Source organism: Flectobacillus rivi (assembly GCF_030056655.1).
GTDB lineage: Bacteria > Bacteroidota > Bacteroidia > Cytophagales > Spirosomataceae > Flectobacillus > Flectobacillus rivi.
The window spans coordinates 230,686-288,356 of sequence record NZ_JASHIE010000003.1 but is presented as its reverse complement, the minus strand read 5'-3'; the positions used below and the strand labels follow the sequence as shown (position 1 = coordinate 288,356).

The 57,671-nt window shown below is 37.3% G+C and carries 41 protein-coding genes (2 of these 41 only partly in view); 22 read left to right on the top strand and 19 right to left on the bottom strand.

Annotated features, from left to right (window positions below):
- Together QM481_RS05525 and QM481_RS05520 are read left to right on the top strand one after the other, a co-directional pair.
- A protein-coding gene (locus QM481_RS05525) for a pyridoxal phosphate-dependent aminotransferase (protein WP_283380973.1) crosses the window boundary here: on the top strand, positions 1-63 show its 3' portion. The gene continues 1,107 nt to the left of window position 1, outside the view; 63 of the gene's 1,170 nt are visible here — the last part of the coding sequence; its start codon lies off the left edge, out of view; the stop codon is at positions 61-63.
- Positions 60-1,991, top strand: a complete 1,932-nt coding sequence (locus tag QM481_RS05520; RefSeq protein ID WP_283380972.1) for a DsbA family protein — start codon at positions 60-62, stop codon at positions 1,989-1,991. Before QM481_RS05525 ends, QM481_RS05520 begins: the two co-directional genes overlap by 4 nt.
- Positions 1,992-2,064: 73 nt before the next feature.
- Here the strand turns inward: QM481_RS05520 and QM481_RS05515 are convergent, their stop codons facing one another.
- The 8 genes from QM481_RS05515 to QM481_RS05480 form a co-directional block, all read right to left on the bottom strand.
- Positions 2,065-2,931, bottom strand: coding sequence for a dienelactone hydrolase family protein (locus QM481_RS05515; protein ID WP_283380971.1), 867 nt, complete (start codon positions 2,929-2,931; stop codon positions 2,065-2,067).
- Positions 2,932-3,136: 205 nt separating this feature from the next.
- On the bottom strand, positions 3,137-3,529 hold the full coding sequence (locus QM481_RS05510) for a hypothetical protein (RefSeq protein ID WP_283380970.1): 393 nt from the start codon (positions 3,527-3,529) through the stop codon (positions 3,137-3,139).
- Between the two features lie 15 nt (positions 3,530-3,544).
- Positions 3,545-4,777, bottom strand: a complete 1,233-nt coding sequence (locus tag QM481_RS05505; protein WP_283380969.1) for a sulfite oxidase — start codon at positions 4,775-4,777, stop codon at positions 3,545-3,547.
- A gap of 150 nt (positions 4,778-4,927) precedes the next feature.
- Positions 4,928-5,587: a SanA/YdcF family protein gene (locus QM481_RS05500; RefSeq protein WP_283380968.1), complete on the bottom strand. Its 660-nt coding sequence runs from the start codon at positions 5,585-5,587 to the stop codon at positions 4,928-4,930.
- Between the two features lie 297 nt (positions 5,588-5,884).
- Complete coding sequence (locus QM481_RS05495; RefSeq protein ID WP_283380967.1) at positions 5,885-8,554, bottom strand: DNA gyrase/topoisomerase IV subunit A; 2,670 nt, start codon at positions 8,552-8,554, stop codon at positions 5,885-5,887.
- Between the two features lie 206 nt (positions 8,555-8,760).
- Positions 8,761-9,873: a hypothetical protein gene (locus QM481_RS05490; protein WP_283380966.1), complete on the bottom strand. Its 1,113-nt coding sequence runs from the start codon at positions 9,871-9,873 to the stop codon at positions 8,761-8,763.
- 608 nt (positions 9,874-10,481) lie between these two features.
- Positions 10,482-11,108, bottom strand: coding sequence for an NUDIX hydrolase (locus tag QM481_RS05485; RefSeq protein ID WP_283380965.1), 627 nt, complete (start codon positions 11,106-11,108; stop codon positions 10,482-10,484).
- Between the two features lie 277 nt (positions 11,109-11,385).
- Positions 11,386-12,975: an NAD(P)/FAD-dependent oxidoreductase gene (locus QM481_RS05480; protein WP_283380964.1), complete on the bottom strand. Its 1,590-nt coding sequence runs from the start codon at positions 12,973-12,975 to the stop codon at positions 11,386-11,388.
- Between the two features lie 237 nt (positions 12,976-13,212).
- Between QM481_RS05480 and QM481_RS05475 the strand changes: the two genes are divergently transcribed.
- The 3 genes from QM481_RS05475 to QM481_RS05465 all read left to right on the top strand — a co-directional run bounded on the left by QM481_RS05475 (position 13,213) and on the right by QM481_RS05465 (position 18,293).
- The gene (locus tag QM481_RS05475; RefSeq protein ID WP_283380963.1) at positions 13,213-14,859 is read left to right on the top strand and encodes a T9SS type A sorting domain-containing protein; all 1,647 of its coding nucleotides are present in this window, start codon (positions 13,213-13,215) and stop codon (positions 14,857-14,859) included.
- A 143-nt stretch (positions 14,860-15,002) separates the two neighbouring features.
- Positions 15,003-16,979 carry a thioredoxin domain-containing protein gene (locus QM481_RS05470; RefSeq protein ID WP_283380962.1) on the top strand — a complete coding sequence of 659 codons (1,977 nt, stop codon included), beginning with the start codon at positions 15,003-15,005 and terminating at the stop codon, positions 16,977-16,979.
- An 87-nt stretch (positions 16,980-17,066) separates the two neighbouring features.
- A complete protein-coding gene (locus tag QM481_RS05465) occupies positions 17,067-18,293 on the top strand; it encodes a hypothetical protein (protein ID WP_283380961.1) in 1,227 nt (408 codons plus the stop codon).
- Between the two features lie 154 nt (positions 18,294-18,447).
- Here QM481_RS05465 and ruvC read toward each other — a convergent pair whose 3' ends face one another.
- Complete coding sequence (gene ruvC / locus QM481_RS05460; RefSeq protein ID WP_166552045.1) at positions 18,448-19,011, bottom strand: crossover junction endodeoxyribonuclease RuvC; 564 nt, start codon at positions 19,009-19,011, stop codon at positions 18,448-18,450.
- 63 nt (positions 19,012-19,074) lie between these two features.
- Between ruvC and QM481_RS05455 the strand changes: the two genes are divergently transcribed.
- The 8 genes from QM481_RS05455 (at position 19,075) to QM481_RS05420 (ending at position 28,264) form a co-directional block, all read left to right on the top strand.
- Positions 19,075-20,037, top strand: coding sequence for a lysylphosphatidylglycerol synthase transmembrane domain-containing protein (locus QM481_RS05455; protein WP_283380960.1), 963 nt, complete (start codon positions 19,075-19,077; stop codon positions 20,035-20,037).
- The gene (locus QM481_RS05450) at positions 20,027-21,160 is read left to right on the top strand and encodes a glycosyltransferase (protein WP_283380959.1); all 1,134 of its coding nucleotides are present in this window, start codon (positions 20,027-20,029) and stop codon (positions 21,158-21,160) included. The genes QM481_RS05455 and QM481_RS05450 overlap by 11 nt, the downstream gene beginning before the upstream one ends.
- A 164-nt stretch (positions 21,161-21,324) precedes the next feature.
- A complete protein-coding gene (locus tag QM481_RS05445) occupies positions 21,325-21,975 on the top strand; it encodes a polysaccharide deacetylase family protein (protein WP_283380958.1) in 651 nt (216 codons plus the stop codon).
- 29 nt (positions 21,976-22,004) lie between these two features.
- Positions 22,005-23,036 carry a glycosyltransferase gene (locus QM481_RS05440; RefSeq protein WP_283380957.1) on the top strand — a complete coding sequence of 344 codons (1,032 nt, stop codon included), beginning with the start codon at positions 22,005-22,007 and terminating at the stop codon, positions 23,034-23,036.
- 30 nt (positions 23,037-23,066) lie between these two features.
- Positions 23,067-23,831, top strand: a complete 765-nt coding sequence (locus tag QM481_RS05435) for a TatD family hydrolase (protein WP_283380956.1) — start codon at positions 23,067-23,069, stop codon at positions 23,829-23,831.
- Positions 23,832-24,402: 571 nt separating this feature from the next.
- Entirely contained in the window at positions 24,403-25,461 is a 1,059-nt protein-coding gene (locus QM481_RS05430) for an asparaginase (protein WP_283380955.1), read from the top strand.
- 199 nt (positions 25,462-25,660) lie between these two features.
- Positions 25,661-26,854 carry a redoxin domain-containing protein gene (locus QM481_RS05425; protein ID WP_283380954.1) on the top strand — a complete coding sequence of 398 codons (1,194 nt, stop codon included), beginning with the start codon at positions 25,661-25,663 and terminating at the stop codon, positions 26,852-26,854.
- Positions 26,855-27,067: 213 nt separating this feature from the next.
- Positions 27,068-28,264 carry a redoxin domain-containing protein gene (locus tag QM481_RS05420; protein ID WP_283380953.1) on the top strand — a complete coding sequence of 399 codons (1,197 nt, stop codon included), beginning with the start codon at positions 27,068-27,070 and terminating at the stop codon, positions 28,262-28,264.
- Positions 28,265-28,525: 261 nt separating this feature from the next.
- Here QM481_RS05420 and QM481_RS05415 read toward each other — a convergent pair whose 3' ends face one another.
- Positions 28,526-28,987, bottom strand: coding sequence for a hypothetical protein (locus tag QM481_RS05415; protein ID WP_283380952.1), 462 nt, complete (start codon positions 28,985-28,987; stop codon positions 28,526-28,528).
- A 420-nt stretch (positions 28,988-29,407) separates the two neighbouring features.
- Between QM481_RS05415 and QM481_RS05410 the strand changes: the two genes are divergently transcribed.
- Positions 29,408-30,667, top strand: a complete 1,260-nt coding sequence (locus tag QM481_RS05410; RefSeq protein WP_283380951.1) for a Glu/Leu/Phe/Val dehydrogenase dimerization domain-containing protein — start codon at positions 29,408-29,410, stop codon at positions 30,665-30,667.
- Between the two features lie 134 nt (positions 30,668-30,801).
- Positions 30,802-32,733 carry an acetoacetate--CoA ligase gene (locus QM481_RS05405; protein ID WP_283380950.1) on the top strand — a complete coding sequence of 644 codons (1,932 nt, stop codon included), beginning with the start codon at positions 30,802-30,804 and terminating at the stop codon, positions 32,731-32,733.
- 222 nt (positions 32,734-32,955) lie between these two features.
- On the opposite strand, the gene QM481_RS05400 is transcribed toward QM481_RS05405, so the two are convergent.
- From QM481_RS05400 to QM481_RS05385, 4 genes are all read right to left on the bottom strand, one after another.
- Positions 32,956-37,512, bottom strand: coding sequence for a PAS domain-containing hybrid sensor histidine kinase/response regulator (locus QM481_RS05400; RefSeq protein ID WP_283380949.1), 4,557 nt, complete (start codon positions 37,510-37,512; stop codon positions 32,956-32,958).
- A gap of 625 nt (positions 37,513-38,137) precedes the next feature.
- Entirely contained in the window at positions 38,138-39,037 is a 900-nt protein-coding gene (locus tag QM481_RS05395; protein ID WP_283380948.1) for a carbon-nitrogen hydrolase family protein, read from the bottom strand.
- 34 nt (positions 39,038-39,071) lie between these two features.
- Complete coding sequence (locus QM481_RS05390) at positions 39,072-39,653, bottom strand: GNAT family N-acetyltransferase (RefSeq protein WP_283380947.1); 582 nt, start codon at positions 39,651-39,653, stop codon at positions 39,072-39,074.
- A gap of 1 nt (position 39,654) precedes the next feature.
- Positions 39,655-40,056, bottom strand: coding sequence for a ketosteroid isomerase-related protein (locus QM481_RS05385; protein WP_283380946.1), 402 nt, complete (start codon positions 40,054-40,056; stop codon positions 39,655-39,657).
- A gap of 503 nt (positions 40,057-40,559) precedes the next feature.
- Here QM481_RS05385 and QM481_RS05380 point away from each other — a divergent pair.
- From QM481_RS05380 to QM481_RS05365, 4 genes are all read left to right on the top strand, one after another.
- Positions 40,560-43,487: a PAS domain S-box protein gene (locus QM481_RS05380; protein ID WP_283380945.1), complete on the top strand. Its 2,928-nt coding sequence runs from the start codon at positions 40,560-40,562 to the stop codon at positions 43,485-43,487.
- Between the two features lie 185 nt (positions 43,488-43,672).
- Positions 43,673-46,228: a phosphocholine-specific phospholipase C gene (locus QM481_RS05375; protein WP_283380944.1), complete on the top strand. Its 2,556-nt coding sequence runs from the start codon at positions 43,673-43,675 to the stop codon at positions 46,226-46,228.
- A gap of 428 nt (positions 46,229-46,656) precedes the next feature.
- A complete protein-coding gene (locus tag QM481_RS05370; protein WP_283380943.1) occupies positions 46,657-47,637 on the top strand; it encodes a pectinesterase family protein in 981 nt (326 codons plus the stop codon).
- Positions 47,638-47,695: 58 nt separating this feature from the next.
- Positions 47,696-48,700 (top strand): alpha/beta hydrolase, encoded by a 1,005-nt coding sequence (locus QM481_RS05365; protein ID WP_283380942.1) that lies wholly within the window; start codon positions 47,696-47,698, stop codon positions 48,698-48,700.
- Positions 48,701-48,783: 83 nt separating this feature from the next.
- Here the strand turns inward: QM481_RS05365 and QM481_RS05360 are convergent, their stop codons facing one another.
- Complete coding sequence (locus tag QM481_RS05360; protein WP_283380941.1) at positions 48,784-50,211, bottom strand: gluconokinase; 1,428 nt, start codon at positions 50,209-50,211, stop codon at positions 48,784-48,786.
- A gap of 39 nt (positions 50,212-50,250) precedes the next feature.
- Positions 50,251-51,147 carry a phosphogluconate dehydrogenase (NAD(+)-dependent, decarboxylating) gene (gene gnd / locus QM481_RS05355; RefSeq protein WP_283380940.1) on the bottom strand — a complete coding sequence of 299 codons (897 nt, stop codon included), beginning with the start codon at positions 51,145-51,147 and terminating at the stop codon, positions 50,251-50,253.
- 755 nt (positions 51,148-51,902) lie between these two features.
- Between gnd and QM481_RS05350 the strand changes: the two genes are divergently transcribed.
- Positions 51,903-52,787, top strand: coding sequence for a helix-turn-helix transcriptional regulator (locus QM481_RS05350; RefSeq protein WP_283380939.1), 885 nt, complete (start codon positions 51,903-51,905; stop codon positions 52,785-52,787).
- A gap of 38 nt (positions 52,788-52,825) precedes the next feature.
- Positions 52,826-54,343 carry a gluconokinase gene (locus tag QM481_RS05345; protein WP_283380938.1) on the top strand — a complete coding sequence of 506 codons (1,518 nt, stop codon included), beginning with the start codon at positions 52,826-52,828 and terminating at the stop codon, positions 54,341-54,343.
- A gap of 67 nt (positions 54,344-54,410) precedes the next feature.
- Here the strand turns inward: QM481_RS05345 and QM481_RS05340 are convergent, their stop codons facing one another.
- Positions 54,411-54,563: a hypothetical protein gene (locus QM481_RS05340; RefSeq protein WP_283380937.1), complete on the bottom strand. Its 153-nt coding sequence runs from the start codon at positions 54,561-54,563 to the stop codon at positions 54,411-54,413.
- 229 nt (positions 54,564-54,792) lie between these two features.
- Here QM481_RS05340 and QM481_RS05335 point away from each other — a divergent pair, with 229 nt between their 5' ends.
- Positions 54,793-55,761 (top strand): NAD(P)H-quinone oxidoreductase, encoded by a 969-nt coding sequence (locus QM481_RS05335; RefSeq protein WP_283380936.1) that lies wholly within the window; start codon positions 54,793-54,795, stop codon positions 55,759-55,761.
- A gap of 351 nt (positions 55,762-56,112) precedes the next feature.
- On the opposite strand, the gene QM481_RS05330 is transcribed toward QM481_RS05335, so the two are convergent.
- A complete protein-coding gene (locus QM481_RS05330) occupies positions 56,113-57,273 on the bottom strand; it encodes a glycosyltransferase family protein (protein WP_283380935.1) in 1,161 nt (386 codons plus the stop codon).
- Between the two features lie 37 nt (positions 57,274-57,310).
- Positions 57,311-57,671: the final stretch of a UDP-2,3-diacylglucosamine diphosphatase gene (locus QM481_RS05325; RefSeq protein ID WP_283380934.1), read on the bottom strand. It continues 443 nt past the right edge of the window; 361 of the gene's 804 nt are visible here — the last part of the coding sequence; its start codon lies beyond the right edge, outside the window; the stop codon is at positions 57,311-57,313.

The following is a 57,671-nucleotide window of genomic DNA, read 5'->3' as shown; positions in this document are numbered from 1 at the left end:
ACATCACAAGAAATTCTTTCTAACGCTCTTAATCATATAAAAACCGCACTTAATTACTTATGAAAGTTGTAATAATTGGTGGGGGAGTGGCAGGGTTGTCACTTGGCCTGTTGTTAAATAAACAAAATATTGAAGTAGTCATCAATGAAAAAATGACCGAATTTCATACCAGAGGTCATGCTTTTCTCATGCATTTAGATGGATGGTCTATTCTTGAGGAATTAAGTGAAGGCAAAAATATTCCGTTGCCAGGTATCGAAATCGGTGAGTTTAATTTCAATAAAAGTAATGGAGAACCAGTAAAACGACAAAAGTTAAATCTTTGGCGTTGCATTAGAAGAAAAGATCTAATTGCATTTTTGAATCAACTAGTTCCCGAAGGACTCATCAAGACAGGACGTATTTTTTCTCATTTTATTTATGAAAATGGAAAAGCTGTTGCTGCCCAATTCAGTAATGGAGAAGTCGAATATGGTGATATTTTTATAGGAGCAGATGGAAGTAATTCTGCTGTTCGTGAAGCCATTTTGGGTCCTGTCGAATTTACAAAAGTAGAAGTAAAAGAAGTCGTGGGCTTATGCAAAAATGAAGCTTTGGCGTCAAAATTGCCCAACGTATTTACCAAATTTCAGAGCGATACCAGAGGAATTAGCTTTGGGATGATACCCGTATCAGCGTCTGATTTTGTGTGGTTTATGCAATATAATTCTTTAGAGGCAGATTGTAGCGATAAGTCTACGCCTGAGCAGCTTAAGGCATTTTGTGATTTTCAATTAAGTGATTTTCCACCAATTGTCAATGAATTACTAACTACCAATGATTACTCAACGAGCTATATTTGGAATACAAGAGATTTTGGACTGCTTCCAAAATTCCATGAAGGCAATGTAGTATTGATTGGCGACGCTGCTCATTTGGCATTACCATTTACTAGTGCGGGAACCACTAATGCTATTCTAGATGCAAAAGCATTAACTGAGGTGTTGTTAAAAATTGGAAATTCAGAATTAGCTTTTGAGCAATATTATGCCTCTCGCAAAGATGAGATTTCCAAACATATCTATTTGGGAAGAGAGTTAAAAGAGCTCTTTATGCACCCTGAAAAAATAGATGGAGATAAAATGGTTGTACCACTGATTTCTAAAAAAGAGTCAGATGATAAAGGAGACAAACCTTTAAAAGTGCAATATTTTACTGATCCCATTTGCTCGACTTGTTGGGTAGTTCAACCAATGTTACGTAGATTGAAATTGGAGTATGGCGAATATTTTGATATCGACTATCGTATGGGAGGACTTTTACCTTCATGGACAGATTATCAACGTGGACCAATTACCCAGCCATCTGATGTTGCATCGCACTGGGAAGAAGTTTGTATGATTCATGGAATACCTTTGGACGGAGATATTTGGCTGGAAGACCCTCTTCCTTCTTCCTATCCACCTTCAATTGCTTTCAAGGCAGCCCAAATGCAAGATGGCGACTTGGCTATTTTGTTTTTAAGAAGAATCAAAGAGATGCTCTTTTTAGAAAAAAAGAATATTGTAGATCTTAATTATTTGGAAAACGCAGCTTTTGAGGTTGGACTAGATTCAGCCAAATTTATCAAAGATTACGAAACAAAGGCACAAGAAGCATTTCGAAATGACTTGATTTTGGCTCAAAATATGGAAGTGGGAGTGTTTCCGACGCTAATTTTTACCAATCAAGACAATAAAACGATTATCGCAAAAGGGTATCAGGAATATGAATATTTCGAAGACATTATTCATCAATTGATTCCAAATGCGCAAAAAAGGAGTTTGAATACAGATCCAGTTTTCTTGTTCAGTTGTTTTTCGACAATGACCAACAAAGAATTTTCATTTCTCAGTGACAAATCTGTAGAAGATACTGAAAAAACTTTGGACGATCTTTATGAGAGAGGATATATCGACAAATTCGAGAGTAAAAATGGCATAATTTGGAAGAGTAAATTGGCGGATTATTAACCGACGATTTTAGTATAAAAAGGGGCCTCAATGTTCCCAACATTGAGGCCCCTTTTTATACTAAAACAAATTTTTACAACTTATACTTCTCCTTCAAATAGCTCAACGCCATGCCATACGCCTCTTTACTAGCAGCTTCGTCATATTTTGGGTTACTTGGGTTTGAAAAACCATGAACAGCATTGAAAATCTTGTAAGTCAATTTTTTGTTTGCGGTTTTCATATTGGCTGCAAAATCTTCGATTACTTGCTGTGAGATATATTGTTCTGTGGCAAATAAGCCTAACACATCGCTGTTGAGAGTCTTCAATTTTTCAACATCTTTTACTGGCATTCCGTAATACATTACTGAACCAATAGTTTGTTTTCCACCTAACAAGGCAGATTTTAATGACCAACTTCCGCCAAAACACCAGCCTACATTTGCAATTTGTGCTTTTGGCCCAGCCAAAGTAATAGCCCCTTTTACAATGTTTTCTAGTCTTGTTTCGACAACGCCTTGCATCAACTTTCCTGCCTCTTGTGGATTAGTTGTTGATTTTCCGTCATACATATCCAAGGCTATAACATTAACATTTCCTCCAAGGTCGTTATAAAAAACATCTGCTTGATGTTTAATATGGTCGTTGAGTCCCCACCACTCTTGATAAACAAAAAGCCATTTGTCAGATTTCTTTTTGGCTTTGACGATATATGCATTGGCCGTGCTACCATCGGCTGTTGGGTAAGTAATGGATTCACCTTCTGCTACAAATTTGATTGCTATTGGAGCTGGGTGCAAAGCAATAAAATTGGGGTCGTTAGCAAATTGAGCCATATCACCCGATATTGGTGCATGACAAACTGTAATTTGATTTTCAGGTTGTTCGATGGGTTTTGCACCAAAGTATCCCATTATGCTTACTACAAGGAGATTGAGAGATAGCCAAAGTTTGTTCATTTTCTATGATGAGTTTTGGATGAATGATTAAATTAGACGATGTTTCAAAAATGTACATTCGTCAATTCTTCTTTAATAATAAAAATTTGGCTACAATTGTTCTAAGTCTTGTTGAAATATTCGACCAAAAGGCGATATGGTTAGATATATGCCATCACCTATATCTAACTATATCGCCTTTTGAGGTTGGATACTAGCTAATCTTTTAATTCAGTTTATACCACTGAATATTTGATAAGGGCTGTCGGCGCTGTGCATGCTTTACAGGACCGTAATATTTGCTCAAATAGTCAAGAACGATTGGTTCTGCTTCACCCAAATCCCAAAGCTTTTGTGTTCTTTGCATCCATCGAATTCTTTCTAACCAACCTTCACGAGAAGCTCGGAATTGCAAAATCATTTTACTCGAGTGACAGCTTGTACATTGGGCTTTTACCATGTCCAATTCTTTGGCAATTACAAGGCCTGTTTCAGGGTCTAATCCTTTGGTCGAATCTACGTAAATAGCTTTTGAACTGTATTTTTGTGGCGTAATTTTTCCTAGAGAAGCGAGGTAAGCCATAGAAAGCATTGTCGCTACTAACATGATTTTTTTCATAAGATAACAATTGTATTAAACCACTTTAACTGCGATTCTATGACATGAATTATTGAGATACCCTGCTGGATTCCAAGCAGGAATGACCATTGGCTGTGAGATACCCTTGGCATCGGTGGCTTTGGCCCAAACTTCATAATAGCCTTTTCTTGGAAATTTTATGTCGGTTGACCAATGTTGCCAAGCTAATCGATTTTTAGGTTTTTGTAGGCTAACCTTTTGCCAAGTAGCCCCAAAGTCAATCGAAATTTCCATTTGACTCACTTCCAAATCGCCCGCCCATGCATGTCCTCTCAAGCTGATGGTTTTACCATCATCAACCATAGCGCCAGTTTTAGGATAGGTAATAACCGATTTTACCGGCATTGATTCTATAATTCTGTAATCGCTATCGGGTGCTTTTCCACCTGGTTCAATAGGGTACAAAGGCACTCGGTAATGGGTACCATCCATTTTTTCACCATCGTGAACTTTGTTACGTACCACAATTTTTTCTAACCATTTTCCTGAAACAGAAGCTGGCCATCCACCAAGAATCAATCTTAAAGGGTAACCATGCATCAAAGGAATTTCTTGCCCATTAACAGCCCATGCTAATAAACTTTCATCTTCTAGTGCTTTCTTTATTGGAACACCTCGAGAAATCGTAACCTTTTTAGGGTCGCCACTCAAGTGAGTATCTTTGCCAAAATAACCAATATAGACAGCATCATCCTTAATTCCGACTGAATTTAGTACGTCTTTTAGACGCACACCTGTCCATTCGGCACAATTAATAGCGCCTTCTGACCATTGATTACCAGAAGCTTGTGGAACAAAACCACTTCGACCATTCCCTCCACATTCTAATTGAATTTGGTAAGTGTATTGCTTAAACTGCTTTTTGAGTTGTTCTAATGTAAAAGTCTTTTTGGTTTTAGCCGATTCGCCTTCAATAGTAAGCGTCCATGTTTTAACGTCGATATTTTCTGGAGGATTTCCGTTATTTCTTACAAACATTTTGTTCAGAGGAGTAACCTCATCATCTAAAAGATGTGCTGGTGCTTCTATGTTCCACGGACGATCGCTCAAAATGGTCATTTCCTTATTTTTTTTGAGCGTATCAAGCGGATTCTCTTCTAGCGAATTTAGAATAACAGGAGTATAGCCTTTAGGCATATTGTTGGCAAAAACGATTTCAGTACCAAGGACAGTCATAGTACTTGTTCCAATAAGTTTTTTCAAAAAGTTTCTTCTTTTGTGCGTCATGGTTAAATGCGGGCTTTGTACAATTTTTGTAAATATAAGGAACTTTCAGGAAGAGTGTATAATGATTTGTTTTAGATACATGTAAATCTATAGGATAAATAGAATATATCTTGAGCGAAAAAGATATATTCTACATACTGAAAGAATTACTTAGTTATATTTTTGCGATTCCAAGAAGTATACGTCTAAAATTGCTTTTGGGCGGGCAAGATATTCGCGAAGATAGGTTTTGTAGCCAGAAGGTACATCTTGGGCAGCAAACGCTACTGCATCTACGCCGAGATGCTGTGCGAGAAATAAGGCTCTAGCATTGTGCGTGGGCTGTGAGACAATCGTGAATTTCTGCTGATTAAATACTTTTTTACAACGAACAATTGAGTCATAAGTTCTAAAACCTGCAAAGTCTAAAATCATGACATCGTAAGGCACACCTAGTTTAAGGAGCGCTTGACGCATATCTGCGGGTTCATTATAAAAGATAGAATCATGATTGCCACTGAGTATTAGATATTTGACTTTGCCTTCGTGGTAAAGTCTTGCAGCAGCTTCGATACGATAACGGAAGAATAAATTTTCTTTGCCCTTAGTGACATTTTTACTTGTTCCAAGCACTAGTGCAAAATCATTGGAAGGAAGGTTCTCAAAATTATAATAATTATAATTTTCTGTAGAAAAAACAATCCAGATGTTACTCATCAAAACTAAAATAATTCCCATGAAACCCAATGCAATAAGCCCCTTAATCACCCTTTTGATAAATCGGGTAAAATTAAGTGGTTCTCGAATCGCTATTTCAAGGGTACTTTTCATATAGCTTTGGTACAACTTTACTTCTTACACTAAACTTTTCCAAAACATGATCCAAAATCCATGTACGAGTCATCTAACCTATTTTTTTTAAAATACCATTCTTATAGATAACGCTGAAATCCGTAGGATATGTTAATGAAATTGTTAAATTTTTTGTAAGAAAAGTTTAAGTTTCGGTCTTAATATTTAGTTAATATTGAAAGTATTTCCCTAATATATAAAAAAAAAGTCTGATAACCTCACCGTACTGTAGGGTACACGGTTGAATTATCAGACTTTCAATAAATGGAGTAACAATTAGAATAATCCTAATTGTTCTCCACTTCCTGAGTCGGAGTTTTCAGGAAACTCAATTTCTTCAGGCTCAACTAATTTTGCCACAATAGCATCGTTAGCTTCTGTTTTATCCTCATCTCCAATACTTTCAGGAACGGAAACTTCTACAATTTTAGGCTCTAATGGTTTTATCGCTTGTACTTTATGAGTACTAAGTTTACTACCTAATGCTTTCCAACCTCTAATTTCAGCTACCTCGTCTAGGGCAATCTCTTCATGCTCGAGCGAAGCGCCTTTTTCATCCTTTTTGAAGGTTAGTTCAATACGAGGGTAAACATCTACTGAGGCAAAATGCAGTTTTGAACCCTTTTCATCTGAGATAAATAAGAATTTCTTATCAACCGTTGTTGTTTCTATTCTAAATCGTTTGACGTAATACAACTTGCTAGCTCCATCATAGTATACCGCCGAAATAATGCTCTCTGGTACAAATTTGATTAAAACAGCAATATCTTTTGGCTCGTAACGATTGGTCAATTCAAAATTGGTTAACTCATATTGACCGTCATTGTAGATGACTAAAATATGGTCTTTGGCTTCAAAATTGCCTAAGTATTTGCCATGCTCGTCGCGGTTTAGACGACCAATAGTTGGATCATACCAGATATCCAGACCACCTAAAGTAGAAACCCCCGCAGATTTCTGAACAATTTTTCTAACAGGATATTTTGTCAAAACATTGCCCATCGAGTCACGACCTTTGATGAGTAGGTCTTTGAAATCGTATTCAAATTGCTTGACACGAGCGGTACAAGATGCCGTTAGGTTAACTTGAATTACCTCTGCCTCACCGTTATCGTTCGCAGTAAAATATAGTACCTTAGATTTAGGATTTCCTGCTGTTAGGTCGTATACTCTATCTCGAGTGACCGCAGTAATCTTGAAACGTTTGATATAACTTGTCCCAGATTTGGCATCAAAATACACCAAGTTGTAGACTTTACGGTCATCATTCTTTTTAAAGACAGAGCAGTAAATAATATCTTTTCCGACAAAAACCTTATCTTGAATTTTGGTTACTACACAAGAACCATCTTTTCGGAAGACAATAATATCATCGATATCAGAGCAATCCATTACATATTCGTCTTTTTTAAGACTATAACCAATAAAGCCTCCCTCACGGTCTACATAGAGTTTTTGGTTGGCCGCTGCAACCACAGCTGCTGTAATGGTATTGAAATTTCTGATTTCTGTTTTACGCTCACGCCCCTTGCCGTATTTTTTGAGGAGCATTTTGTAATAATCAATTGCATAACGGACCAAATTAGCAAGATTATCATTTACCTCGTTGAGTTCCTCCTGCAATTTGATCATCAATTCATCGGCTTTGAAAGAGTCGAATTTAGAAATACGTTTGATACGAATTTCCAATAGACGAAGTAAATCTTCCTCTACAATCTCACGATAGAATTGTGGTTTATAAGGTTCTAATCCTTTGTCTACTGTAGCAACTACCTCCTCGAACGTTTCACAAGTTTCAATATCACGATAAATCTTATTTTGGATAAAGATTTTTTCGAGTGAACTAAAGAGTAATTTTTCTAATAACTCTCCTTTGCGAATTTCGAGTTCTTGCTCTAATAGCTCAAGTGTTTGGCGTGTACAAACTTTAAGAATTTCACTAACGCCCACAAAATGCGGTTTATCTGCGATGATCACACAAGCGTTAGGCGAAATAGAAACCTCACAGTCGGTAAAAGCATAGAGGGCATCGATGGTTACATCGGGCGAAGTACCAGGCGCTAGTTGAACCTGTATTTCTACCTCTTTTGCTGTGTTGTCTATTACTTTTTTGATTTTGATTTTTCCTGCATCATTTGCTTTGATGATAGATTCAATCAAACTCGTAGTCGTAGTAGCAAAAGGTATTTCTTTGATAATAAGGGTTTTCTTGTCTAATTCTTCGATTTTAGCACGAACTCGGATTTTCCCGCCACGCATACCATCGTTGTAATTAGAAACATCAATTAAACCGCCCGTTAAAAAATCTGGATAGACTTCAACATTTTTATTTTTGAGAATATCAATCGAGGCTTCGATTAGCTCCACAAAGTTGTGAGGCATGATTTTGGTTGCCAAACCTACTGCAATACCCTCAACACCCTGCGCCAATAATAACGGAAATTTTACGGGTAAGGTAATCGGTTCTCTCTTACGACCATCGTATGACAATTGCCATTCGGTTGTTTGTGGATTGAAAACCACATCCTGTGCGAACTTTGACAAGCGAACTTCGATGTAACGAGCTGCCGCTGCGCTATCTCCTGTACGAATGTCGCCCCAGTTACCTTGGCAATCAAACAATAAATCCTTTTGACCCATGTTTACCAAGGCTTCGTTGATAGAAGCATCCCCGTGAGGGTGGTATTGCATAGTCTGACCGATTACATTGGCCACTTTGTTAAAGCGACCATCATCCATTTCGTTAAGGGCATGTAAGATACGGCGTTGTACGGGCTTTAGACCATCTTCTACTGCTGGTACGGCACGTTCCAAAATTACATACGATGCGTATTCCAGAAACCAGTTTTCGTACAACCCAGCCACTGCCACTTGCTCATGTAATGCCTCTTCGCTTTTCGTGTTCTTGTTTTCGTCGAAATTTTCTGTCTGATTTGTGTTTTCCATTACAGCGTATTCTCAAATTTTTTAAAGTAGACTTAGGACCAAACATAATATAGTTCAGTTTTGACGGCTTTGGTCATAAGCTTACGTTTGTTGCTTTTTTACAAAACCCCAATTTACGGAAAAAATATGGGTAAAAAAAATATCTACTCAGTCTGTATTTTAAAGAAATGGCTAAGAAAACGGGTAATTTGTTGGTTTGATGAAAATTAAATCTCTAAAAATTGTTCAAGAAGGGTGATTTTGTAAGTTTTGTCATTTTTTTGAACAATTGCATACTGATATTTCCCTTTAGGAAGATTGCCACTAATAAAGGTGGTAAAGAAGCCATCACCATAATATTTTCCTCTGAGGAGTAAATCAGCTTTTGAGCCATGTTTGTGTTCAACAGGAATTAAATAATCAGCTCTTTCAGAATGCAACATTATAAATGTATCATCATTGTAGGGAAAAGATTGAGCTTCTATTAAATATGAAACCAATGTAGTTGGACTTTTGGCATCTTGAATGATTGTTGTCGTCGGTATAACAGTCAATCGAAGTGTCGAATCTTTCTCTATTTTAATATTGGGATTCTGGAAGGAGTGCAGAACATCTAGATCAAAGTCTGTGTATCGGCTAATTCCCTCATGATACGACAGTGCTAATGTTTTAGCAATATTATGGTTAAAAGCAGGAGATTCTTTGAATATAAAGCCATTTGTTCTGTAGTTGAAAGCTTCGGCACGCTGGTTGTCGAATTGATATTTCAATTTGAGTGTTGATGAATACCAACCGAACAGATTAATCGTAAATGCTAGGAAAACCGCTAATATACCAAGTGATTTATGGAGGAGTTTGGGAGTATTGAGTAATAGTGTTAGATACAACAAGGCTATTGCCCAAAGTGAATTATGAGCATAACGATTGTCTAATCCTGCTGAAGCACCAATCCAAGCTCTGCTCAATGCGACCAAAGCTGAAGTGATCAACAAATAGCCAAAACAAGCTACAAGAAATAAGTTATGATCATCTAGGTTACTTTTAGTTTTCAACAACTTCCAGAATAAATATCTTCCTAAAATAAAGATAAGAGGTACAACAATGATTGCGCCAGCTATAGCAGCTAAGATATTTGTTACAACATAGCGGTTTGTGAATTGCCAATCAACACTTCCCCAGAAGGTGAAAAGACATCTGAGTAGCATATCAATATGTTGTAAGCTTTGCGAAACATTGGAATTTTGCACACTTCTATATTGATAAAAATAGACAGAAATTAGAGCTATCGTAAAAATAGTCCATTTGAGTAAATCCTTCGTTCGCCCAGTAAGGAATAGCATAAATCCCGCAATTAGGAGCCCAAATAAGCCATTGCCGTGTGTAAATGTTAGAACAAATCCAACTATGAATGAGCCGTAAAAGTATTTCCTATTTGGATTCGTAATGAGCCAAAACAGCAGCATTGCCCAAAACAAATTGCCTACCTGCTGAAGTACCGAGATGGTACAATAGATATTTTCGTGAGCAATTGGTTGGAATAACAGGAGTGGGATGGGAAGAAAATACCAAGCCGATATTTTAAGTTTTTCAAAGAAAAGATTAAATATCCAACAAACCCCAAGATAGTAGAATAAGGAAATAGTGTTGAATGTTTTCCAATTAATAAATCCTTCGATTTTATAAGCAAAAAGAGTAAATAATCGAGGAGATATTATCCGGTGCTCGTTATGTAAATCAATCAATAGCAAAAATTGCTCTTTAAAACTACTGGCTCGTTGAGAATCTGTAACATATCTTAGTAGGTGGTAGTCGTCAGCAAAGAAAAAATTATAACAGTAATTTTGTATGAAAAGAATAAATAACAAGAATAATAATAAAGAAATCCAGAATGCAGATTTTTGTATTTTTATTGGGTGTAATTTATAGAATTAAGTGAGAGTAACGTTAATCATGATGATTGAATCAAATCAATCATTTCGGCGATCATCATTGCAGTTGCCCCCCAAACAGTATGACCCTGAATGTCAAAAAAGGCAGCTTCAACTTCTGTGCCTCTAACATTCAAAGTTTTTTTACCAATATTGGCAGGGTCTAACAATTCATCAAGCGATACTTCGACTACTTGGTCTACTTCTCTAGGGTCTGGGTAAAACTCAGGTCTTTTTTCCATGTAACCAATGACTGGTTGGACATAGAAGTTTGAAGGTGGAATGAATAATTTAGAAATTTCACCCAATACTTTCACATCAGTAAGACGAACCCCAATTTCTTCTTGGGCTTCTCTCATAGCTGTTCTTATCAGATTTTCATCTTCTCTTTCTTTTCTCCCTCCTGGAAACGCCATTTGTCCTCCATGAACCCCGTCGTATGCTGGCCGTAAAATCAAAGGGAGATATATTTTTCCTTCATGCGGGTAGAACAAAATCAAAACGGCACTTTGTCGAGTTTTTTCGTTAGGACCTAACTTAAACTTTAACCTCGAACTTGATGCCATACGAATATGGGCACTCTCACCCGGAAGAGGTAATGTGAAGCGCTGTCTCAAGTTGTCGATAAAGTGATTGAAGTCAGTCATAAATTATCTCAATAGCAATGTCGATTGTTTTGTTATTAAATAGAATGTATAAAATTGATATAAATTAGTAGGAAATGAGCATATATACAAACTTTAGCATTGTCATTTGGGTAAGATAATATAATTATATGACAAATAAATCGCCATTTCTGTTTAGGATAAAACTTAATTTTCTGTCCTTTCGGTTGAAAATCAAACGCTTAAAATAGCCCTAACCGTTTAATAAAAAGTTGGTTTTTCTTCATTCAAACGATTAGAGCTAGGTTTTATATTTGGGTTACAAATGGTAATGGCTATTAGGAGCGTATCGAGTGACGAGTTGTTCCGCACATCGTTCTCCATCCATCGCTGCCGACATAATACCTCCAGCGTAGCCAGCTCCTTCTCCACAAGGATATAGCCTTTTAACAATGACGTGCTCTAAACTTTCTTTATCTCTCGGAATGCGTACTGGAGAAGAAGTGCGACTCTCGATACCGATAATCTGCCCAAGATTGGTTCCGTAACCTTTCATTTTTTGACCAAATTGTTTGATACCATCTTGAAGAGGCTTTCCAATATGTGGAAACAGTACATCGAGCATATCTGAACTACTCAAACCTGGTTGATAGGAAGTTTCGAGGAGTTCTTTTGATACTTTTTGTTGTAAAAAATCACCTACTAATTGTGCGGGTGCTACTTGCGTGCCGTTCATCATTTGACAAGCACGTTGTTCTTGTTCTTTTTGCAACTGCAAACCAGCCAAAGCACCATACTCTTTGTATGGCTCAAGGTCTATGTCGTTCACTGCTACAACCATTCCCGAATTGGCAAATTTTGAATCTCTTCGAGAAGGTGACATTCCATTAACTACCAATTCGCCTGGTGCTGTAGCGGCAGGTACAATAAATCCACCTGGGCACATACAGAAAGAAAATACGCCTCTTTGAACACCCTTAAAATAAGTTTGTGCAACCAAACTATATGACGCTGCAGGCAAATACTGTCCTCGTTCTTTACGATGATATTGAAGCGAATCAATCAAACTTTGAGGGTGTTCTATGCGCACTCCCATAGCAAAAGGCTTGGCTTCGATATAAATATTTCTATGTTGGCAAAGTTCAAAAATATCCCTAGCCGAGTGTCCTGTAGCTAAGATAACGCCAATTCCCTTTATTTCGCGACCATCTCCTAGAACAACGCCTTTGAGGGTGTTTTGTTCAAGAATAAAATCGGTGACTTTGGTTTCAAAATGAACTTCTCCACCAGCATTTTTAATGCTCTCACGAAGTTCTGCTACAATTTTAGGAAGTTTGTTGGTGCCGATGTGAGGGTGTGCATCTACCAAAATTTCTTCGGTGGCGCCGTGAGCTACAAAAATTTCGAGGATACGGCGAATATCCCCACGTTTTTTACTTCTTGTATAGAGCTTACCGTCTGAGTAAGTTCCTGCACCACCTTCTCCAAAACAATAATTTGATTCTGGATTTACGTAATGATCTTTGTTGATGGCAGCTAGGTCACGACGACGAGTTCTGACGTCTTTTCCTCTTTCAATCAAAATGGGTTTAACTCCCAACTCAATCAAACGTAACGCAGCGAATATACCCGCAGGACCAGCTCCAACAATAATAGCTTGTGGGGCGTTTGATACATTAGGGTAGTCTTTGGTAAATTCAATCATCGAGGTTGGCGCCTCATTAATAAAAGCTTCGACTTCTACATTGACTTTTACCTGACGACCTCTCGCATCAATGGAGCGCTTGATGGCTCTTACATGAGCCTCCTCAGTTGTTGAAACTTGAAGAATATCTTTTACCTTGTTAACGAAGTTATCTTGGTCAAATGCAATTTCTGGTTCTAACACCAGAGAAAGTTGTTTTTTCATCTTTGGTAAGGTTTTTATCCTTAAATTTTTCACAAAATAACAAAAAAAGAACGATGTTTCCTTATTCCTTAGGCATTTTTGATTAGGAAGAGCGAATTGTGAAGATTTTAGGAAAAAGAAAGTAGTGAACCAGAAAATTTCTCTCATTTCATCGTTTTCTTTGAAATATAGAACTGAAATAGCCTAGTATTTATTTTCTGATTATTAGAAAAGTTCAAAATAAACCAAATACAAATTATGCTCAGAGAATTGAGAAATAAGCTTCCAATAATGGTACTTTGTTGGATGGTTTTGATGAGTGACTTTTTCCATTCATTTGGTCAAAATAACTTCATTTTTACACCATCAACCAGCAAAGGAACTATTAATTGGCAACAATTTCCGAACTTTTCGTTGCCATTTTTGAACGTTTACACTGGGCCTAGAGTTGCCAATGATGTTCAAGAGCCTTTGAGGCATGGCTTTAGTCATTTGGCGAGATATAATCAATTTGATTCGGATTTACCTGTAAAAAACCGAGCATTTCTGTGGTATGGCGTTGCCAGTGTTGCTGGGCAGCCTTGGTATGAATTGGAAAGTCCTTGGGATAATAATCTGGCATCATATCAATCTTATTGGAAAGGTAGTATGCAAAGTTTTGCCAATGAATTTAATAACACAAGAGGGCAGACATTTCCACAGTATGATTTTTTGGTATTAGATATTGAAAGAGAAAGACCCACCAATGGTAGTATTTTGACTTTGAAGCAGTCAGCAGGTGTGTCGCAAAAGTATAAAAACCTTTCAGATTCGGTATTTATTGAGCGTTATAAGCGTGATTTAATGAATTTGTATGCGCAACCAATGAACTATTTATGGGGTAGTGGTTTTCCCAAAACCACAAAAATTGCCTCTTACAGTGATGCTCCTATCAAAAATCAAGAATTTCCCATTGGCTATTCTTGGAAAGCGATTTTGGATGATCCTAGCTCACTAAACTACTACATGAAAGACTCCCTTACCCAGAAAGTAGGAGGCCCATTTTATGCGCAAAATACCCACTTGACTCCTTCGGCTTATTTGTGTTATGAATATCGTAATTTTCCCAATTACAGTAATGTCGCTTATCAATTGTTTCAAGTAGAGGCAAATCGTGCCCGTAGCAACAAGGATATTATTTTGTTTGAGTGGTTGGGCTATAATCGCTGTCAAAACTCCAATTATGCCTTTAATCAATCACTACCCAAACATTTGATTGAAGCTCAGGCGATTATGCCCTACTTTTCTGGAGCTAAAGGTATTTTTCTTTGGGAAGGCCCACTTGCCAGACAGGATACCATGAACCTTAATAAATATGAGTATTTTGTAAATGGCTTATATCGCTTGTCTGCTTATAAAAACTTTTTTACAGGAGATTATTCTCTATATATCCCTAAAACCGCTCACCAGCATTTTCAAGATTATGATCCTATTTGGCGAGCAGTCATCAAGGGTGATAGTGTTTTGGTAGCCGCAGTCAATGAGTTTGCTAGCGATAATGCTACCACTAATCTAAATATTCGAATTGGATCATGGACTAAGAATATTGAACTAAAGGGAAAAGAAACCTTTTTACAGGCTTTTGCGTTGGAAAAGTTTACTGAAAAAATACTGGTGTATCCCAATCCGAGTGTTGGACCTTTTAACCTTGAATATCAAGGTTCAGGCTCAATCACAGGGACAGTTCAATTGTATGATTTACAGGGTAATATTAGATTTGAAGCAAACTGGGATGATTTGACCAATGAAAGTTTTGTTGCCAATCGTCGGTTTATTAATCCTAAATTGCCAACTGGCATCTATATATTGAGAGTAAACAATCAAGGACATTTGATGGAGCAAAAAGTGTTCTTGACGAATAATTAAGTTTTGCTTAGTAATGGTGTTGGAGGAACACATTTAGAGCATAAATCTTTAATTTTGCCTCCTTAATTTTAAAAATGGTAAATTCTATTCAAGCATTTATTTAATCTTATACTTAAAATACAACCATTTTTATATCAAAAATTATGAATCGATTAGCAAAAGAAACATCTCCTTATTTGTTACAACATGCACACAACCCTGTAGATTGGTTTCCATGGGGCAAAGAAGCACTTGACAAAGCAAAGGAGGAAAATAAGCCAATTCTGGTCAGTATTGGCTATTCAGCATGTCACTGGTGCCATGTGATGGAACGTGAGAGCTTTGAAAGTGAAGAGCTTGCAGCGATTATGAATGAGCACTTTGTGAGTATTAAGGTAGATAGAGAGGAACGTCCCGATGTGGATGCTATATATATGGATGCGGTTCAGGCGATGGGAATTCAAGGTGGATGGCCGCTTAATGTATTCTTGATGCCCGATGGAAAACCATTTTATGGGGGAACCTATTTTCCTCCTATAAATTGGAAAAAGCTTCTTTATGCGGTAAGCGAGGGATTCCAGAACCATTTACCAGATTTACAAAAATCTGCGGAGGGCTTTACCGAAAATATGTCTTTCTTGGAGTCTGTAAAATACGGCTTACAATCTGACGAGGTTGGGTTCAATATAGATGATTTGGAAGCAATGTACCAAAAGCTTTCAGGTACTTTTGACCCTCGGTGGGGAGGATTCGAACGTGCTCCAAAGTTTCCAATGCCTTCGGTTTGGTTGTTTTTGTTAAGATATATTCAAGCAGGGGGAGACAAAAAAGAGGAGGCTCTTGCACATTTACGATTGACCTTGAGTAAAATCGCCAAAGGGGGTATTTATGACCAATTGGGGGGAGGTTTTGCGCGCTATTCGGTTGATGGTGAATGGTTTTGTCCCCACTTCGAAAAAATGCTTTACGATAATGGTCAGCTACTGAGCTTGTATTCAGAGGCTTATTCCTTGACAGAATTACCGCTTTATCAGCAGGTTATTTTCGAAACGATAGATTGGTTAGAACGTGAAATGTTAAGTCCAGAGGGTGGGTTTTACTCTGCACAAGATGCTGATTCTGAAGGGGTAGAAGGTAAATATTATGTGTGGACTCATGCCGAAATACATCAGGTATTGGGTGAAAAAGCTGATAAGTTTTGTCGTGCTTATCAAGTAAGTATGGAAGGCAACTGGGAACATGGGGTAAATATTCTTTGGAAAAATCATACGTTCTTAAATTCTGATTTTTCGGAAGAAATTGCGCTTTTAATGGCTCACAGAAACCAACGCATCAAACCAGGGCTCGATGATAAAATGTTATGTTCTTGGAATGGATTGGCTCTCAAAGGTCTGGTAGATGCTTATAAGGTTTTTGGCGAAGAGAAGTTCTTAGATTTAGCCTTGAAAAATGCTTCCTTTATCGAAAAGTATTTGTTGAATGACAATCAGTTATGGCATTCTTACAAAAACGGAGAAGCAAAAATCACAGGATTTTTAGAGGATTACGCAGCCGTTATCGATGGATTTACAAGCTTGTATCAAGTTTGTTTTGAAGAAAAATGGCTACATCTTGCCGAAAAACTTTCCTTGTATGTTTATCTAAACTTTTGGGATGAGCAGGATGAATTGTTTTTCTTTACCGACAAAAATGCAGAGGCATTGATTGTTCGTAAAAAGGAAATTTTTGACAATGTGATTCCTAGCTCAAACTCTATGATGGCTAAGAATTTTTATACACTTGGGTTGATTTTGGATAGAGAGGATTTTATCGATTTGTCAAAATTGATGGTTGGCAAAATGAAAGATATGCTTACCAAAAATGTTGATTATCTTACAAACTGGGCTTGTTTGGCATCTCAATTAGTGACTCCAACAGTCGAAATTGCCATAGTTGGAGAGGAGTATTTGACTTTTAGAGCTAAGATTGACCAAAAGTATTTTCCTAATAAAGTCCTATCAGCTACTAAAGATAAAAGTGAGCTTCCGCTGCTCGAACATCGAACGGCATTTGATGGGCAAACCAACATTTATGTTTGTTTTAACAAAGCATGTCGCCGACCTGTCCAAACTGTCGAGGAGGCTTGGGAACAAATTTTATAACTCGAAGATGGTCAGCCAAAAGGTTGACCATTTTTATTTTATGGCTTTTATTCCTTAATTTGAATAAATTCAAAAACCTATTGCGCCATGAAAACCCTATTTCTTCGAAGTCTTTTTATTCTACTATACTTTTCCTGTCAATCATTTGCCCAACTCAGTCGCAAACAAGGGAGTGCCCAATTGGGTATCAGACCTATGGCTAGCTTGGTGTCTTTGGGACTACCGCAAAGTATTCCTGTTTCGGATGGTTTTTCTTCGAGTGCTCTTAGTAATATCCCCAAACCATTTTTTCCACTACCTATCAATTTTACAGTCAATAAAAATGGCGGAACAGAGGCATTTGGTCTTGTAGGTACTTTCGGTTTAGGACTGAATTATCAAAAACTATTTCGCAACAATCGACTTTTTAGACTCGAAGTGGGCGCACACTATACCAAGTCTCCTCATAGCTATGCGCTTGATGAAAATATCAAGTTTTTTATCAAGGGAAAAGAGGCTAGTTCTTGGGTGAATACCATCAGCAACACAGGTTTTTGGGGAAGTGTCATGTATTCATCTATTTCGAAAGGAAGAAGAGGTTTTGGTGAATTACGTAATTATCTCGAACTCGGCGTACAATCGATGAATTTTCAGTCAAAATCTATGCAAGACTCTGACACATGGATTTATGATGGGAGAGGATTTACCTTACAAAATACCATTACAAACCCCTATAGCTATTTGTTTTTTGTAGAAATAGGAAAAACCTATTGGCGACCAGCCGACGATGGTCGAGCCTTGAACTTCGGCATACGATTTGGCATTCCATATCAGGCTATTTCTGAAACAAAATTTGTGGGATATGCTCAAAATCAACCTGTTGCAGGACAAACGCTTCGAGAAAATGCTAGTGTAATTTCGCTCCAAATGAGCTATGAGTTGCCTGTGGTTCAATTACAAAAAGCGAGGAAACCTATTGCTAAATCTCTCTGTGAAATACAGCGTAAAGTAGTGATAAAGAAGCGCTTTCAGATTGCACAAACTACCATTTTGTTATCTCTTTATGACCACGAAAATGAAGATGGAGATATTGTGTCAGTCTGTTGGAATGGAAAATATTTGATTGAAAACTACACTTTGACCAAAAAACCAAAAGTGCTTGAATTACCCATGAGTCCAGTCGGTCAAAATATCCTAACGGTTTATTCGGTCAATACAGGAACAGAGGGAGCCAATACTACGGCTATTTCTTTTGAGAATGGAAGCAAAAAAGAGGAGATTTTACTCTATGCGGATAAAAAATACTCTGAGGCGATAGAGTTTATCAGAAAATGAGAACACTTAAGTATTCATGCAAAGTAAAATTGCATGAGTACGCATTAGGCGGTAAGCTGTAGGCAATAGGGAAAAATGCTTCAATTATTTCCTGAGAAATACTTTTAAACTTTTAGCCTGCGGCATAAAGCCTACAGCCTACAGCAATGCTACCTTATTTAATTCTATTGGGATTTTCATTGATAAAAGCTGCCCAGCCTTTTTTCGTACCCTTATTAGTTGCCATAATATTATTGCCGTGAAAATGATGACATACTGCAATCCCCAAGGCATCGGTAGCATCAAACATTTCAGGTTCTAATTTCATTTTCAATAAATGGTCAAGCATACTTGCAACTTGTTCTTTGGAAGCATTTCCGTTGCCTGTTACAGATTGTTTGACCGTTTTGGGAGAATATTCTACAATCGGAATTTGTCTGGAAAGAGCCGCAGCCATTACCACACCCTGTGCACGTCCAAGTTTGAGCATTGATTGTACGTTTTTTCCAAAAAATGGGGCTTCAATAGCCATTTCGTCTGGCGAAAACTCTTCGATAATCCCGATGATTCTTTCGAAGATTTTTTTTAGTTTCAATTCCTGTGTAGCATATTTGCTCACATTGATTACACCGTACTGCAAAACTGAGATATTTCCACGTTGCACCAATATCACCCCGTATCCCATAAATCGGGTGCCGGGGTCAACTCCTAAAATGATTTTCTCAACAGACTCTGCCATGTAAAGTGTAACTTTGTTTCAAAATTGATTCGATGCAAAGGTAATCAATAAATTTTATAGAATTTGAAAGAAGCTTTGGGTAAATATTTTGGTCAAAAACTCATTTTTGTAGTTCGAATCCTTCTCTTTTGTACCGTGATGTATGCGCTTTTTAGTACAATACAGCACCAACAGCAAGGGTTTGAGGGACTTATGACTACGTTTTTGAGTTCATGGCGGGGGACACCATTTTATTTTTGGATAATTCTTTTGACACTGATGGGGCTAAATTGGACCTTGGAATCATTGAAGTGGCAAACACTCTTACAACACATTGAACCCATTTCAACGGTGAAGGCTTTTAAATCGGTCTTAACTGGTCTGGCACTTGGTATGCTATTGCCAAGCGGAACAGGCGATGTGGCAGGACGAATCATAAACCTTAAAAAGAAAACCGAAGGAATAGGGGTAGGTATTGTAAGTGGTGTTATTCAGACAATCGTCACTATCAGCTTTGGCTATTTTGGATTGATTTATATTGTTCAAAAATTTGGACTGAAAAATTCCCTCGAAAGCTATTTAATCCTTGGGATTCCTGCTTTCTGTATAATTGCTTTAATCGTAATCTGGTATTTGAGAAATCAAAAAAAGCTTATAAAATACCAGCGTATCCAGCAGGTTTTAGAGGCTATTTATACCCTAAGAAAAAAACAATGGCGAAGTTTGTTTGCGATTGGAATTATGCGTCATTTGGTTTTTATCTTACAGTTTTGTTTGCTATTCAATTGGGCAGGGGTCAAATTACCATTTGTAGATACTTTGGCCATCGTAAATAGCGTTTTCTTGGCAAAAACCATCATTCCAGCTTTAAACTTTGTCAGTGATTTGGGCGTCCGTGAGCTTTCTGCTATTTACTTCATGAGACATTACGCCGTTGATATCAACCAAGTGATTACAGCTACTTTTAGTCTTTGGCTCTTAAATATTGGAATTCCTGTACTGATTGGCAGTATTTGGATACTTTTTACTCGAAAAAATGCTCATTAATATCTTACTTTTTTTGGTGGCGATTTATGCCTTATTTACCTTCACATTAGCGGGTATTTGGCTTAAAAAGGTAACTTTTGGCAAACGTTTTATGCGAAAAGTGCCCAAAGATACGACCATTTCGGTGCTTGTTGCTGCCCGAAATGAGGCCTTGAATATTCCCTATCTGCTTCGAGATTTGGCTAAGCAACGTTATCCCAAAACACTATTAGAAGTCATCATTATCAACGACCATTCAACGGATGACAGCGTTTTTCAAATTGAAAACTTACGCAACGAGTTGGGTTTTCCTGTTCATATTATTCATTTGGAGGAGTTTGATATAAGAGGTAAAAAGAATGCGATAAAAATAGGGGTTCAAAAAGCGCAAGGTGAGCTAATAGTATGTACCGATGCGGATTGTCGAGTAGGAGAATTTTGGTTGTTAGGAATGCAACAATTGTACAAAGGACAAAATGCCAAGCTTATTAGCGGAGGTGTCACGTTTATTCCCAATGGTCGATTATGGACTGTTTTGCAAAGTATTGAGTTTGCTAGTTTGGTTGGTTCAGGAGCTTGTGCTATGATGATCGGCAAGCCGAATATGTGCAACGGTGCGAATATTGCTTATCCAAAAGCCGTATTTGAAGAAGTAAACGGGTTTGATGGAAATGAGCATATCGCCTCTGGAGACGATGAGTTTTTGATGCATAAAATTGCCGAAAAATACCCAAATCAAATCGTTTTTGCTCATTATCAACCTAATATTGTTTTTACTCAATCACAGGAAAACCTTCGTACATTTGTCCAACAACGCAAACGCTGGGCCAGCAAATGGAATCATTATAAAGATTGGAAAGTCACTTTTCTGGCAATTGCTATTTTTACCCTTAATTTTGGTATGCTTTTAAGTCCAATTTTATGGCTTAGAAACGATTTAACAACCTCTCAATTTATGGTACTTTGGCTAGTTCGTTGTTTACCAGAATACCTATTTTTAGCGCCAGTCTTGTCTTTTTTCAAGAAGAGTTCCTATATTAAATACATTCCCTTAGTGCAGGTTTTATATCCATTTTACGTAGTGTTTTTCGGTATTTCGGCTTGGAAAAAAGGATATGTTTGGAAGGGAAGGAGACATTTTTAATTTGAAGATTTGAAAATTTGATGATTTGAAGATGGTAAAAAGATTTTATCTTTTTTGTTTGAGAATTTTGTAATCGTGCAAAACAAGATTTAACCAATTGTGAATAAAAAATAGTGATAATTAAAAAAATTACATTCACAACTCATCACTAACCTATTTATCTTATGTTTTTACATAAAAGCAACTTTCTTTTTCGAGCTATTTATCAAGAAATGACTTGGCGTATTCCGAAGTCTAGCCTCGGAGATGAAAAGGTGATTTATTTGACTTTTGATGATGGACCAATTCCTGAAGTGACTGAATTTGTGTTAGATACACTCAAACAGTTTGAGGCAAAAGCAAGCTTTTTTTGCATAGGTGACAATATTTATAAGCACCCCGATATTATGGATAAGGTGATAGCGGAGGGGCATCTGATTGGCAATCATACCTTTAATCATTTGAGAGGTTGGAAAACTGAAAATGAGTTGTATTATGGGAATTTTTTGAAATGTGAAACGTGGATTAATCAACACCAAGGCGCCGTTAGAGGACAAAAGCCAAAGTTTCGACCACCACATGGAAGAATCAAAAAGTCACAAGCAAAAAGTATCTTAACTTCTCATGAGATTGTGATGTGGGATGTGTTGACAGGAGATTTTTCTCAAAATCTGAGTCCAGAAACTGTTTTACAAAAAAGCATTCAGTACACAGAATCTGGTTCTATCGTGGTTTTTCACGACAGTATTAAAGCTGATCGAAATATGAGTTATGCTTTACCAAGGTATTTAGAACATTTTAAAGAAAAAGGGTTTGAGTTTAGAAGCCTATCTTAAAGTGTTGAAATTTAATGGATTGTATTTATATGGAAATTGATGAGACTGTATTAGTTGCTGAGAAAAAACCTTTGGTAACCATCTGGATTGCAGCACGAAATGAAGAGGAGAATATTATAGAATGTCTTGCTTCAATAGATGCCACCAAGTTTCCCAAAAATCAATTACAAGTTTTAATTGGGGATGACCAATCTACCGACCAAACTGCCAGATTAGTGGCAGAATATATCCAAGATAAGCCTTATTTTGAGCTGATTTCAATCCAAAAAACAATCAATAATCAGCGAGGGAAAGCTAATGTGCTGGCTAATCTTTATGAGTATTCTAAGGGAAAATATTTTTTGATTACCGACGCCGATGTAAAAGTAAACCCTAATTGGATTGCAGGAATGATCAAAGGTTTTGAAAATAATCCTAAGTTGGGGCATCAAGTTGGAGTAACTGCGGTTAGAGGCAAATCACTTTGGCATCAATATCAATCAATCGACTGGCTACATGCGCTTACTTTACTCAGAACAGCTGCGTTCATTAATCTACCATTAACTGGCTTGGGAAATAATTCAGGTATGACTCGTGAGGCTTATGAAGCTACAGGAGGTTATGCCAAAATACCTTTTTCGATTACGGAAGATTTTGCATTATTTCATGAAGTAGTACAGCAAGGATTTAGTTTTAGAAACTCGATTAATCAGCAGGTTTTTGCCGAGACTTTACCCATGACAAGCTTGAAGGAATTTTTACATCAGCGAAAACGTTGGATGGTAGGAGCTTTGCAATGTCCGTGGTGGATTGTATTTTTGCTGTATTGTCAAGCGCTCTTTTTGCCGATTCTTGTGGCAGTTGCTTGCTTACATTCATGGAAAATTGCCCTTGGCATTTGGGTAATCAAATGGCTAGGACAAACTCTGACGGTATTACCAACCATTGTCAAACTCAAACAATTTCATTTAATACGGCATTTGTTGAGCTATGAATTATATGCCAATTGGTGGCAAATTACCATGGTAATTTTTTATGCAATTCCTGTTAAAATAGACTGGAAAGGAAGAATTTACTCCTGATTAGGGAGATAACCATTAACAACGATTATAATGAATATTATAGAAACCCACGCACACATTTACGATGAAGGATTCAACGAGGATATGGAACAAATGTTGGCGCGTGCCTTTGATGCTGGAGTAGAACAAATCTGGATGCCCAATTGTAATCATGAAACCATCGATAGCATGATGGCATTAGCAAAAGCATATCCCGAGAAATGTTTGCCCATGATTGGTTTACATCCATGTTATGTAAAAGAAGATTTTGAGAAAGAAATACAAATTATAGAAGATTATTTGGCGAAAGAAAAATTCATCGCGATTGGTGAGATAGGCTTGGATTTATATTGGGATAAAACTTTTTTTGCACAACAACAAGAAGCATTTTTACAACAATGTGTCTTGGCAAAGAAGCACAACCTTTGGATAGACATACATTCAAGAAATGCTTTTTGGGAAACGGTAGAGTTGATCGAAAAGAATGCAGACCCTAATTTAAAAGGCATTTTTCATTGCTTTACCGGTACATTGGAAGAAGCTCAAAAAGCTGTCGAACTAGGGTTCCTTTTGGGAATTGGCGGTGTGGCAACTTTCAAAAATGGAGGTTTGGATCAAGTGATACCACATATTTCTTTAGATAAATTAGTATTAGAAACGGATGCACCGTATTTGGCACCAGTTCCATACAGAGGAAAACGTAACGAACCTTCGTATTTGCCTCTAGTCGCCCAAAAGATTGCAGATTGGCATCAATGCGACGTAAGCGTAGTCTTAGAAAAGACTACTCAAAACGCCAAAGATTTGTTAGCTTAAGCATCAATGAAACATTGTATTTTTCGTAACGGGTGAATAAATTCACCCGCTAAACGGAATTATTGACTTATTACTCTGGTTCAAGTGTTTCACTTGGACCTATTTTTTTGACAGTTTCCAACTGTTCAAAAAAATGACGCAAAATGTAAATCTTTTTTCTCCGACAATTCCCAAAATCACTCTGGTTCAAGTGTTTCACTTGGACCTATTTTTTTGACAGTTTCCAACTGTTCAAAAAAATGACGCAAAATGTAAATCTTTTTTCTCCGACAATTCCCAAAATCACTCTGGTTCAAGTGTTTCACTTGGACCTATTTTTTTTGACAGTTTCTAACTGTTCAAAAAAAATGACGCAAAATGTAAATCTTTTTTTCTCCGATAATTCCCAAAATCACCGTAAAATAGTCTTGGTCATTTCCTATACTTCGGGAAATTATCCTCCAAAATCTACTCTAGCCTCATTTTTTCGCTTTTTTTCAAATTCCTCAACAATAGCTTGATTCTTCGTTTGCGTTTTGATTGCTGGTGTAATTCAGTACTTTTGCGCCACAATTCATCCCCCAAACTAAATATGTACAAAACAATTAAGATTAAAACTAAATCCTCGGGTAATTCGAGGGTGCTGGTGATTTATACTGGTGGAACGCTAGGAATGGCCTACGACCATCATTCTGATAGCCTCGTGCCTTTTGATTTTGCTCAAATCCCCGACAATCTCCCAGAAATGGCACGTTTGGATTTTGAAATCACCGTGCTTACTTTCGAAAACCTCCTTGATTCCTCTAACATCAAGCCTGCTTTATGGATACGCCTTGCTGAAATTATTGGAGAAAAGTACAATGAATACGATTCATTTGTCATTATTCATGGTACCGATACGATGGCTTATACGGCATCGGCTTTGAGTTATTTATTAGAAAATCTCAATAAGCCCGTGATTCTAACTGGCGCGCAGTTGCCCATTGGTGTAGCCCGTACAGACGCTAAAGAAAACTTTATTACAGCACTTGAAATTGCGGCAGCTAAACAAAACGGTCGACCTATAATTTCTGAGGTTTGCATTTACTTTAATTCACTTTTGTTGAGAGGAAATCGTGCACGTAAGCATGAAAGTGTTCAGTTCAATGCCTTTGAATCCGAAAACTATCCTCCACTAGCTGAAGCAGGTGTGCGAATTGAATACAATTATCCTTTCATTGGTCATTACAAACAAAACGTACAGTTGAAAGTCAATACTAAGCTGGATGAAAATGTGGTGATTTTGAAGCTTTTTCCAGGTATTTCTGAAAAAGTTGTGAAAAGTATTCTCGGTATTGAAGGGTTACGCGGTGTTATCATGGAGACTTACGGCTCGGGTAATGCCCCAACTGAGCAATGGTTTTTAGATTTGATTCAACAAAGTATCGACAACGGAATAATCATTTATAACGTATCTCAATGTAATGGAGGACGAGTGATTCAGGGAAGATACGAAACCAGCCATTTCTTGCAGGAAGTAGGTGTTGTGAGTGGCGCAGACCTTACAACAGAAGCAGCAGTCACCAAAATGATGTATGCTTTGGGCAAAGCCAATGAGAAAGAAGAGATAAAAGCGATTTTGAAAAAGCCTTTGGCTGGCGAAATGTCGTAGTTGGTAATAGGTATTTTAACGCATAATTGGAGTTTTTTTAGCAGAATATTTTGTTGAAAAGGCTCCAATTTTTATTTTTAGGAATAAAATAAAACAAAATTATTATCGTTGAAAACACAAAGTTGAACTTCCTATTACATACCAGCCATCACTTCTGAGTTCTTCTAAAATTATTAATTTATATAAACTACACAATTCGATGACCTACATAAAATGTGCACTTATTGCTTTTACTTTACTAATCACCTTCAATATATCCGCTCAATCGTCCAAACTCATTGGCAAACCTGCCCCTGATATTCACTTTACAGATGTCTTGAACGACACCAAATCGAGTTACAAACTTTCTGATTTTAAAGGGAAGGTAGTTATTATTGATTTTTGGGCTACGTGGTGTGCCTCATGCATAGTTGAATTGCCTCGTTTAGAAAGTTGGCAGAAAAAGTACCCAGATAGACTAAAGGTGATTACTATTGCTAGTGATTCAAGAAGTAGATTACAAAAGTTCCTGAAAAATAAACCTATTGGTCTTCCAATCGTTTTGGATTCTATTGATCAATACGAGAAGTATTTTCCACACAGAGGCATTCCGCATACGGTGATTATTGATAGAAACGGAATTGTAAGTGCTATTCCATCAGTTGACCAATTGAGAGATACAGATATGGAACAGTTGCTTAAAGGAAAGAAGGTGGATATTGTAATGAAAGAAGAAAGGCTTGATTTTAACTCAGATAATGATTTGGCAACATATTCTAAAGGAAAAGGGGTACAAATATTAGTAACACCGTATTTGAATGGTTTGCCAGTTATGTCAACTTCATTTATGAATGGTAAAATGACTTTTGTTAATGTAAATCCAACCATTATTTACCGAGAAATAACAGGAATTAATCCCTTTACGCGCTCCGAGTGGTTATCTGTAAATTCGAAATATAGGGTATTCGGAGAAGAAACTTCTATATGTCTTGAATTGAAAGCTGCCGATTTTACAGAGGAGGAAGCCAAATCATCTTTGATGCGATATATGCAAGTTTACTCCCCCTTATATGCAAGCATTGAATTACGTGAACGCAAAGTGAAAGTATTGAAAATGATAAAAGATCAATTTAGTCTATCGAAATCTGAGAATCAGGAAGAAGGAACATATAGCTTTTCAGGTAATGGGATAGAGGTTAAGGGTCTTAATATAAAGCCTTTATCAGATTTTTTGGAACAAAAGCTTCGAGTACCTATTGTAGATGAAACGCATATAATAGATAAGCTAAATTATAAATTCCCGTGGTATCTCGAAAAACCTGAAGCCTATGTCGAGGAACTAGAAAAACTGGGACTAAAATTAGAGGATGCCACTAGACAAATTGAAGTTTTAGTTTTTTCGGACAAGAAATAAAAGCTTGTAATGAAGTTAGTAGGCAAAATTAAAATAAATTTTACCCACTTTAAGCTCTAGGCTAAATGTTGAAATGAATTTCTCATGAAATAACTTAAGCTCTTTTGCTTAATGCCTACGGCTTACAGCTTAAAGCGTATTGATGCAATTTTATTTTGCATTAATACTTAAACATGACTTATATTTTATTTTTCACCCAAACTACACAACTCAATGACCTACACAAAAATCACACTAATTGCCTTTATTGCTCTTCTTCCATTTTTTTCCAATGCTCAATCTTCTAAACTGATCGGAAAACCCGCTCCTGAAATTGTATTTAAGGAGGTACTCAACGATTCGAAGCTGAGCTATAAACTCTCGGATTTTAAAGGGAAAGCTGTCATTATCGATTTCTGGTCGACAAGTTGTAGACCTTGTATCGAATCTTTTCCGAAATTAGAAAAGTGGCAAAAGGATTATCAAAAGGACTTGAAAATTATTACCATTGCCCAAGACAAAAAAGCAAGAATTGTCAAATTTCTCCAGAATAGGAAATTAGCATTGCCTGTAGTTTTGGACACTAATGACCAACAATATGTGAAGTATTTTCCTCACGAGGCTGTGCCACATACCATTTTTATTGATAAGAGTGGAATGGTACAAAGTATTACCACTGCTGGATTAGTAACAGATAAACATATCAAAGAACTTATTGCTGGCAAAAAAGTAACAGCGCAATATTCTGATGGGGTAGAGAAGGAGATAGAAAATCTGATTGGATCAGAGCAAGGAGAAACTGATGTTCAAATTGTACAAAAACCTTTTGATAAGAATGCCTATAGCGTTTACAAATCTTTCAAAAATGGAAGGTTAACGTTTATCAATATGTCATATTCAACTATCTACGAAATATTGTATAATTATCCCAACAGAACTAGGACGAGATGGGAAAATCCAAAATCATATTACCGTGGATGGGGTGCGTCTGACCAAGCAATCGGTTTGGAAATATATGCGCCTAAATTCACTAAAGAGCAAGCTTCAAGTGCCATACTGGGGTATTTGAGTGGTATTGCTCCTGTGAAGGTGAAGTTCGAAGAAAGAGAGATTGACGTAAAAGTTTTGACAAAATTAAGTGATACTGTTAAAATGGAAGAAGCTAAGAGTGATGATACACCTGCTGTTTCTACCTCAGCAAATGGAATTGAGATGAAAAGTGGAGGAATAGAAAACCTTGCCTCTTTTTTAGAGGACAACCTCAGTAAACCTATTATTGATGAAACGGGATTAACGAAAAAATACAATTTATCTTTTCCTTGGTATCCCGAAAAACCAAACGCTTGTTTGGAGGAGTTAGAAAAGATAGGTTTAACATTAACTGATGGAAAAAGGAAAGTAAAGCTGATGATTTTAGTAGCTGATAAATAGTAATAGGAGCCATCTTTTTTGTATTTACTGAGTGGTGGTTGAGTGATTTAGTGATTATTTTAAAAATTTATATTTTACCTCTTTAGACGCAATGCTTTGCGTCTGGAGCTTAGTCATTAAGCGTCACAGTATCAAAAAAAAGGGTTCGAAAAAACAATTTTCGAACCCTTTTTTAATGAATGGTTTGAACTCTTACAGTCAAATTAACAAAAATCCTTTCATAAAATAATCACTCAATTACCCTTCGCTAAACGATTATCATCAGATAGAGGTTCGTATCTTCAACCAACCTTTTTTTGAACCTTTTGGAGTAAAAAAAACATGAATCGTATCGCTGGCATAATAGTCATGTCGTTCATCGATATTTATTTTTCCTTTAGAAAGCTTTTTTGTAAAGCTCATTATGAATTTTGAAGTTTTTATGCCTTTTCTCTTTTCAAAGGCATAAAAACCATAAGATACCTCAGCACTATCGTCTAATTCACCTGTAATTTTTAATAGTAGTACGGAGTGTGAAGAGCCTTTTGAAGAAGAAACAGAATCTACAAAACTTTTAGGTAGAGAAACATCAGAGACCTTAAATTCTGCGAATGGAATCTTGTGGGGGTATAGTTCCATAAGCCAAACTCCTAGAAGAAAAAGTAAGTGAAAAAGGATGTATGCAATACCGAGTTGAATAAAAAACCTCAAGGTGGGATGTAATTTTTTTAGTGAATAGAACATGGCAGTAGAAAGTTTATTTTAGGTGTTTCATCAACTACGAGAAGAACGTTCAGGTAGCTAAATACTAAATTAGGATAATCTTAAAAGCTAGGAAAGTATTTCAGAAATAACTTATTCTTCGGGCGCTCAGACCTAAGCTAGTGGCAAAATTAAAATAATTTTACCCGTTTTAAGCTCTATGCTTTATGCAGTAGGCTAAAAGTTGAAAAGTATTTCTCATGAAATAAGTAAACCTTTTTTGCCTAATGCCTATGGCTTACGGCCTAAAGGTACTGTCTGAAGTTCCTAATACTTAAATTATTTATTCTTTAATGTTTGTTTGCTAATATTTGTTAAAACAACTAATATTGTAGCGATAATTAACCTTTGATATTGTACGATAAATTTTAACAAATTAGACCATTAGCACTCGACAAACCAATGAAAGAAGCACTCAAAAGATTTGAAAACAAACGACCAGAAATCGTATTTGAATGGAAAGATTCTGAAACTGAAGCCGAGGGATGGGTAGTCATCAATTCCCTACGTGGAGGGGCTGCAGGTGGTGGGACTCGTATGCGCAAAGGACTTGATAAGCGTGAGGTGGAATCTTTGGCCAAAACCATGGAAATCAAATTTACAGTATCTGGTCCTCAAATCGGTGGGGCGAAATCTGGCATCAACTTTGACCCAAGCGACCCTCGCAAAAAGGGTGTTTTGGAGCGTTGGTATAAAGCGGTGGCGCCACTTTTAAAAAACTATTATGGCACTGGTGGCGATTTGAATGTAGATGAAGTTCATGAAGTAATTCCTGTCACTGAAAAATATGGTTTGTGGCACCCACAAGAAGGTATTGTTAATGGACATTTTCATGCTTCGGAGGCACAAAAGATACGTTTGATAGGTCAGTTGCGTCAAGGTGTTTCTAAAATTATTGAAGATTGGAATTACACGCCGACTTCAAGCCAAAACATTCATAGATATACCGTTTCAGATTTGATTACGGGTTACGGGGTGGCTGAGGCTGTCAAGCATTATTACTCGTTGTGGGGTGGTAATTTGTCAGAAAAAAGAGCGATTATTCAGGGTTGGGGAAATGTGGCTGCCGCTGCTGGACTCAATTTGGCTCGTATGGGTGTCAAAATTGTAGGTATTATTGATAGAAATGGTGGTTTGGTTGTGCCTGAGGGTTTGGGATTGGAAGAAATCAAAGACCTTTTCTTTAACAAAAAGCAAAATACCTTATATGCTGAAAATATGTTGAGCTTTGAGGAAACAAACGCTAAAATTTGGGAAGTAGGAGCAGAGATTTTTATTCCTGCGGCAGCTTCAAGAATTGTAAGTGCCGAGCAGGTGGAAAAATTAGTAAACAATGGGCTTGAGGTAATTTCTTGTGGAGCAAATGTACCATTCAATGACCCAGAAATTTTCTATGGTCCTACCATGGAAATGGCAGATGCTAAAGTAGCTTTGATTCCTGATTTTGTGGCAAATTGTGGCATGGCTCGTGTATTTGCTTATCTCATGAGCGATTCAGCGATGGTGACTGATGAAGGAATTTTTGAGGATGTTTCTGAAACGATATATAAAGCTCTAGACGAACTACACACTCAACATCCAAGTAGAACTTTGCTAGCCAATGAATTATATCGTATTGCTTTGGAAAAATTAGAAAATAAAGTGGAAGTAGAATTAGTGTAAGAAAAATAGGAGGCAATTCAGGCAAAATATCAAGACTGAGTTGCCTCTTGTGTTTATTCACAAAAATACCTTTTGAAAATAGCGCTATTTTGAATATTTTGCCTCTCTGCTAATTCAATCTCAACCGTAAAACTATGAAAATTCTTTGGTCGCCTAGCGAGCAACAAATTGCGCAGTCCAATCTCAAGCGATTTATGGATTACCTTTCGCATGAATATGGGCTGCATTTCAATACTTATCAAGAACTTTGGCAATGGTCGGTAAAAGACATCGCCAAATTTTGGGATATATTTTTACATTATTCTGGCATTCAATTTACAGGGCAATATTCAGAAGTAGTTTCTGGAAAAATGCCTCATGCCAAATGGTTTGAAGGAATTCAGCTCAATTATGCTGAACATGTATTTTCCTTCGAAACGAGTCATCGTCCTGCGATTCTTTTTCAATCAGAAACATCCCCACTTCGTGCCATTTCTTGGGCAGAACTTCATCAAAAAACCGCCTCTTTAGCAGATTATCTACGAGCATCAGGAGTCAAAAAAGGCGATACCGTTTGTGGGTATTTACCGAATATTCCTGAAGCGGTGATAGCATTTTTAGCCACTGCTTCAATTGGAGCAATATGGTCGAGTGCTTCTCCTGATTTCGGAGGAGGAAGTGTTTTGGAGCGTTTTGGACAGATAGAACCGAAGGTATTAATCGCCGTAAATTCATATTCGTATGGTGGCAAAGTCTTTGATAGAAGTGCTGTAGTAGCCAATCTCCAAGAGAATTTGCCAAGTTTGCAGCAGACTATTTTGATTGATTATATGTCTATTGGCAATACCTTGCCGAATACAGTTGATTGGAATACTCCGGTGGCAAACCGCAATAGCGTATTAACATTTGAGCCATTATCATTCGATTTTCCCTTATATATTCTTTATTCTTCAGGCACTACAGGCATTCCAAAGCCGATTGTTCACGGTCACGGAGGAATTTTGCTGGAGCATAAAAAGTATCTTCTTTTTCATAATGATGTAAAAGAAAATGAAAACTATTTCTGGTTTTCAACGACTGGTTGGATGATGTGGAATTTTTCCATTTCTGTACTTTTCTCAGGTGCTACTTTGGTACTGTATGATGGAAGTCCAGGGTATCCCAACATGGATACACTTTGGCAATTAGTTTCAGAAACTCCCGTACATCATTTTGGAACGAGTGCTGCTTTTATTCACGCTTGTATGAAAGAGCAAGTCCGCCCAAGGGTAAATTATACGTTTGAACATTTACGTTCAATAGGCTCGACAGGTTCTCCTTTGTCTCCCGAAGGGTTTGATTGGATCTACGAACAAGTAAATCCAGAAGTATGGCTAGCATCAATTTCGGGTGGGACAGACGTTTGTACAGCTTTTGTAGGCGGAAATCCTATCTCTCCTGTATATGAAGGTGAAATTCAATGTATAGGATTAGGTGTTGATTTACAGGCTTGGGATGAAAATGGGATGCCTTTACATGATGAAATAGGGGAGATGGTCATCACTCAGCCAACCCCGTCAATGCCTGTTTCTTTTTGGAATGATCCTGATTTTGAACGATACAAAGCCAGCTATTTTGAAGAATATCCCAATAACTGGCGTCATGGCGATTGGGTGAAATTGACATCAACAGGAGGCTTGGTCATTGCTGGGCGGTCGGACGCTACCCTCAATCGTGGAGGTATTCGTATAGGTACTGCCGAAATATATAGAGCCGTTGAAGCCCTTGAATTTGTCAAGGACTCTTTAATTATTCATTTAGAGGATAAAGATTTCATGCCATTGTTTGTGGTTACAAAAGAGGGAAGTGAACTTGAAGAGTCTCAAAAACAAATCATCAAAAAAGTATTAAGAGAAACGTATTCGCCTCGACACGTTCCAGATCAGATTATACAAGTTTCGGACATACCTTATACGATTTCTGGCAAAAAATTGGAACTACCAGTAAAAAAACTGATTCAAGGAAAACCTTTTGACAAAGCTGTCAATATAGGTGCTGTACGTAATCCTCAGAGTTTAGAATTTTTTAGAAATTTTCACATAGCGTAGTATTTCTTCTAAGGATATATAAAACATGAGTCATCCCGAATTTTTAGGATTAGGATTTCGCTCCAAGTTTTTACCAAAAAAGTGGTCGGAAAGTATTTTTCGACCACTTTTTGATGCTATCATGTTAGATTTTTACTCAGTATAAGACGCAATCATTGCGTCTCTACTGATTAAATTCGGGTTGACTGATGTAATAAACAAGAATTTAATCTAGAAAACTAATCAAATCAGCACAAGTAAAGATGGTTTTAATGCTTCTAGCCAAGCTATTTCGTCTGATAGTTCTTGAATCAGTTTTTGCACTTGATCATTCGTTGGTTCTGGTAATTCTTCCAACTCTTGGGCAATATTACCAAGTTTCATAAAACTCACTGAAAGAGCTGTTCCTTTGAGTTTGTGCGCCAGCGATTGAACCAACGACCAATCTTTAGTTTCAAATGCATTTTGGATTTCTATTAAAAAACTATCCGTTTGCTCAAACGTTAATTCCATCAATTGCCCAATCAATTCGTTGTTGGCTCCTGTTCTTTCCATCAGTTCATTTTTATCAAAATGTACCTCTATGCGTTCTGTTGATGGAAGTGTAGAAGTTTCCTTTTGGGGTTGCTCCAAGACCCATTTAGTAATCATTTTTTGAATAGTTGCCTTCAAAACAGGTTTGGTAATATAATCACTCATACCAGCCTCCAAGCATCTTTCTTTTTCGCCGACGACAGTGCCAGCCGTGAGGGCTATAATTGGAATCGGGTTTTGACTCAATTCTATTTTTCGAATAGCAGTAGCCGTTTCATAGCCATTCATCACAGGCATTTGAATGTCCATAAACACAATATCTGGTCGTTTTTCTTGAAATTTTACTAGTGCTTCTGCGCCATTATTGGCTTTGATTACAGTGGCATTTGGTACTATTTTGTTCAAAAAAGTAGTTGCCAAAAGCATGTTTACAGGATTATCTTCTACGAGTAAAATATCCATTTTAGCCTGAAACGATTCTGTAAGGGTCGCGTCAGAAAGCTCTACATTGCTTGTTTGAAGAGTACCTTCGCTAGCGTGAAGTTTCGAAAGTGCCTCATAGAATTGCTGAATCTTGATAGGTTTTACCAATCTTTGTTGAATCGATAATTCATGACAAGCCACCTGAAGACTATCATCATCTGAAGAACTTGATAGCAAAATAATTGGCAATTGTTTGGCCTCAATTTCTAGTTTTTTGCGAATATTTCTACTGGTTTCGATACCATCAAGATAAGGCATGTGGTAATCCATTAAAATAACATCAAATTTTTCACCTGACTTTAATTTATCCAATGCTTCAATTCCATTTTTAACACAAACCGCTTGTATTTGCTTAAGGGTCAACATTTCCTGAATAATGAGTCTATTGGTATCATTATCATCAACAACTAATACTTTCTGGATAGATAAAGGTAAATTTGTCTTGATAGGACCCGCTTGTTCAGTTTCGAAAGCTACATCAAAATAGAAGATACTTCCTTGTCCAGGGGTACTCTCTAACTGCAATTTGCTGTTCATCAATGCCAATAATTTATTAGCAATGGTTAATCCAAGCCCAGTTCCTCCAAATTTTCGAGTAGTTGAAGCATCTTCTTGAGAAAATGCTTCAAAGATTTTCTGCTGATTTTTAGGTTCTATACCTACACCTGTATCTCTTACTGAAAATCTAAATGAGGTTGGGTGGTTAGGGCTTGAAGATAATACTTCCACTTTTAGCTCTATTTCTCCTGTTTGCGTGAATTTTACAGCATTACCCAGCAAATTGACGAGCACTTGGCGCAATCGAACAGGGTCAGCATGAATATATCTATTGACTAATGGAGAAATGTTCAACAGCATTTCTAAGTCTTTGCGGTGCGCTTGAAACTTAATCATATCTGCCACTTGACCGCCCAATTCTAGTATATCAATTTTTTCTGGAGCTAACTCCAATTTGCCAGCTTCTATTTTAGAAAAGTCTAGAATATCATTAATAATATCAAGCAAAGCATTTGCACTTTGATAGACTGTCGACATATACTGATGTTGGGTTTCGTCTAATTGGGTACGCATCAACAAATCCGTAAATCCGATGACACCATTTAGAGGCGTACGGATTTCGTGGCTCATGTTTGCTAAAAACTCTGATTTTGAGCGACTGGCGGCTTCTGCTTGTTCTCTAGCTCTCATCAATTGCGCCTCAGTTTCTTTACGAGAGGTAATATCTCTAATCACTGACTGTATAATCCTTGTTCCACTGATATTAATGGAGTTTAAGAGGATATCACATGGGAAAGACTCACCTGTATCCATTTTTTTATGCAAAAATTCAAACCCATAAAAATCCCTGTGAGCAAGTTCTGAAAGTACATCGTGAATCATATCAACACTCCTTAAACCATTAGGTTGAAATTCGGGAGAGAAATCAATCGGATGCTTTCCTAAGAGTTCGTTTTTAGAAGATACACCCAATAATCTCAATGTTGCAGGATTACAGTCCATAATACCATTTTGGGTATAGAGTACAACTGCATCGGACGTATAGTCAAATAAACTTCTGAATTTTTCCTCAGAAGTAGTTATCTGGTATTCAAACTCCTTTCTTTTGGTAATATCTTGCAGGTATCCATGCCACAGCGATGAGTCCTCTGTTTTTTCTGGAGTTGAAGCAGCTCTTAGCCATTTTATATTACCCTTAGAATCTAAAATCCTAAACTCTTGTTCCCATGGAGTAAATGAATTTAGGGCAAACTTCATGCTGTCAATCACCCGTTGTTGGTCTTCAGGAATGATTCTGCTGAAAATTAACTCAGGATTCTGTATTATCTTTTCTGGTGTTACCTCATATATCTCTGAAATACCAGCAGAGACATACGGAAACGAAAATTTTCCAGTTTTTTCAGAAAATTCATATAAGTACAAACTACCAGGCACTTGACTTGATAGTTTTTGAAGTAGCAAAGTTGATTTTTTCGCTTCCTCCTCTGCAATTTTTACTTTTGTAATATCTTGAACTACACCATAGGCTTTTTGAGGCGTGGACTCAACATCCATTTTACCAATCAATCTTAACCATTTTTTTACACCCTTTTGTGTAAATATTTCTACCTCGATGTCAAAGCTTTGCTGGTGTTGAATACAATTTTCTACTGATTCACGTAGCAAATTTCTATATTCTGGTGTGTAGAAATTTACGCTTTTTTCTAAGGCAGGAATAAAGTCTTGTTCAACTTCAAAAATACTTCTAGTGATGTCATTCCAATAGAGGTTTCTGTTGGGCATACTCAATTCCCATCCTCCGACTAGTGCTACTTCACTGGTTTGCTGAAGGGATGCTTTTGTAGCTTGAAGCTCATCTTCTGCAATTTTTTTGGCAGAAATATTTCGCTCCACGGCAATGTAGTTGGTACAATGATTATTTTCATCAAAAACAGGATTTATGGTCATGTCTATCCAATAAGTCTGTTTATCCTTTGTATAATTCAAAATAACCTCAGAAATAGGAACTTGATTTTTGATGGCGTTTCTGATTCTTTTAACTGTTTCAGCGTCCGTTTCAGGTCCATGAATCAATTCCGAAGGTTTCCGTCCCATTACCTCTTCGAGTGAATAGCCTGTTAAATCTTGATAAGCCTGATTTATCCAAGTTATTCGGCCTTTAGCATCTGCAATGATGATAGCATCTGTGGTTTTGGATGCAACCAATGCCAACTCCTTGAGCTTTTCTTCTTTTTCTTTATTTTCTGAAATATTTTGACTTGTAAAGACTAAATTTTTGGTGGCAGCATCATAATTGATAGAGGAGCGAAGCCATACCCATTCTTCCGAAAAATCTAATATTCGATATTCAATCGAGGTTTGTGTTTGAGACTCTCCTATGTTTTTGATCGCTGATGCTAGTTTTTCTTTATCATCTTCATGAATTAATGTTAAATAGTTTAACCCCATCCAGCCCTCTACAGATTGATTTAATACTCTTTCCCAGCTGTTTGATAGATACTTTATTTTGAAATCAGTCCCCACTACCATAAGAATATCTGACATAGTAGCTACGAGCACACTAAGGTCGTTTTGAATTCTGATTTGATCAGTGATATTATAGCCTGTACAAAGAATTTCAAAAACGTTGCCTTGATGATCTGTTTGCCCACTAAATTCCCAAGCATTGACGATTACCTCGCCATTTTTGTCAGGTTTTCTTAATATTACTGGATGTGGTTTATTGGGAAACTGAAAACACAGTCCAACTGCATCTTGGCACTTTTGATGATCTTCAGGAATGATATTTAGGAGAGCATTTTGTCCAATAATTTCTTCCTTTGAAAAGCTAAATACTTTACAGAAGTGCTCATTGACAAAACTGTAGTTCCCAAACAAATCAGTGGTAACAACATAATAGGCTCTGTTTTGAATAATTGAGTTTACGAGTTCTGTTTTTTCTTCTTTTACTACCTCCTCGACATTAAACCCTAGAGCAATTTTATCAGAGTTGTTGAAATGAAATAACTGAGTTTTGACATTGAAGTCTTTATTCTGCAAACTTGATAGTTGGAGCGTGAAAGTGTCCATCGAAAATGGCGCAAATTCCTGAGTTCTTACCCGAAGCTCAGACAACTGTAAGGAATTATTACTGAAAAATTCAATAAGTGCGGTGTTAAACCAAATAGCATTAGTTTCATTGGATTGTATGAAACCGTATCCTGTAAAACCATTCGAAATAATCCAATCAAAAAATATTGGATTGTGTTTTACTTCCTCAAATAAATCAATCTTCCCCTGATTCATAGTACTAGTGTATTAATGGTTATCAAATAATTCCTTACCTCCACCCGTGTAGGCGGAATACATTATAAATTGAGCGATGGTTGAGGTAGTTATTTTACCATTGTTAACGGATGTTATACGGCTATTCACAGAGATGGTTCTCTGAGAATAGTTATCACTTAAGCAGAAGATGAGTTTGGAGCAATAATCTTGATGTTGAAGGCAACGGCAAGTTAGAATAATGAAATATAAAAACAAATGACTATAGTTAGAAATTCCTATAAAAGAGTGTAAAATCCCTAGTATTAGGGATGATTTTTGTTAGTTTTTGAGGATAAATGACAAAATACGGAGATGAGAAATTTATGGCAGTGTTGTGATCTACTTTTGAGGAGATTGTCTTTGATAAAATTTTTTAGGAAATAACCTGTAAAATAAGATTCATTTCCTGAAGAATAATATCCGTAATCAAGTGCTTTTGAGGTATTTATGGACTAATATGAATAATTAGGGATTGTAAGCCTTGTGCAAAATTAAATTACATCATTATGCTTGAGGCGATAGGTATTAAGTAAAAACCACTATATTATTTCGATCGAAATAATATAGTGGTTAATGTTTATAGCCTAAAGTAGTACAACATACGTTAAACTTGAACTTTTTTCAATTCAATTTTATGATACAAAAGTTTTGTAGCAATACCTTGTTGGTCTCTAAAATTAAACACCTGTCCATCGGCTCTTACTTGTTCTAGTAAGTCAAAATCTAAGGTTTGGTAATGCCAAGTTGGTTTTTGCGTTTCACCCAAAGAAATAATACCTTCTTCTGGTAAATTCTTATCAGGAGTGGCATAAAAAGCCGCATATCCATAATTGATGTCGACTGCTGGGGACCAAAGGGCATTTCCAACCGTTTGAGATACAGCGGTATAAATTTGGTTTTCTAAAGCTCTGGCTCTAGCACCAATATGTACCCGAGTAGCGCCTCTGATGGTTTCGGTGCAGCTTGGTGCAACAATTAATTGGGCACCTTCTGAGGCAAGCAACTGACTACCAATCGGAAATTCCACATCATAACAAATTTGAATCCCAAATTTTCCCCATGAGGCTTCAAATATGGTGAGTACTTTTTCGCCACTCGAAATTCCCCATTCTTCATTTTCAAAACGAGTCATGAAAAATTTATCTTGATAACCTACATAGCCTTTCTCTGAAAAAACCATGGCTCTGTTGACAGGACGCCCGTTGATAATAACAGGCAAACTAGGCGCTACAATGGTCACATGGTTTTGCTGTGCTGCGGTAGTCCAGACATCAATAAATTTTTCTTGTAAATTACTCAACTCAATCACTTGCCCTTGAAGGGAAGACTGTAAATTGGCTGGTAAAATACTCGTCAATTCCATGGCTCCATACTCAGGGAAAATCAACAGTTGGGCTTCTTTTGCCGAAGCCTCCGCCACCCATTCGTGTACGTGATTTGCCCACGCATCAAACGAGCTATGTTGCGTAATGGGATATTGTGCTGTTGCAACACGAACTTTCATACGAATGGATTAAAATGTTTATTGGTGAAAATGATTACAGATTTTTGAGCCAAAATCGAAGGGGCTTTCGGGTGCTTTGCGTTTCGCCAATATCTAGCCAACTCATTTCACAAACCAGATGTGGCTGTGGCGTATAACCTCTTTTAGTCCAAAACACATCATTTGATCTGTATTCTGAGGGTTTTAGAGGATGGTTTTCGCCACGGTCAACTGAGCAGAAAGTGGCAATTTGAAATCCATTTTCCTGAGCAAATGTTTCTCTTTCATCAAAAAAACGATGTCCAAGTCCTATTCCTCGATGCGATTTAAGCAATATACTTTCTCCAAAATAGAAAATATTATCCAGTGAAAAACCCTGTTCTATAAACGGTATTTGTACCTCTTCTGTTTCATCCACTAAGGGAATTGCCGTGGTAGCACCCACCATTTTTCCTTGATCATACACCGCGAATAAAAAGCCTTTCTCTGAATTAGCGTAAGTTTTCAAATACTCCAACTCATAGTCTAAAGTTCCCTCATATAGATAAGGGTAGTCGTGAAAAACCTCAATTCGGAGCTTTGCTAAATCCACAAAAGCACTTTCGATTTCTTTGCCTACTTTTCTGATAAATTCCATGTTACTTTGACACTAATTCAATCCAAAGTGTAAGGTTGTAATACGTTGTTACTCGTGTGATTTTTCCGTCTTTAACCTCCAAAAAAGCACCCGCTGGCAATACATAAGTTTGTCCATGCGCTTCTGGAAGGCCTTCTTCCCCTTTTTTGTAGATACCGTTTACCACAAATTCTACTGCCACACGTGTGCCCGTTTCCTCAGCTAGAAAAACCATATTAGTAAGTGTTTCTTCATAGCTATCGTCCATTTTTTGAAGAAATGCTGTGAATTTATCTTTTCCCACACGCACATCGCCTTGGTTACTTTCGTGACGGATATTTTCATCAAGCAAGTCTAACATTCCTTGCCAATCTTTTTGATTAAAGCTATTGTAGTACGCCTTTACGATTTCTACACCTTTCATTGCACTAAATTGTATTAATAATCATTGATTCCAGCGATACACTGGGCATAACTTTTATGCAATTCAAAATTAAATAATTCAAGAATCAAATGAGTATTTTATTTGTAGGTACATTAATTTATTACCATTAGTGAAGTGCAAGATGGTATATTTAGCATTTATCGTTGTACTTTTTTTGTAGGAGAGATTCAGCTTTTCATTGGGAATACTCTGACCCTTGTTATAGGGTAGTAAAACTTGTTTTTATATTTTGGATAGGTATGCTAAAATTAAAATACAAATGAGTACTTGATAGTCAGAGGTTTGAGTGGTTTTCAAACAAAAGTTTGGTTATGGTAATTTAATTAAATGCGGATATTTTTAGCTACAAGACGAAATTCCTAAATATTTGAAGAAAGCTTTGTGGTGATGGCTTATTTTTCTATATTTACATCGAGCATTATTGTTAAAAGAAAATATAAAAAAATGGCATCCTTGCTACTCTCTAATAATTGTGAATCCTTATGTTGCTTTACTCATTTAAAAATTTTACCGCCACTAATTCAGTACGAGACATACCCGAGTCCATAATAGCGTGCCTTCAGGGACTCTGTACCGATCATGAGCATCTTCCAATTGAAGAAATTACCCAACCACAATCTTCCCAAACCCGTCCGATTGTCTTTTATTACCTGCCCAGTTTTACATCTTCAGATATACAGTATTACAACGACTACCGCCAGCAGTCATCTCCCCTCTACATTGTATTAATACTTCCCAAAGACAATAAAATCGAACTAAAAGCTCAAAATGAGCTTAAATATGAAGATTATTTGCTCGATAGTCAACTCACAGAAGATTGGCTAGAGCGAGTGCTGACTTTTTATGAGAAAAAGAAAGAAAGCAAACAAAAACTATCCAAATACGTAGACCTTTATCAGAGCTTATTTACCACCTCGGCAATACCGATGATTGTGACATGTGCTTACACCAATCGAATTGTGATGGTTAATCAAGCCACAAAAGATACTATTTCAGCGGAGGAAGATTGGCTCAAGCAAAGAAAAATCACGGAGCTGTGTCATGCCGATGACATGGAGCGCATGGAAACCAATATGGCTTCACGAACAGGTGAACGAACAGTAGTACGATGGTGTTTACCCGACAATCAAACCTTACACGTAGAGTTTTCAGCATACAATATTATCGTAAATGAATATCCTGCCTCTTTGGTGATTTTTACCAATATTACTCAGCTTATTGAATCTCGAGATCGAGAACGTTCCTCTCTTATCCAGTTTGAAACAATTTTTGATAAAACGCAAGAAGCTATCTTGGTTTTTGACGATGAAGGACAAATCGTAGATGCCAATCGCTCGGCAGTTAAGCTTTTTAGGGCTTACGATAATCAACTAATGGATGCTAAAATTCAGCCTTTGATGACGGATGGTTTTAAGAAATCATTTTGTCAGATTTGGCAGACTTTCCTTGATCATAACCAAGCAAAAGGCATTACCAAAATAAGAGATTTTGAAAATAACCAACTAATTGCAAGTTATCAATTACATAGAAAGCTAATTGGTGGTAATCATTTGGCTACCTTGCTGGACATTACAGACAACTACCAAAAAAATCAAGAAACACTTTGTTTAAATGAAATATATAGACTGCTAGGTCAAACACAAACCTTTAATGAACCATTTGAAATGGTACTGAAACGAGTTTGTGAACAAGCAGGTTATCAAACAGCCTTATTGTGGGTGGTGGATGGTACAGGTAAATACTTGAAAAATGTGAGCTTAGGAACACATAATTTCAATGAAAGTCTATCTTTGGCACCTTCCATTCGACTAGAACATTCTGATGATTGGGAAACCCAAGTCTTTCGTCATGGACAAGCCATGCGTGGTAGACAAGTGCGAGAAATAGTTCCAGGAAAGTCTATTGACTGCAACTCATTTGTATTACCACTCAAAAGTAAGCATAAGGTAGTAGGAATATTGTCACTTTGTACCCAAGATATTGCTCTGATCAATAAAAGACATACTTCTTTTTGTAAAAGTGTGGCTGATATTTTAGGACTAAAAATCGTCAAACTAAATGCCCTGAAAGACTGGGATAATGTCTTTAACCACTCCAATAATTATATCTGTACGATTGGTCGAGATGGTGGTTTTATCAAAGTAAATCCTCGTTTTTGTAAAGAGTTAGGTTATCAGAAAGAAGATTTCCATGCAAAGCCATTTTTACAAGTGGTTCATCCAGAGGACTTAGGCGCTGCAAGGTTTGATTTGGACTTAATGTTTGAGAATAATGCTAGTGCTACTTTTACCAACCGTTGTGTTGCCAAAGATGGAAGTATTCGTTGGATTGAGTGGAGCTCAACGTATGAGCCTAACACCGAGTTAGCCTATCTAATTGGTAAGGATATAACGCAAGAGCAATCAGCCAAAAGACAGTATCTCCTAGAAGCAGAAAATAGTGGTAGGATTTTATCGAGTATTACCGACGGATACTTTATCGTAAATGATCAGTGGCGAATTCAATACGCCAACAAGGCAGCTGAACAGCTCTTTGATATGGATGCACAGTCGCAAATGGGGATGTATTTATGGGAAGTTTTTAATATTCATCCCTATCATCCATTCTTTATGCAACATGTGGTAGCGCAAGACGAAAATAGAGAACACTCTTTTATCGAGTACGAAGCGCAATCAAAAAAATGGCTTTCAGTTAGTTGTAATCCCCTCAACGATGGTATGGCTGTTTCGTATAGAGACATAACTACGCTAAAAGAGCAAGAGAATAAGATAGAGGTAATGAAGTCCAATTTGGAGCTATTAATTAACAATACCGATAACTATATCTGGTCGATTGATACAGAAAAACGATTGGTTACATTTAACTCTATTTTTGCTCGAAGAATATCTGATAAAATAGACGAACAACCACAGGTAGGAACATTAGCGCTAAATGAAAAGTGGTCACCTGAAGAAATTGCATTGTGGGATTCGCTTTATGAAAGAGCATTAGGAGGAGAGTCATTTTTTGAAGTAGTGTCAAGCTTTAATCCAATTAAAGGTGAAATAGAGATTTCGGAAATCAATTTATATCCTATTTATCGAGATAATGAAATTGTTGGGGTATCCTGCTTTTCAAAAGATATTACAGAAAATACGAAGTATGTACGTGCCATCGAGGAGCAAAATAAAAAACTCCGTGAAATCGCATGGATGCAATCACATGGTGTTCGAGCACCATTAGCACGTATATTGGGAGCAGTCGATTTATTAATGCATGATACTCAAGGAGCTTTACCTTCCTCAGAGCTACTTTCGTGGGTAGATGTGTCGGCGCGTGAATTAGATGGTGTAATACATGATATCGTCAAAAAAGCATCTCCTTGGTCTGCCGAACCTAAAGGCTTTCCCAATAATTTAATGTTATCATAAATTTATCGTAACGATAACCTTCTTCTTTTAAATTTGTTTTGTATTTTAACTCCTGTACCATATTGAAAATGACAACAATATGATACAGGAGTTTGAAATTGTATGGTCAATTTAGCGATTTGTACTAATCGAACACAAACGATGGTAAAAGGCTAAGTATGCTTACCCAATTGAAACAAAAACTTATGGAATCAAGAAGAGAATTTATTAAAAAAGCCTCCTTTCTAGCTAGTGGCGCTGGATTTTTTGGCGCACTACCTCAATCTATTCAACGAGCATTGGAAATTAACCCTGCCCAAGGTAGTTCTTTTTGGGATGCTGAGCACGTGGTAATTTTGATGCAAGAAAACCGCTCATTTGACCACTGTTTTGGTACCCTACAGGGAGTTCGTGGCTTTAATGACCCTCGCGCTTTGACGGATGGTGATAAACGTAAAGTTTGGTTACAATCTACAAAAGATGGCAAGACTTACACCCCTTTCCGACTAAATCTAAAGGATTCAAAAGCTACATGGATGAGTTCGTTGCCACACTCGTGGGAAAATCAAATCGATGCACTCAACAATGGAAAGAATAACGGTTGGTTGGGAGCGAAGCAGTCTGGTAACAAAGATTATAAAGATATGCCCCTGACTTTGGGCTATTATAATCGTGAGGATATTCCTTTTTACTATGCCATGGCTGATGCCTTTACCATTTGTGACCAAAATTTCTGCTCTTCTTTGACGGGAACAACGCCCAATCGTTTGTATTTATGGTCAGGTACTATTCGCGAAAAAGCTTCTTTCAATTCTAAGGCCAATGTAAAGAATGAGGATATTGATTATGAAAAATGGGCTAAATGGAAAACCTTTCCCGAAAGACTTCAGGAGGCAAATGTACCTTGGAAAATTTACCAAAATGAAATCAGTTTATCCTCAGGCTTAGAAGGAGAGGAGGATGCTTGGCTTTCTAACTTTACTGATAACCCTATTGAGTGGTTTGAGAATTATAAAGTAAAATTTGCTCCAGAATATTATGAATATATTCAAAAAATGGAGAAAGTTTTGCCAGAAGAAATCAGCACTTTGGAACAAAAACTTCCAACGTTAGATGCCTCGAGTGCTGAATATAAAAAAGCTCAAAGACAACTCGATTCGAAAAAAGGCTGGTTTGCACAAATCAAAGTAGACCTAGTCACCTATCATCCTGACAAGTTCAAGGATTTGACAGATACTCAAAAAGCCATACATCAGCGTGCTTTTACGAATAACAGAAAAGACCCTAATTATAGAAAATTAAGTCATATCAAATACGATTTTGAAGGCAAAGAGCGTGAAATGGCAGTGCCTCAAAGCGATGTCTTGTATCAGTTTCGAGAGGATGTGAACAACAACAATTTGCCAACGGTTTCTTGGTTGGTGGCACCTGAAAACTTTTCTGACCACCCAGGTGCACCATGGTATGGGGCTTGGTATTTGTCAGAGGCAATGGATATTTTAACCAAAAATCCAGAGGTTTGGAAGAAAACCATCTTTATTTTGGCATATGACGAAAACGATGGCTATTTCGACCATATTCCGCCTTATGTTGCTCCAGACCATCAGGCGCAAGACGCTGGAAAGGTATCGCATGGTATTGATGCCTCAGCAGAGCGAGTAAATATTGCGCATGAACAGCAACGTTCTTACAAGGATATTCGCAAAGGACCTATTGGATTAGGCTTTAGAGTACCACTTTTGATTGCCTCTCCATGGACTCGTGGCGGTCGCGTATGTTCAGAGGTTTTTGATCATACTTCTGTGATTCAGTTTTTGGAAAAATTTGTTTCTAAAAAAACAAAGAAGAATATACATGAAAGCAATATCACTGAATGGCGAAGAACCGTTTGTGGAGATTTGACTTCTGTTTTTCAGTCATACAATGGCGAAAATATTCCTCTGCCTAGTTTTGTAGAGAAAGAGCCTTTTATACAAGCTGTCCACCAAGCGCAGTTTAAGCAACTGCCATCGGGTTATAAGGTACTGACCGAAGCCGAGCAAGAGGCAATTAATCAAAATCCTCAAGTAGCAAAATGGATGCCTCAACAAGAAAAAGGTATTCGACCAGCCTGTGCTATTTCTTACGAATTATATGTAGATGGACAGTTAAAAGGTGATGCTTTTGAACTCAAAATGAAGGCAGGAACGACGGTTTTTGGTAAAAGCACCAAAGGTTCACCTTTCAAAGCTTATTCAACGATTCCTTATCAAAAGAAAGATACAGAAGGAAAATCTCTAGGTTATGAGACGATGTTGGCAAGAGATTATGCCGTAAAAGCTGGCGATCAATTGAAAGATACTTGGCAATTGTCTGAGTCTGAGTCAGGACAATACGCTGTTGACGTTTATGCTCCCAATGGCTTTTTTAGAACGTTTAAAGGAGATGCGTCAGATAAGTTAAAAACAAGTTTGACCTACGAATCGACTTCTACCAGCGAAATCCTAACGGGCAATGTTGTGTTGAATTTAGAGAATATTTCAAAGGCAGATATTGTTGTTGAGATTATCGATGAATCTTATGAAACGGGTTTGAAAACGATTAATGTTTCTGCTGGTCAATCGCAAAAATTAGTCTTAAATCTTACCAAAAGTTATAACTGGTATGATTTCTCGGTAAAAGTAAAAGACGATGCTGTCTTTTTGAGAAGATACGCTGGGCATGTTGAAACAGGTAAATCAAGCTTTACCGACCCAGCGATGGGACTAGTCAAAACAGTCTAGATCTTTCCCCTTAGCGGGCGACTTAAGTTGCCCGCTAAGGGAAAATATCTTTTTGTTACACAACAGATTCATAGTTAGTGTGCAGGATAAAATTTGTTTTCAAGAAATAGAGTAATCCGCTAACTAATCTTTTAAATTCAAAATTAGTGCTGTACGAAAGTTTAGTTTATTGACAACTCTTGCAGTTGCCTCCTTCAACATGGCAACCGCAAGGGTTGCATCTACACCCGAAAAAACAATGAATAAGAACTTTTTTGAACAAAAATAAAATCCTTTATACAACTCAAATTCACAGTTTGCCATTCACAAATCTACATTTAAGCTTCTTCAACAGCTTTACCATTTTACAAGCTCTACTTTCCAGTAAAAAATTACTTATAGGTTCTTTTAAAAGAAATTTATGTAAAAACCTGTAATCTAATTAATTTATGTTCCAACGAATCTTCACTTGTATTGCTATCTGTTTTTGTCTGAGTATTATTGGCGTTAATGCACAAGCCCTAAAAGTCCAACATGATTTGGTAGTAGCAAAAGATGGTACTGGCGATTTTAAGTATATCCAAGATGCTATCAACGCTGTCAGAGTCTATCTTCCTAAAGGCATCACTATAAAAATCAAAAAGGGTAAATATGTAGAAAAATTAGATATTCCGAGTACCTTGACTAATATCAAATTTGTTGGGGAAGACAAGGATAGTACGATTATCAGCTACAACGATTACTCAGGAAAAGGTAAAATGGAGACTTTTGATTCTTATACCTTGCGAGTGATGGGCAATAACCTTTCTTTTGAAAACTTAACGATTGAAAATACCGCTGGAAGGGTAGGACAGGCGGTGGCATTGCATGTCGAAGGCGATAGATGCGTTTTTAAGAATTGTCGCTTTTTAGGAAATCAAGATACTATTTTTGCCTCGGGAGAAAACGCTCGACAGCTATTTGAAGATTGTTATATCGAAGGAACTGTCGATTTTATTTTTGGTTCTTCTACGGCACTTTTCGAACGTTGTCATATTCACTCAAAGGCAGATGGATACGTTTCGGCAGCATCGACACCTGATTGGGTGGTGTATGGCTATGTTTTCAAAAATTGTAAACTCACTGCTGATGCCAACGTCACCAAAGTGTATTTGGGCAGACCTTGGAGAGATTTTGCTAAAACTGTTTTTATCGATTGTGAAATTGGCAGTCATATCTTAGCAGAAGGATGGAATAACTGGGGTAGACCATCAACCGAAAAAACAGTATTTTATGCTGAATATAATTCGACAGGAAAAGGTGCAAACATGGCAAATCGGGTAAAATGGTCTAAGAATTTGACTAAAGTGGAAGCCTTAAACTACAGTAAATCAGAGATTTTTGCAGGAAAAATAACACAAGAATTATCTAAATTCTGGTCAGATAAATAAAAGAAGCTTTATCTTTGTTGTAATAACCGTAAAAAATCTTTAAATATTTATAAATATTGTGAAAGCGCTACTAACCATTACTCTTTCAGTGTCACTGTCTATTACTTCCTTGGCTCAATCGACCGTTGGGGTAACGGGTGTGAAAGACAATTCCTACAATAGCTATTCAGCTTTAAAAACAACCCTTAAAACACATCCCAATGCACTTTTGGTTATCGAAAACCAGTATGCCAATGTTACAGAAAAACGGGATATAGTGTATGCTAAAATCGGTGATAGGGAATTGAAATTGGATGCTTTTTATCCCAAAGAAAAGCATCATCAACCACATCCTGCTATTTTGATTATTCATGGAGGAGGTTGGCGTTCTGGTAATAGAGCACAACATATTCCTTTGGCTCAAAAGTTAGCATCATTAGGATATGCTACTTTTACGGCAGAATATCGTCTTTCTACAGAAGCATTATATCCTGCTGCGGTGCAAGATTTGAAAGCTGCCGTAAGATGGATTCGTTCCAATGCTTCGCAATATCATGTAGATGCCAACAAGATTGCAAGTTTAGGTTTTTCGGCTGGTGGACAACTGGCTTCTTTGGTGGGTAATACCAATGGTGTTCAGACCTTTGAAGCAAACGAAGGTGTTACGGGTGTTTCTAGCGATGTACAGGCAATTGTTGACATAGATGGTATTGTAGCATTTATTCATCCAGAATCGGGTGAGGGAGACGATTCCAAAAGAACCTCTGCCGCTACCTACTGGTTTGGATACGGTAAGGACGAAAATCCAACGCTTTGGAAAGAAGGCTCAGCCTTGACTTATACTGGAAAAAATACGCCACCAACCTTGTTTATCAATAGTAGTGTAGAGCGAATGCACGCAGGAAGAGACGATTATCGTAAAATTTTGGAGGCTAATCATATTTATTCAGAAGTACATACTTTTAAAGATTCCCCACACTCTTTTTGCTTGTTTACGCCATGGTTTGACCCAACGGTTGAGTATGTTGACCATTTTTTGAAAAAGGTTTTCAAAAAACACAAAGATGTGTTGGCATTTAGATAAAAATATAAAGGCTTAATCTCACGATTAAGCCTTTTCGTTTATTAGGGGGATAGATAGTGATAGCTAAGTTTGTAAAGAAGTTTTTAAGTTATCGCAATGTTTAGAAATTGCTTGTAAACATTTTTGAATCGCTCAAACCCTTGTTGATAGACATGATTATACTGCGTGTTGGGATAAAAAACGATTTCGTTTTTTATATCGTTGTGATACTCCATCTCGAATGATTGAAAACCTAGTAACACAGCGCCCCATGCCGAACTTTCAATGGTATTACTGACTTCTACTTTCATTTGAAAAATATCAGCAGTCATTTGTAACCAAAAATTACTTTTGGCAAAGCCTCCGCTGACCATCAAAGTAATATTGGATAACTTTTCTTTTTGAGGGACTAAAACCTCTGCAATTTGTTTTAACCCAAATAGAATACCTTCCATACTGGCTCGAATGATATGCCCTTGGGTATGTTGCATGTCTAAGCCAATCATGAGTCCTTTGGCTTTGGCATCCCAAATGGGTGCTCTTTCACCCAAAATATAAGGCACAAATAACAATCCTTCAGAACCAACTGGTACTTTAGAGGCTTTTTCGAATAATTCTTGGTAGGTTTCGGTAGACTCAAGAATATTATTTTTGAGCCATTGCAAAACTACTGCACCATTGTTTACCGCCCCTAATTTGAGATACTCCGTACCATATAAATGATAGCATTGTGTTCTCATCTGGGGGTCGATAAAAGGTTGATTCGAAACCACCCTCACCGCTCCACTTGTGCCTATTGTAAGCGCCATTTTGTCGGGAGTAATTGCTCCAGAGCCTAAATTAGCCAGAATTCCATCGCCACCCCCACTTACTAATTCAAGACCATATTGCTTACAATAAGCTCGATGGGTTGATTTTACTATTATAGACAATTGTGTTTTTTGGATACTAAGATAGTTCAAAATTTCCTCCGACCATTGCAGCGAATGTATGTCCATAAGCCCAGTCCCTGAGGCAAGGGTCGTATCAATTGTGTATTCGTGGGTCAGGTGATACCAGATATATTCTTTGGCGCTAATTAGTTTATGCGCCGAAGCTAGTAATGCTGGTTCATGTTCCTTAAGCCATGCAATTTTGGTCATGGGCGAAAAACTATGAATCGGAATGCCCGAAATGTCATAAAACCGCTGACCAGTTGCATTTTGTTTTAGGTTATCTGCAATATCTGCTGCTCGATTGTCCGCCCAAATCATACAGTCTGTTAATGCTTGATGTTGTTCATCGACCAATATCAAACTTTGCATTGCTGCGCTGAAACTTATAAAACGTACTTCAAATCTAGCAAGAATATCTTCTATACAATCTTTTGTTGCTGTGAGTAAATCTTGAGGGTTTTGGGTGCTCCATTCTGGTTGGGGGTGATACATCGGGTATTCCCGACTCACCTGATGCAAAACGTCCCCTTTTTGATTAAAAACTACAGCTTTTGTGGCAGTAGTGCCCAAATCAATACCCGCATAATAATGCGCCATAAGCATTCAAATTTTAAATTCTACGGATGCTTATCACGACTATTTTTTCTCAACGGCATGTCCTCCAAACTCATTGCGAAGTGCTGCGACTACTTTTCCTGAAAAAGTATCTTCCATTTGAGAGCGATAACGCATCATCACTGAGAGCGCAATTACAGGCGTAGGAACACCCATATCCAATGCCGTTTCAAGTGTCCATTTACCTTCGCCTGAAGAGTGCATTACGCCTTTTATGGCATCCAATTGCGGGTCTTTTGCAAAAGCATTGGCTGTCAATTCCATCAACCAACCTCTTACAACTGAGCCATGATTGAATAATTCAGCAGTTTTCTGAAAATCAATGTCAAATTGCGAACGCTCAAATACTTCGAAGCCTTCTGCAATGGCCTGCATCATACCGTACTCAATACCATTATGAACCATCTTGGTAAAGTGTCCGCTTCCTGCTCGCCCTGTGTGTAAATAACCGTTTTGGATAGATATTTTTTGAAAAACTTCTTCTACATATTTGAAGACATCGGTATCTCCTCCAATCATGGTACAAGCGCCTTGCAAAGCACCGCTGGTGCCGCCCGAAGTACCACAGTCAAGGAAGTCGATACCCTTGTCTTTCAAATGTGTGTAACGACGCAAAGAATCTTTGAAAAAAGAGTTTCCGCCATCTATTATTATGTCTGAAGGGTTCAATAAAGGAATTAATTGCTCAATGACAGCATCTACAATCTCGCCTGCTGGTACCATCAACCAGATTACCCTGCGTCCTGAAAGCTGTTTAGTTAAATCTTCTAAGCTAGAAGCTGTAGAAATTCCATTTTGAGCAATTTGTGTTACAAAATCAGGGTTTACATCGTTGGCTATTACCTCAAATCTATTTCTATGTAAATTTAACGCAAGGTTAAAACCCATTTTGCCTAAGCCTACCAATCCAATTTGCATAAGTTTATTTGTTAAAAGTTTCGGGATATTTTGTTTATAAATGATAAGGTGTACTGTACTCAGTAATTTGTAAAACGTTATTCGTGAATTGTATATCCGTTATAAGTATTAGTGCAGAATTATGAGTTGTGAATTGTGAATGTAAAATTTTAATTATAAATACCTTACATCTTTAATTGATTGAATATTATTCTGCACGATTACTTAGAAGAAATATATCTTATTGCTGGTCAAAATTAAAATTCCTAATTCAAGACTTAGCCTTGGACTCACCTTTAAACAGTTTAAAACTGTATTAATAAAATTGATTGACGAAGTCCAAACCCATGAATGCCTCCTATTCGATTTGTCCTGTAATCAGAGTACATATTCATAGTCTGTAAAAGTGTTTCAAAATCCTTTTAACACTCTTTGCCTTGTGCCTGTTGCCTCAACACAAAACTTTAATCTTATTCTGCACGATTACTTAAATCTATAGTTCAAATTTCTTGCATTATTTTGTTTAAAACTTTCATTTTTTTTCGGTGTAAAATATTTGAAATATTTCTTTGTAAACTTTTGTGGCTTCACAAATTGAACTCATTATAAATGAGAGCTTTAGTGAAAGTTTGTATAGATTTATAATTCGAAAAATTATATTCTCTTTTATTTTTAGTAGAAAAGTAAAAAATTGTGCCTCATTGCTATGTCCAAAACCGATGAACCTACCTAAATTACAAGATGGTTTTTTCTCCGCCATATCTTGTGATTAGCTCATGAATTCCAACTTTTACTATATACAAAACGAATCGCTCGAATTAAAGGAATTTCCTTTTTTGTCTTGTTTGCTTTCTCAGAAAGTACAACAAATTATTCTTGATTCATGGGAGGTTGGTTTGCGAACAGGAATAGGGATTTTTAGTTTTACCGAAGGCAAATACGAGTGGAGTCTGGAGCATAAAACCTACCCATTATATCCCAACGATTCGTTGATAGTTCAGCCTTGGCAGGCACTTGGCAATCCGAGGGGATATCTGGAGATTGGCGCATTTATGCAACTCAGTATTTTGCCCAACCATTGGACCAAAGATGGACATTTAATTTTGGGCGATTGGAGCAAAATCTCGTACAGTGAGCAGGTGGTTATCTCAAAACTGTTTTTGTCTAATGCCAAGCCTATTATTCCTCGTAATCCTGCGATTGGTCAGTTAATCATGGAATTGGGGCAGGAGGTACAAGAACAAGCCTTTGGGTATCGTACCAGAGTGCCTCAAATCGTGGATGAAATTTTGATTACTTGGGCGAGAACGTTGGGTAAAACCGAGCGGAATAACCAAGATTTTTCACAGACTTTTCTGCAATTAGAACAGACTTTGAGAGCCAATTTGGAACACCCTTGGACCTTAGAAGAAATGGCAGGACTAGCAGGATTAGGAAATACAGCTTTTTCAGAAAAAGTAAAACGCTTTTCGGGTTTTTCACCTCTCAATTACCTCATCAATATTCGAATAGCAGAGGCTAGTAGATTGCTTAAAAGTAGCGATAAGTCATTGACTGATATTGCTTTGGAAACTGGTTTTTATTCGTCACAGCATTTTTCAACTACCTTCAAAAAGCTAACGGGTTATACACCAAGAGATTATCGCAAAATCCATATATAAACTACATATTCTTTCTCAACAATCGATACTAAATAATTATGGAAGCCATTCTGACAATCGATATTAATACAACCTCTGTAAAAGTTCAGGTGTACGACCTAAGCGGAAAAGCTTTGTATCAAAAACAAGGTTCGTATCCGACTTTTCATCCTGTTGCAGAATGGAGCGAACAAGACCCTGAACAGGTGTATATAACGACTTTATTTGTTGTCAAAACCTTGATTAATGAATTTGTGCTTCCCAATAAAATCAAGATACTCTCCATAGGGTTTAGTGGTTCGATGCACAGTGTTTTACCTGTCAATGCCAAAGGGATTCCTTTGGGACAAGCAATTATCTGGGCAGATAATCGTGGACAAAATCAAGTCAAAAAACTTCAAGATATAGGACTTGATACTAGGATTTATGCGCAAACAGGTACACCAATCCACCCCATGTCGCCACTCATGAAAATCGCTTGGCTGGAATCTAACCGTGGTATTTTTTTAGAAAAAGTAGCAAAATATATTTCGCTAAAAGAATACGTACTTTTCCAGCTTACAGGGCAATATCGTGTCGATGAAAGTATGGCTTCCTCTACAGGATTGTTTGATATTACCATTAAAGGATGGTCAAACGAAGCTTTGGATTTTGCGCACATCTCAACTAATCAGCTCTCCGAAGTGAGTTCGGTAATGGATAATACCCTAACACTTAAACCCGAAATAGCGAAGTCTTGGGGGATTTCTACAGATACTCAAGTGATTCTTGGGGCAACAGATGGCTGTTTGGCAACACTCGGTGCTGGGATTATTTCAGAAGGGAAAGCGGTAATTTCGATAGGTGCCAGTTCGGCTGTCAGGATTGCAGGAAAGGAGCTATTAAAAGACCAACAACAAAGGGTTTTTAATTATTTACTGACCGACAACTGTTATATCAGTGGAGGGCCTGGTAACAACGCAGGGGTAGTATTTGAATGGTTTGCGAAGGAATTTGGAGACTTTTCAGAGCATGCTTATATAGAAGAAGTCTTGGATGAAATTTTTCAAAAAATAGAATCAATTCCTTTGGGTGCTGATGGATTGGTATTTTTACCGTATTTGCTAGGTGAGCGAGCACCTGTTTGGAATGCCAATGCCAGAGGCTCGTATTTTGGATTACACATTAATCACACCAAATCGCATTTGGCGCGTGCGACTTTGGAGGGTATTCTGTTCGGAGTGTATAGTATTGGAAAAATGTTGGCAACCTTTAGGGAAATCGATGAAATTCGGATTAATGGAAGTTTTGCTTCGCACCCTTTATGTGTTCAAATGTTATCTGATATTTTCGGTAAAAGAATTACGGCGAATCTCTCCTACGATGGTGTCGGACAAGGAATTGCCTTACTGACGCTGACGCAAATGGGGATTTTCAGAGATTTGCAAACAGCTACAGAATCATTGAATTTTGACCAAGAATGGTTACCCAATTCTGGCAATCATGCCAAGTATCAGGCGTATTATCGTTTGTTTGAAAGATTGACAAAAAAGCTTGAGGAAGAGTTTGGATATTTAGCCAAACTACGTGATTTGTAGGAAAGTAGAACCCTCTAAAAACAAAAAATCCCAATCATACGATCGGGTTGCAACTCATTTTTTCATCTTAAATCCAGTCATAAGACACTTTGTCATTTTCTGGATTGTGATTCTCGCTTTTTTGAAACGTGTGCATGTAGCGAGGGTTGTCTTGTTTTTTTGCTCTGTGTGCTCGCCAATTTGTGTGACGGTTTAATGCACTCCAACTTTGTTTTGCCATATTTTTATTTGTTTTAGTAAATAATATGAGCAAAAGTTGTTTCTGTAATTGCTTGATTAATAATTGCTTATTTTAATGAATTACAAAACACTTTTGCTTTGTATTTGAATATAAAACTACAGGTTTCTTGAAAAAGTTCAAATTATAAGAGATTATTAAATTGTTAAGGAGTAAAGACTAGCTATTGCACTTGAGATCTTTGCTTTTATTCACTTCAAATATCAACAACATGAATGCCGTAAAAATAACAGCTTTTGGTGCCCCTGAAAACATGATTTGGTCCGAATATCCAGACCCTATTTGTGGGGCAGAGGAGGTAATGATAGAAATATTGGCCGCTGGTGTCAATCGACCTGATGTATTGCAGCGCAAAGGTCATTATCCTGCACCCAAAGGAGCACCCGCAGATATTGCTGGTTTAGAAGTAGCAGGTCGAGTGATTGAGATTGGTGAAAATGTTAGTCGTTGGAAACTTGGCGATGAGGTTTGCGCTTTGGTAACTGGTGGAGGATACGCCGAAAAAGTTAATGTTCATGAGTCGGTTTGTTTACCGATTCCTCTAGGTTTTTCAATGGAAGAAGCGGCGTGTTTACCAGAAACAGTTTATACAGTCTGGCATAATGTTTTTCAAAGAGGAAATTTAAAAGCGGGCGAAGGCATTTTGATTCATGGAGGAAGTAGTGGTATTGGTACAACGGCGATTCAGTTGGCAAAAGCTTTTGGAGCAACGGTTTTTGTAACGGTTGGAAATGAGGAAAAAGGTCAAGCTTGCCTTGAACTTGGTGCAGATAGATTTGTCAATTATAAGACTGAAAATTTTGAGGAGGTTTTAAAAGATGAAAAAATCCATGTTATTTTGGATATGATTGGGGGAGACTATTTTTCCAAAAATATAGATTTATTAGAAGCCGATGGACGTTTGGTGTATATCAATGCCATGGGAGGGAAGAATGTTCAGATTGATATTTTGAAAATGATGCAAAAGCGACTGACCATTACAGGTAGTACTTTGCGTGCAAGAGAAATAAGTTTCAAGGCCAGTTTAACTGCCGAAGTTTATGAGAAAGTGTGGCCAATTTTGGAACAAGGATTGTTCAAAGTTCCTATTTTTGCGAGCTTCCCAATTCCTCAAGCAGCAGATGCACACCGACTCATGGAATCGTCGGCACATATCGGAAAAATTGTGTTGGTCAAATAGATTTACCAAAAAAGGCTGTGATTATCAATCACAGCCTTTTAAACTAAATTCCATTTAACTATGTAATTAAAATGGACTCATATTGGTGATATTTTGAAAATAGTCTTCGGGTGTTGGCAATATGCCTTTACTCAAAAACTACTCTGAAAATCTAATTGTTGCTCAACACTGAAATATATCTTGCACAAAGTTATAATTCTAAAGATAGGTTCAATGTTAAATTTATGGAAGGGTCACAAAAAAGCCAACCTCAAAGAAGTTGGCTTTTGTCGATAACTATTCTAAATGCTAAAGATATTGTAACGAATTGTATCTCGCTACGGGATTTTGAGAGAGTGCTAATTAATGTTACTATCTAAAAGCCAACTGTCTCCACCACGAACCAAGTCTTGAACCAGAAGGTTTGAAGGTGAAAATTTGCGTTGGTTTTTGTGTCAAGGTTTCGAGATAATGCAGGAAAAGGCGATTGGCTTGATGTTGCCAGTCGATAAATTCGTTTTGAATGCTTTGATGTTGAGGTAAATAGGCTAAGAATTTAGAAAAATCAAATTCTGTTGCCGCTATTCCAGCGCCAGCACGTTGCCCGTCGTGCGCGTTTATCATTTGCTCGATATGATTAGGTACAGGAACCATCATAATAGGCTTGCCCAAATACATAGCTTCACAAACTGATTCGAAACCAGCTGTACATACCAACCCCGAACAATTTTCCATCATGGTCAAAAATTTCTCAGCGTTTACCTGATGAAATGTGAGGTTTTCTCTTACTACCCATTCGTCCGAAAAATCTAGATTATTCCAAAAACAATGGATTTGCACATCGCGATGATTTTCGTGCCAATTGGCAATGTCTTCCGCCAATTTGTGATGTGTGATGTATGCCAATACAAACGGTTTACTTGTTGGGTTAAGTTTTTTTACTTCTGTACGTAATAGTGGTGGCACAACCGCAATATTGCGGTTTAGGTCATTTTCCATTTTGTCAAATGACAACGCCAACTTTTGAGCACTTCCTAAAGCCGTTACTTTGGTATTGAAGTTGAGTAAAAAACGGTCAAACCAATGTTTTGATATATTATCAAATTGCTCATGCAGCAACAAATACTGATGCGCAATGCAAATACAAGGGATATTGGGACGATATGTACTGAAATACAAACCACAAATCATTTCATAGAAATTAATTACAGCATCGGGCTGATAGTAATCAATTTGCTCTTTCAGATACTTTACACTATTGCAATACAAAGGAAATTTGAGAATATGAGTGCTAATCGTATCCCAAACTCTCAATGCCTTTCCTTGACCATAAACGAGCGATGGACTAGGAAATGTCTGAATAGGTGCTTGAATAGACTCTTGGAAAAAAGCAGGTAAATTTTGATTATTCCCTTTGCCCACCAATACTGCTACAACTTCGTGACCTGCCGAAGTTAATATTTCAGAAAGAGAGATCGCCTGAGTCAAGTGACCTCTTCCTTCGCCTTGTACAACAAACAGAAATTTACTCATTTCGTGGCTTTTGGTATCATGCTTATTGGGATAAGCATTAGTTTTTGTTCTCGTTTAAAATCAATTCGTTGGTATCTTCTTCGCTTAAAAGCAATGCTTCGTTGGCGTAATACATCAATTCCCATATTCCTGCATGAGTTTCGATGAGTGCACTCAATGATTCAACCCAGTCTCCTGAGTTCATATAGGTTACTTCGCCAATGGCTTTAATTTCTGGTTTGTGGATATGCCCACATATAATGCCTTCACAATCGTTTGCTAGGGCTAATTCAGCTAGTTTTTCTTCAAAATCCGACACATGATTGACGGCTTTTTTGACTTGCTGTTTGATTTTTTGAGAAAAGGAGTAGTATGGCATACCTCTCCATGCGCGATAACGGTTATAGAGCTTATTAAGG

What these genes read in the sequence shown, in the direction of transcription:
- QM481_RS05420 (WP_283380953.1), top strand. Translation starts at nt 27,068, where the DNA reads ATGACCTACACAAAAATCACACTAATTGCCTTTATTGCTCTTCTTCCA.
- QM481_RS05395 (WP_283380948.1), bottom strand. Translation starts at nt 39,037, where the DNA reads ATGAAAGTTCGTGTTGCAACAGCACAATATCCCATTACGCAACATAGC.
- QM481_RS05410 (WP_283380951.1), top strand. Translation starts at nt 29,408, where the DNA reads ATGAAAGAAGCACTCAAAAGATTTGAAAACAAACGACCAGAAATCGTA.
- QM481_RS05490 (WP_283380966.1), bottom strand. Translation starts at nt 9,873, where the DNA reads ATGCTATTCCTTACTGGGCGAACGAAGGATTTACTCAAATGGACTATT.
- QM481_RS05485 (WP_283380965.1), bottom strand. Translation starts at nt 11,108, where the DNA reads ATGACTGACTTCAATCACTTTATCGACAACTTGAGACAGCGCTTCACA.
- QM481_RS05415 (WP_283380952.1), bottom strand. Translation starts at nt 28,987, where the DNA reads ATGTTCTATTCACTAAAAAAATTACATCCCACCTTGAGGTTTTTTATT.
- QM481_RS05440 (WP_283380957.1), top strand. Translation starts at nt 22,005, where the DNA reads ATGGAAATTGATGAGACTGTATTAGTTGCTGAGAAAAAACCTTTGGTA.
- QM481_RS05380 (WP_283380945.1), top strand. Translation starts at nt 40,560, where the DNA reads ATGTTGCTTTACTCATTTAAAAATTTTACCGCCACTAATTCAGTACGA.
- QM481_RS05475 (WP_283380963.1), top strand. Translation starts at nt 13,213, where the DNA reads ATGCTCAGAGAATTGAGAAATAAGCTTCCAATAATGGTACTTTGTTGG.
- QM481_RS05435 (WP_283380956.1), top strand. Translation starts at nt 23,067, where the DNA reads ATGAATATTATAGAAACCCACGCACACATTTACGATGAAGGATTCAAC.
- QM481_RS05385 (WP_283380946.1), bottom strand. Translation starts at nt 40,056, where the DNA reads ATGAAAGGTGTAGAAATCGTAAAGGCGTACTACAATAGCTTTAATCAA.
- QM481_RS05465 (WP_283380961.1), top strand. Translation starts at nt 17,067, where the DNA reads ATGAAAACCCTATTTCTTCGAAGTCTTTTTATTCTACTATACTTTTCC.
- QM481_RS05425 (WP_283380954.1), top strand. Translation starts at nt 25,661, where the DNA reads ATGACCTACATAAAATGTGCACTTATTGCTTTTACTTTACTAATCACC.
- QM481_RS05515 (WP_283380971.1), bottom strand. Translation starts at nt 2,931, where the DNA reads ATGAACAAACTTTGGCTATCTCTCAATCTCCTTGTAGTAAGCATAATG.
- QM481_RS05375 (WP_283380944.1), top strand. Translation starts at nt 43,673, where the DNA reads ATGGAATCAAGAAGAGAATTTATTAAAAAAGCCTCCTTTCTAGCTAGT.
- QM481_RS05505 (WP_283380969.1), bottom strand. Translation starts at nt 4,777, where the DNA reads ATGACGCACAAAAGAAGAAACTTTTTGAAAAAACTTATTGGAACAAGT.
- QM481_RS05500 (WP_283380968.1), bottom strand. Translation starts at nt 5,587, where the DNA reads ATGAAAAGTACCCTTGAAATAGCGATTCGAGAACCACTTAATTTTACC.
- QM481_RS05510 (WP_283380970.1), bottom strand. Translation starts at nt 3,529, where the DNA reads ATGAAAAAAATCATGTTAGTAGCGACAATGCTTTCTATGGCTTACCTC.
- QM481_RS05335 (WP_283380936.1), top strand. Translation starts at nt 54,793, where the DNA reads ATGAATGCCGTAAAAATAACAGCTTTTGGTGCCCCTGAAAACATGATT.
- QM481_RS05345 (WP_283380938.1), top strand. Translation starts at nt 52,826, where the DNA reads ATGGAAGCCATTCTGACAATCGATATTAATACAACCTCTGTAAAAGTT.
- QM481_RS05520 (WP_283380972.1), top strand. Translation starts at nt 60, where the DNA reads ATGAAAGTTGTAATAATTGGTGGGGGAGTGGCAGGGTTGTCACTTGGC.
- QM481_RS05480 (WP_283380964.1), bottom strand. Translation starts at nt 12,975, where the DNA reads ATGAAAAAACAACTTTCTCTGGTGTTAGAACCAGAAATTGCATTTGAC.
- QM481_RS05360 (WP_283380941.1), bottom strand. Translation starts at nt 50,211, where the DNA reads ATGGCGCATTATTATGCGGGTATTGATTTGGGCACTACTGCCACAAAA.
- QM481_RS05445 (WP_283380958.1), top strand. Translation starts at nt 21,325, where the DNA reads ATGTTTTTACATAAAAGCAACTTTCTTTTTCGAGCTATTTATCAAGAA.
- gnd (WP_283380940.1), bottom strand. Translation starts at nt 51,147, where the DNA reads ATGCAAATTGGATTGGTAGGCTTAGGCAAAATGGGTTTTAACCTTGCG.
- ruvC (WP_166552045.1), bottom strand. Translation starts at nt 19,011, where the DNA reads ATGGCAGAGTCTGTTGAGAAAATCATTTTAGGAGTTGACCCCGGCACC.
- QM481_RS05390 (WP_283380947.1), bottom strand. Translation starts at nt 39,653, where the DNA reads ATGGAATTTATCAGAAAAGTAGGCAAAGAAATCGAAAGTGCTTTTGTG.
- QM481_RS05370 (WP_283380943.1), top strand. Translation starts at nt 46,657, where the DNA reads ATGTTCCAACGAATCTTCACTTGTATTGCTATCTGTTTTTGTCTGAGT.
- QM481_RS05430 (WP_283380955.1), top strand. Translation starts at nt 24,403, where the DNA reads ATGTACAAAACAATTAAGATTAAAACTAAATCCTCGGGTAATTCGAGG.
- QM481_RS05330 (WP_283380935.1), bottom strand. Translation starts at nt 57,273, where the DNA reads ATGAGTAAATTTCTGTTTGTTGTACAAGGCGAAGGAAGAGGTCACTTG.
- QM481_RS05470 (WP_283380962.1), top strand. Translation starts at nt 15,003, where the DNA reads ATGAATCGATTAGCAAAAGAAACATCTCCTTATTTGTTACAACATGCA.
- QM481_RS05495 (WP_283380967.1), bottom strand. Translation starts at nt 8,554, where the DNA reads ATGGAAAACACAAATCAGACAGAAAATTTCGACGAAAACAAGAACACG.
- QM481_RS05400 (WP_283380949.1), bottom strand. Translation starts at nt 37,512, where the DNA reads ATGAATCAGGGGAAGATTGATTTATTTGAGGAAGTAAAACACAATCCA.
- QM481_RS05350 (WP_283380939.1), top strand. Translation starts at nt 51,903, where the DNA reads ATGAATTCCAACTTTTACTATATACAAAACGAATCGCTCGAATTAAAG.
- QM481_RS05340 (WP_283380937.1), bottom strand. Translation starts at nt 54,563, where the DNA reads ATGGCAAAACAAAGTTGGAGTGCATTAAACCGTCACACAAATTGGCGA.
- QM481_RS05405 (WP_283380950.1), top strand. Translation starts at nt 30,802, where the DNA reads ATGAAAATTCTTTGGTCGCCTAGCGAGCAACAAATTGCGCAGTCCAAT.
- QM481_RS05450 (WP_283380959.1), top strand. Translation starts at nt 20,027, where the DNA reads ATGCTCATTAATATCTTACTTTTTTTGGTGGCGATTTATGCCTTATTT.